Origin of the sequence: Microbispora bryophytorum (assembly GCF_006874465.1) — a bacterium.
Taxonomy (GTDB): Bacteria; Actinomycetota; Actinomycetes; order Streptosporangiales; family Streptosporangiaceae; genus Microbispora; species Microbispora bryophytorum.
The window spans coordinates 54043-110562 of sequence record NZ_VIRL01000009.1 but is presented as its reverse complement, the minus strand read 5'-3'; the positions used below and the strand labels follow the sequence as shown (position 1 = coordinate 110562).

The following is a 56520-nucleotide window of genomic DNA, read 5'->3' as shown; positions in this document are numbered from 1 at the left end:
TCGGACCTCCACGACGCGCGCGGCTGACAAGCCGTTTTGCACCTCGAACACGGTAGATTCGGGCATCATGAATGAGGATCGCGAGTCCCCGTCACGCGTACGCGTGGCAGTCGTCTTCGGCGGACGCAATTCTGAGCACGCCGTCTCCCTGATGGGCGCCGGCAGTGTGCTGGAGGCCGTCGACCGGACGAAGTACGAGGTCATCCCCATCGGCATCGCCCAGGACGGGCGGTGGGTGCTGGCGTCGGGCGACCAGTCCTACGCGATCGAGTCGGGCCGTCTGCCTGTCGTGGACGACTCCGGCGTGGCGCTCGCGCTTCCGGGCGACTCCGGCGCCCTCGTGGCCCTCGAATCCGGTGACATCCCGCGTGCGCTCGGCCGGGTGGACGTCGTGTTCCCCATGCTGCACGGGCCGTTCGGCGAGGACGGGACGATCCAGGGCCTGCTGGAGATGGCCGGTGTCCGCTACGTCGGCTCCGGTGTGCTGGCCAGCGCCGTCGGCATGGACAAGGCGTACATGAAGCTCGTGCTGCGCGCCGCCGGGCTGCCGGTCGGCCCGTTCGTGGTCGTACGCGACCGTGACTGGCGGCTCGACCGCGACCGCGTGCTCAAGGAGATCGAGGAACTGGGCTGGCCGGTGTTCGTCAAGCCGTCCAGGGCCGGGTCGTCGCAGGGCATCTCCAAGGCGCACGACCCCGAGTCGTTGGAGGCGGCGATTGAGGTCGCCCGCGAGCACGACCCGAAGGTGCTGGTCGAGGCCGCCATCGTCGGCAGGGAGATCGAGTGCGCGGTGCTGGAGTCGCTCGGCGACGCCGCGCCCGAGGCGAGCGTCCCCGGCGAGGTGCTCGTGCGGGGCGAGCGAGAGTTCTTCGACTTTGAGGCCAAGTACTACCCCGACCAGATGGCGCTCCAGGCGCCGGCCGACATTCCGGCTGAGGTGGCGGAGACGCTGCGGTCCATGGCCGTGCGCGCGTTCGAGGCGCTCGGCTGCGAGGGCCTGTCGCGGGTCGACTTCTTCTACACGCCCTCGGGCGAGCTGATCGTCAATGAGATCAACACCATGCCGGGCTTCACATCGCTGTCGGTCGCGCCGCAGCTGTGGGCGGCGACCGGCCTGCCGTACGCCGGCCTGGTCGACCATCTGATCCAGCTCGCGCTGCGCCGGCGTGCGGGCCTGCGGTAGCTACTCCGGGATGCTCGATTTGATCGGCTCGGCCAGGTCGACCAGCACGGCCCCGGCCTGGTGCTCCTGCCCGATCGTCACCTCGACGTACGCGACGCGGTTGGTGGACGTGAACAGCGTCGGGCGGCGTGGGTCCTGGAACCAGCCGACGCCGTTGATGTCGGCGACCTCCGCCGTCGCCTCCATCGCGGCCGGCCGGGGCACGCCGCAGCGCAGGGCGATCTGGCCGTCACCCCAGACGGCGACGTACGGCGAGGGAGGCTCGGAGCCGGCCCGGCCGAGTCCGTCGAGCGTCTTCGGCAGCGCCGCGTCGAGCTTGAGGCAGGCCGCCGCCGCCTCGCCGGTGGGGGTGGGCGGCTCCACGTGGACGGTGGACGAGCAGCCGGTGAGCAGGGCGAGCGCCGCCAGCGCCGTGACTGCCGGCGCGGCGCGCATGGGTCCCTTCGCCTCTCGCATCGTCTTTCCGGCTCGTGTTCCGCTCAGATGTGGACGATCGGGCACGTGAGTGTGCGGGTGATGCCGTTCACCGCCTGGATCTGGGCCACCACGAGCTTGCCGAGCTCGTCCACGTTGCCGGCCTGCGCGCGGACGATCACGTCGTAGGGGCCGGTGACATCCTCGGCCTGTGTCACCCCGGGGATGGAGGAGATCTCCTCGGCAACGTTGGCGGCCCTGCCGACCTCGGTCTGGATAAGGATGTAGGCCTGCACCATGACGTCCTCCGGGTAGAGATCAGTGCCGGAGCGTAACCGTACCTCGAATGCCCTGGGGGTGTGCTATCACAGTTGGAGATCTCGGTGAATTCGGAGTAATTCAGCGGATATCGGGACGTCTTCCGCGTACTGCGGCCGTACTGCTGGGCCCCGGCGACGACGCCGCGATCCTGAAGGCCCCCGACGGGCGGGTTGTCGTGAGCACGGACCTGCTGATCGAGGGGCGGCATTTCCGCCGCGACTGGTCGAGTGGCTACGACATCGGCCGTAAGGCCGCGGCGCAGAATCTTTCCGACATCGTTGCCATGGGGGCCGATCCCACCGCCCTCGTGGTCGGCCTGGGGCTGCCCGCCGACGTCGGCGCCGACTGGGTGGACGCCCTGACCGACGGCTTCCGCGACGAGTGCGACCTGGTGGGGGCGACCGTGGCGGGGGGCGACATCGCCCGTTCGGAGACCGTCGTGCTCGGTGTGACCGCGCTGGGCGATCTGGGCGGCCGGTCCCCGGTGACCCGGTCGGGCGCGCGTCCGGGCGACGTGGTGGCGGTGGCGGGCCGCCTCGGCTACGCGGCGGCCGGCCTGGCCCTGCTCGGGGCGGGCGTGACCGGCGGTTCCCCGGATCTCGTGACCCTGCTGGAGGCGCACCGCCGTCCCCGGCCGCCGTACCCCTGCGGCCCGCGGGCCGCGCTGCTCGGCGCGACGGCGATGCTCGACGTCAGCGACGGCCTGCTGCAGGACCTCGGTCACGTCGCCGACGCGAGCGGCGTGGCCGTCGAACTGGACGCCGCCGCTCTGCGTGTGCCGCAGGCGCTGTCCGTGGCGGCGCGCGACCTCGGCGCGGATCCCCTGGAGTGGGTGCTGACCGGCGGGGACGATCACGCCCTGGCCGCGACGTTCCCTCCTGAGGTGGGACTGCCGCCCGAGTGGACGCGCATAGGGGTGGTCGCGGAGGGGCGCGGAGTGCGGGTCGACGGGCAGACCTGGGCCCGAGGGGGCTGGGATCACTTCCGGGCATGATGTGAATTTTGTGACATAGGCGTATTAGATCTGTTATTAAGTATGGCGGTCGGGCAACAGGAAGGACCGTCATGGGCCGTCACACGACAGGACGCAGGGCACGAGAGGGACAGCCCTCCCCGGCTCCGGACGACCCCACGCAGAGGGGCGGGAGCCCGGAGCACCTGGCCTTCCGCCCTCCGGCGACGCCGGACGACTCCCCGCAGCCCCTTCCCGGGCCCGGCCACCCCGGGCCGCAGCCGGGCGGCGGGGCCGCGCCCTGGCCGGCGCCGCCTTCGCAGATGACCGCTGGTGGTGTGGCGACTGGTAGTGGTCTGCCGACCGGTGGTGGTCCGCCGACCGCCGGCGCCGTGCTGTGGCCCGTGCCGCCGTCGGAGGCGACGACCCGGATGTTCGCCGCACTTTCGCCCGAGAGGTTGGAATCCGAGAGGCTGGAGTCCGAGAGCATCAAGCCCGGGAGTCTGGGGCCCGAGAGCCCGGCATCGCCGGAGCGGCGGGCGCCGGCCGAGCGTCTGGTGGGGTCCGGGGGCGCCGGAAACCGGGGCCTTCCCGGGCAGGATCGGGACGACCGCGCGAAGCAGCCGAGACGGATGCGGCGGCTGGCGCTCGTGTCGGGACTGTCGGTGCTGCTGGCCGTGGGCGTCACGGCCGGCGGCGCCCGGCTGGTCGCCGGGCGGACCTTTCTGTCCATGGAGCAGCCGACGACGGCCTGCCCGGTCTCGGAGAACTGCGCCGACGCGGACGGGCCGTACGCAGCGTCCGGCTCAGGCCAGGCCCTCGGCGAGACACCCGCCCCGGGCGATCCCACCGGCGACCCGACCGGAGACGCGGCCCGGAACGGCCAGGACGACCCCGGCTCAACCAATGTCGATCAGGGTGAAACGGGCCGGAACGACACAGGGAAGAACAGCGACACGGGGAAGAACGAGGCGGCGCAGGGCGGACCGGCGGCTCCCCAGGCCACGCCGGCCTCGAAGGGCCGGGACGGCGACCACGCGTCCGCCCGTACGCGCGCCCCGTCCACCACCGCCCGGTCCACCGCCGACCGGTCCACCACCGACCCGGGCGCGTCGGCCCACGCGGTTCCGCGGGTGGGCGATGCTCCCGCCGCCGTCACGGCGGCCCCGGAAGGCACAGACGACACGGACGACACGGACGACACGGGCACCGCGTCCGACGGCGGCGCGGCTCCCGGTGAGACCACGCTGGACGACACTGCCAACACCCGAGGCGGCGAGGACGGCCGCGACAGCGAGCACGCAGCCGGTACGAACCACACGACCGGCGCCGACCACACGAACCGTACGAACACGGCGCGGGCGGGATCCACACTCGCAGGCGGCGATCCGGCGGTGCGGGTGCGGTTCACGGTGTCGGCCCGTGACGAGAGCGGATACACAGCCCGGATCGCCGTACGCAACGAGGGCCAGGCCCTGCGCGCATGGACCATCCGGCTGGCCACCGGCGGGCAGGTGACCGCGGTGGAGGGGGCGGACTGGCGGCAGCAGGGCGACACCCTGACCCTGAGCTCGCGGGCCGCGCTGGCCGAGGGCGGCACGCTGACGCTGATCGTCCACGCCGACGGCGCGTCGGCCGCACCGGCCGGCTGCGTGCTTTCCGAGGGGCGATGCGAGGTGACCAACTCCGGCTCCTCCGGGCGGGGCGACTGACAGCGCCCCCGGGTCCTGACAACGACCCCAGCGGGTCCGGGACACCGCCCCCACCGGGTCCGCGCGGCCGGGGAAGGGGTGTTCTCCGGGGAGCGGCGGGCGTTTTGGTTGGATGGGCGCATGACCACCCCACCACGTGTCCTGACCATCGCGGGCTCGGACTCCGGCGGCGGCGCCGGCATCCAGGCCGACCTGAAGACCATGCTGGCCCTCGGCGTGCACGGCATGAGCGTCATCGCGGCCGTGACGGCGCAGAACTCACTGGGCGTGCAGGGCTACTGGGAACTGCCCCCGGAGGCGGTGCGGGCACAGCTCGACTCGGTCCTCGGCGACATCGGAGCTCAGGCGATCAAGACGGGGATGCTGGCGTCGTCCGTGCTGGTGGAGACCGTCGCGGAGGTGCTCGCGGGCGTGACCGTGCCCGTCGTGGTCGACCCGGTCGGCGTGTCCAAGCACGGCGACAGCCTGCTCGCGCCGCAGGCCGTGGAGACCGTCAAGAGCGTGCTGCTGCCGGCCGCGACCGTGGTCACCCCCAACCTGTGGGAGGTCGAGCAGCTCACGGGCGTCAAGGTCGAGGACGAGGACGACCTGCCCCGCGCCGCCGAGGCCGTGCTGGCCCTCGGTCCGAAATGGGCGCTGATCAAGGGCGGCCACCTCCCCGGCGAGCCGGTCGACCTGCTCACCGACGGGGCGAGCGCGCACCGCTTCACCGCCGAGCGGCACGACAACCGGCACACCCACGGCACCGGCTGCACGCTCGCCTCGGCGATCGCGTCGTACCTCGCTCTCGGCGAGGACGTGCCCGGCGCCGTACGGCGGGCCAAGGAGTACGTCACGGGCGCGATCGCGCACGGCTTCCCCCTGGGCGCGGGCATCGGCCCGGTGGACCACGGCTGGCGGATGCGGGCGGACGCCTGAGTGGTCAGCGGAAGTCGGCCGCGTGGTCGGCGGCCCATTCGCTGAATGTTCGCGGGGGCCTTCCGACGATCTCTTCCACCGTCGAGGTGATCAGGTCGGAGCGGGGTCGCCGCGTGCTCGCCAGCAGTGCCTCGACCAGGGCGGGCGGCCTTCCGTCCGCGAGCATCCGCTCCCGAGCCGCCTCCACGGGGACCTTCTCGAAGCGCAGCGGACGGCCGATCGCCTCGCCGATCAAGCGGACCTGTTCGGCCCTGCTCACCACCTGTGGTCCGGTCAGCACGTGCGTGGTGCCCACGTGCCCGTCGCCGGTCAGCACGCGTGCCGCCGCGGCCGCGACGTCTGCCTGGTGCACCACCGCTGTGGGGGCGATGTCGGGGCCGCGTACGACACCGTCCTGCCGGATCTGCCCGGCCCACCCCAGCGCGTTGGAGGCGATCGTGTCGGCACGCAGGATGGTCCATTCCAGGCCCGACGCCTCGATGAGGCTCTCCATGTCGGAGTGGAGCTGGTTGATCGGATCGGTCTGCCGCCCGGCGTCCTCGTGCACGCCTGACGACGACAGGTAGACGAGGCGGCGGGCGGAGCCCGCGATCGTGGCGAGGACGGCCGGCGCGCCCTCGGACGTGAGGAAGGGCCAGACAAGGAACACCGTCGTGATCCCGTTCAGCGCCCTTTTCAGGGTTTCGGGCTCGGACAGGTCTCCTGTCGCGATCTCCACGCCTTCCGGCAGGCGGGTCGTCCGGGCATCGCGGACGAACGCGCGCACCGGGACACCGGCGGATATGAGCTGAGCGGTGACTTCCCGGCCGACGTTGCCGGTCGCGCCCGTCACGAGAATCTGGGCCATGACCGTGATCAACCGCACCGTGCCAGGAATATTCCGGTACGCATCCTCGCCGTCGCCGGTCACGGGAGCACGAGAGCCCGCCACCGATCCGGTGGCGGGCTCTCGCGAAAGTCAGACGGTCAGCGCGAGACCTTGCCCGCCTTGATGCAGGAGGTGCAGACGTTCATCCGCTTCGGCGTCCCGTTGACCACCGCGCGCACGGTCTGGATGTTGGGGTTCCAGCGGCGGCGGGTGCGGCGGTGCGAGTGGGAGATGTTGTTGCCGAAAATCGGCTTCTTGGCGCAGACGTCGCAGACGGAAGCCACGGTAATCGCTCCTTTGAATCAGTCGATCGGCCCGGCGCCGGATGAAGCGGCTCGTCCGAGCAATGCCGGGACAACCGGCTGGCCACACGAGGATATCCGATGTTCGCCGGTGCACGCCAAACGGGACTCCGGCGGACGGGGATAGTCTCGTACCCGCCAACGGTAGCGCATCGAGGGGCTGGAGCGCGCGGAAGGAAGGTCGGCCGATGCTCAAGGTGCTCGATCCCCCCGCGGTGCGCCGCTGGTCACGCCACTGCGCGGCGGCCCTCGGCCGGGCCAGGGCGGAGATCGACGCGCTCAACGTGTTCCCCGTGCCCGACGGGGACACCGGAACGAACCTGCACCTCACGATCCTGTCGGCCGCCGAGGCGGTGGACGCGCTGCCCGGCGACGCGGACGCGGGCGCCACGTGGGAGGCCCTGACGCGCGGGGCCCTGCTCGGCGCGCGGGGTAACTCCGGGGTGATCGTCAGCCAGGCCGTCAGGGGCCTGGGCGAGGTGCTCGGGCGCGCGCGGGGAGGCGGCGCCGACCTGCGCGACGGCCTGACGAGGGCGGCCCAGATGGCCAGGGCGGCGGTGGCCCGGCCGGTGGAGGGCACGGTGCTGAGCGTGCTGTCGGCCGCGGCGCACGCGGTGCGCGACGCGCCCGACGACCTGACCGAGGTGGCCTGCCGGGCGGCGGACGAGGCGCGGCGGGCCCTGCGCCGCACGACGGATCAGCTCGGCGTGCTGTCCCGCAACGGCGTGGTGGACGCGGGGGCGGCCGGGCTGGTGATCGTGCTGGAGAGCCTGGCCGAGGTGGTGACCGAGGCGTACAGCGAGCGGCACGAGGTGCCCGCCCCGGCCCGGCGGATCGCGCCGGAGGAGCTCGGGCGGCGGGACGCGGGCGGCCCGGGTTACGAGGTCATGTACCTGCTGGACGCGGGCGCGCACGAGGTGGACCGGCTGAGAGGCGAGCTCGACGCGCTGGGGGACAGCCTGGTGATCGTCGGCGGGGAGGGTCTGTGGAACGTCCACGTCCACGTGGACGACGCGGGCGCGGCGATCGAGGCCGGGCTGCGGGCCGGGCGCCCGCATCGGATCAGGGTGACCTACCTCGGGGGACGGCCGCACGAGCCGGGCCCGGCGAGGGGCGTCGTCGCGGTCGCCGCGGGAGACGGCCTGGCGGCGCTGTTCCGGGAGGCGGGAGCGGTGGTCGTGCGGCGTGAGCCGGGCTCGGCGCCGGCGGCGGCGGCCCTCCTGCGGGCCGTACGCGAGGCCGGGACCGAGGTCGCGGTGCTGCCCAACGACGCGGCCGTGCACGACGTCGCCGTGGCCGCCGCGGAGATCGCCAGGGAGGAGGGTGTGACGGTCAGCGTCCTGCCCACCCGGGCGTCGGTGCAGGGCCTGGCCGCGCTGGCTGTGCACGACCCGCTGCGCCGCTTCGACGACGACATCGTGGCCATGACCGACGCCGCGGGGCACACCCGCCACGGGCACGTGTGGGTGGCCGATCGGGAGGCGATGACCAGCGCCGGGATCTGCCGCCCCGGTGACGTGCTCGGGGTGGTGGACGGCGAGGTCGCGCTGATCGGCGCGGACCTGGCCGCGACCGCGGTGGAGGTCGTCCGGCGCCTGGTCTCCGGCGGCAGCGAGATGGTCACGATCGTCACCGGAGCCGGCGCGCCCGAGGCGCTCCTGCGGGCGGTACGCGATCACCTGGAGCGCGTCCGCCCGGACCTGGAGATCGTCGTGTACGAGGGCGGGCAGGGCGGCTATCCCCTTCTGATCGGCGTCGAGTAGCCGGATTGTCGGCCTGTACGGGTAGGAATTGGTGTCGTGACGAGCTTCGACGAGCCGCTCAAGAAGGCGGTCGGCAGGTCGGCCGCCCCGCTGGAGAGCGCGCTGGGCATCAGTACGGTCGGTGAACTGCTGCGCCACTATCCGCGGCGGTACGCGCAGCGGGGGGAGCTGACGCCCATCGCGTCCCTGGAGCACGACGAGCACGTCACCGTGGTCGCCAAGGTGTCGTCCGCGGTGCGCAGGCCGATGAAGAACCGGCAGGGCACCTGGCTCGACATCGAGGTGACCGACGGCAAGGAGAAGCTGCACCTGGCCTTCTTCGGCAAGGGCGCCTACGTCGCCGAGCAGCGGCTCACCCCGGGCACCGAGGCGATGTTCTCCGGCAAGGTCGGCGTGTTCGTCGGCGGGAGGACCAGGCGCGTCTCGCTCACCCATCCCGAGTACGAGTCGTTCGACGAGACCGAGGAGACGGCCGAGGAGTTCGCCTCCGCGCTGGTGCCGATCTACCCCTCCGCCCAGGGGCTGCCGAGCTGGAAGATCCGGCGGGCCGTGCGCACGGTGCTCGACGTGCTCAGCCTGGACGATCCGGTGCCCGCCGAGATACGGGAGCGGCTGGGGCTGCTGCCGATCGAGGAGGCGCTGCGGCGCGTCCACCGGCCCCGAAGCCAGGCGGACGTCGCCCGGTCGCACGACCGGCTGAAGTTCGACGAGGCGTTCGTCCTGCAGGCCGTCCTGGTGCGGCGGCGCATGGCCGCGTCCGCCTGGCTCGCCAGGGCCCGCCCGGGGTGCGACGACGGGCTGCTGCGCGAGTTCGACAAGCGGCTGCCGTTCCAGCTCACCGAGGGGCAGCGGCAGGTCGGCGAGGAGATCGCCGCCGACCTGGCCCGGGAGCACCCCATGCACCGGCTCCTGCAGGGAGAGGTCGGCGCGGGCAAGACCGTGGTCGCGCTGCGCGCGATGCTCCAGGTGGTGGACTCCGGCGGGCAGGCCGTGCTGCTCGCCCCCACCGAGGTCCTCGCCCAGCAGCACCATCGGTCGATCGTGAACATGCTGGGGGATCTGGCGACCGGCGGGATGTTCGGCGGCACCGCGGTCGCGCTGCTCACCGGCTCGATGGGGGCCGCGGCGCGGCGCGCCGCGCTGCTCGACGCGGCCGGCGGCGCGGCCGGCATCGTGATCGGCACCCACGCCGTGCTCCAGGAGCACGTCCAGTTCGCCGACCTCGGGCTGGTCGTGGTGGACGAGCAGCACAGGTTCGGCGTCGAGCAGCGCGACGCCCTCCGCGAGAAGGGCGGCGGCGGGCGCCCCCACGTGCTGGTCATGACGGCGACGCCGATCCCGCGCACGGTGGCCATGACCGTGTTCGGCGACCTGGAGGTCTCCACGCTGTCCCAGCTCCCCTCGGGCCGGGCCCCGATCACCACGCACGTGGTGCCCGCCGCGGACAAGCCCCACTTCCTCGACCGCGCCTGGCAGCGGGTCCGTGAGGAGGTCGGCCTGGGCCGCCAGGCGTACGTGGTGTGCCCGCGCATCGGCGATCAGGAGGGCGACGAGGGCGACCTGGCGAAGGACGACGACGAGCGCAGGCCGCCCCTGGCGGTGCTCGACGTCGCGCGCATGCTCGGGGAGGGGCCGCTGGCCGGCCTGCGGATTCAGGTGCTGCACGGCAAGCTCGCGCCGGAGGACAAGGACGCGGCGATGCGGGCCTTCGCCCGGGGCGAGATCGACGTTCTGGTCGCGACCACGGTCATCGAGGTCGGCGTCGACGTCCCCAACTCGTCGGTGATGGTCATCATGGACGCCGACCGCTTCGGCGTCTCCCAGCTCCACCAGTTGCGCGGGCGGGTGGGCCGGGGCGGCCTGCCCGGGCTGTGCCTGCTCGTGAGCGAGGCTCCCGAGGGCGCCCAGGCGCGCCGCAGGCTCGACGCGGTGGCCACGACGCTCGACGGGTTCGAGCTGTCCCGCGTGGACCTGGAGCAGCGCCGGGAGGGCGACGTGCTCGGCGCCGCCCAGTCGGGGCGCAGGTCCTCGCTCAAGCTGCTGCAGCTTCTGCGCGACGAGGACGTGATCGAAAGCGCCCGGGCCGAGGCCACCGCCCTGCTGTCCGCCGACTCCGAGTTGTCGGCCCACCCGGCCCTGCGTGCCGAGATCGACACCATGGTCGCCGGTGAACGCGCCGAGTTCCTCGAGAAGGCGTGACCGCCGGTGCCGCCGGTGTGCGGGCGGGAAATTGAAACGGGCGCCGTGTGAACACGACGCCCGTTGACGACCCAGGGCCCAGCCTTGGGACGGCCTCCCCCCGAATGCCGCCCCTGGCTGGGCCCACCCTCGGGTCAGGTGCCGAGGGCGCCGACGTGCGGAAGGGCTCACGACCACGCCGGCCGGCCTCCCCTGGGTCACCGTGAAGGCCGCAGAACTCATGATGCGCATGTGACGGACCCCGCGATACGGCTCTTACTCATTCGTCGCCGCCGCTTGCCCACTCTTGACCTCGTGCCCCTCCGGGATCCTTCGCCCGCCGTCCCGGGAGGGCCGTCCCGGGCGGGCCGTCGCGGGCGGGACAATGAAGACGTGACGCGGGTGATCGCAGGGACGGCGGGGGGACGACGGCTGGCCGTCCCGCCGGGCAGATCGACCAGGCCGACGAGCGACCGCACCCGGGAGGGCCTGTTCGCCACCGTCGGCTCCGCGCTCGGCCCGCTGGACGGGATCCGGGTCCTCGACCTGTACGCCGGGTCGGGCGCCGTCGGACTCGAGGCGCTGAGCAGGGGGGCCGCCCACGCGCTGCTGGTCGAGTCGGACGCCAGGGCCGCACGCACGATCAGGGAGAACATCACGTCGCTCGGGCTGCCGGGGGCGTCCCTGCGGGCCGAGAAGGCCGAGCGGGTGGTGGGCCGGCCGTGCGAGGAGCCGTACGACTTCGTCTTCGCCGATCCGCCCTACGCCGTCTCCGACGAGGCGGTCTCCCGGCTGCTGGAGGCGCTGCGCGACAACGGCTGGCTCGCGGAGGGCGCGCTCGTGGCCGTCGAGCGGGAGTCGAGGGGTAAGGACCTGGTGTGGCCCGCGGGCTTCACGGAAGACAGGGTCCGTCGATACGGCGAAGCCGCCGTTTGGTACGGTCACGCAGCCGGGAACCCGTGAATCTATGGGGGTGCGCCTTGCGTCGTGTCGTCTGCCCGGGGTCGTTCGATCCCGTGACCAACGGACATCTGGACATCATCGGCCGGACGTCACGGCTGTATGACGAGGTCGTCGTGGCCGTGCTCATCAACGTCGAGAAGCGCAGCCTCTTCACCGTCGACGAGCGCATCGAGATGCTCCAGGCGGTCACGAAGGAGTACGGCAACGTCCGCGTGGAGAAGTTCCACGGTCTGCTGGTCGACTTCTGCCGGCAGCAGGGCATCCCGTCCATCGTGAAGGGCCTGCGCGCGGTCAGCGACTTCGACTACGAGCTGCAGATGGCCCAGCTCAACTACCGGATGTCGGGCGTGGAGACACTGTTCATGTCCACCAACCCCGAGTACTCCTTCCTGTCGTCCAGCAGGCTCAAGGAGATCGCGCGGTACGGCGGGGACGTGTCGGGGCTGGTCCCCGACCTCGTCCACCAGTTGCTGGTGGAGCGGCTCAGGGGCTGAACGAGGGCTGGTATTCTTGCCTTTCAGCCTTGCACGACGGCGGTGATTCGCCATGCCTAACGAGAGCAGGATGAGTCTGCACACCCTCGATCCCCGAGCCCCATGGGTGATCTCCACCCACGACCTGGGACGTCGACCGGGATCGATGCGCACGCTCAGCCCGGTCCTCCCGGCACCGGCGGACCTCGCGGTCGGAATGATCGGCGTTCCCAAGGACGCCGACGTCGAGCTGGACATCCGGCTCGAGGCGGTGATGGAGGGCGTGCTCGTCACGGGCACGGCGCGCACTCCCCTGACGGGGGAGTGCTCGCGCTGCCTGGACCCGTTGACCTCGGAGATCGAGGTCGGCTTCCAGGAGCTCTACTTCTACTCGGCGGAGGACGCCGGAGAGGACGATCTGCTCCTCGACGGCGAACTGCTCGATCTCGAGCCGGTATTCCGTGACGCGGTGGTGCTCGCACTGCCGCTGAGCCCGGTGTGCGGTGATGACTGCCCCGGTCTGTGTGCGGAGTGCGGGATCAGGCTGGCGGAGGCCGGCCCTGACCATCGGCACGAAGCGATCGACGCCCGCTGGGCGGCGCTGCAGGGTTTGGTTGTGGAACAGGAAGACGATCAGGAGGGTTGACGTGGCCGTCCCCAAGCGGAAGATGTCGCGGAGCAACACCCGCGCCCGCAGGTCCCAGTGGAAGGCGGCGGCGGTCGCACTCGTGAGCTGCCCGCAGTGCCGCTCGCCCAAGCGCCCGCACGTTGCGTGCCCGACCTGCGGCACCTACAACCGCCGTCAGGTCGTCGAGCCGTCGGCCTGATCGCGCGTAAGGGAACGTCGGTACGCCGGCCGGATCGTCAGAACGAGCCGGTCGGCGTTACCGTGCTTCAAGGGAACGTGCGATGGCGGTTGGACGGTACGCACGGACATGCGCGCCCGCGGCCGTGGTGGACGCCGGAGCCATCGGCTCCCGGCGGACCGGCGTCCACCACGCCTTCGGGCCCTCGGCCGGTCCACCTGCCTCCCGTGCACGGCCCTGCCTGCACCTAGGAGTTGGGAGGATTTTCATGGCCGCGCCGTCTGTAAAGCCCGTGCCCGTCGAGGTCGCGAGAGACGAGCTGTTCCAGAGTCTGGATGTCCGGCTCAGCACCGGCATCCTCGAACGGGCGCTGACGCACCGCTCGTACGCGTACGAGAACGGTGGGCTGCCGACGAACGAGCGCCTGGAGTTCCTGGGCGACTCGGTGCTGGGTCTCGTGGTGACGGACACGCTGTTCCGCAACCACCCGGACCTGCCGGAGGGCCAGCTCGCCAAGCTGCGCGCCGCCGTGGTCAACATGCGCGCGCTCGCGGACGTCGCCAGGACGCTCGACCTCGGCAAATACCTGCGGCTGGGCCGCGGCGAGGAGGGCACGGGCGGACGAGACAAGTCGTCCATCCTGGCCGACACGCTGGAGGCCCTGATCGGCACGGTGTATGTCGACAAGGGCCTGGACGAGGCGTTCCGCGTCGTTCACCTGTTGTTCGACCCGCTCATCACGCGGTCGGCGTCGCTGGGCGCCGGGCTCGACTGGAAGACGTCCCTGCAGGAGCTCACCGCCGCCGAGATGCTCGGCGTGCCGGAGTATCACGTGGACGAGAGCGGGCCCGACCACGCCAAGTCGTTCTCCGCGGTCGTGCGCGTGGGCGGCAAGGAGTACGGCAAGGGCTCCGGGCGCAGCAAGAAGGAGGCCGAGCAGCAGGCGGCCGAGGCGGCCTGGACCGCGATCCGCGCGCTCCGCGACGCCCGCGAGGGCGCCGGCCCCGTACGCGCCTGAGCTGGAAGGCGGCACATGCCCGAACTGCCCGAGGTCGAGGTCGTCCGCAGGGGCCTGCAGAGCTGGGTCGCCGGCCGGACGGTGGCCGCGGCCGAGGTCCTGCACCCCCGGGCGGTGCGCCGCAACGTCGGCGAACTGCCCGACCAGCTCAAGGGCCGCACGCCGGCGTCGGCCGAGCGGCGCGGCAAATACCTGTGGCTGCCACTGCGGGACGGCGGCCGTGGCGAGGAGGAGCCCGGTGAGGCGCTGATCGCCCATCTCGGCATGAGCGGCCAGCTTCTCGTCGTGGACCCGCTGTCGCCCATCGAGAAGCACCTGCGCGTGCGTGTGGGCTTCACCGACGGCGGCCCGGAGTTACGCTTCGTCGACCAGCGCACCTTCGGGCACCTCCTGGTGGCGCCCATGGTCGCGGGGCGGGGGCGGGCGGTGCCCGAGCCGATCGCGCACATCGCCGCCGACCCGCTGGAGGACGCCTTCGACGACGCGGAGTTCGCCGTGCGGCTGCGGCTGCGCCGTACGGGGATCAAGCGGGCGCTGCTCGACCAGTCGCTGATCAGCGGGGTGGGCAACATCTACGCGGACGAGGCGTTGTGGCGCGCGCGCCTGCACTGGGCGCGCCCGACGGAGACGCTGACCCGGCCGAAGATCACCGAACTGCTGGCGGCGGTCCGCGCGGTGATGACGGAGGCGCTGGGACAGGGCGGCACGTCCTTCGACAGCCTCTACGTGAACGTCAACGGCGAGAGCGGCTACTTCGACCGCTCGCTCGCCGTGTACGGCAGGCGGGACGAGCCCTGCCGCCGCTGCGGGACGCCCGTCCGGCGGGAGGCGTTCATGAACAGGTCCTCCTACAGCTGCCCGAAGTGCCAGCCCCGCCCGAGCGACGCCCGGCCTTAGCTTCTCAACGCCTTCCCGCCGATCCCCGCCCCGCCGTCGTGTCGTCCCGTCGTCGTGTCGATCCGTCGTGTCGTCCCGTCGCCGTCGCCCGGAGCGGCATCAGGCACCCCCCGCTGCGGTGGCCGGAGTCGATCTGGATACTTGTAGGCGTGGTTCGGTTGACGGCATGGGTCCGGGGACGGGTGCAGGGTGTGGGGTTCCGCTGGTGGACCCGTGCCCGCGCACTGGAGCTCGGGCTCGTCGGGTGGGCCTCGAACCTGGCCGACGGGAGGGTCGAGGTCGTCGCCGAGGGCCCGAGGGAGTCGTGCGAGCGGCTCCTGTCGTTGTTACGCACCGGAGACACGCCCGGCCGCGTTGAGGGGGTGGTCGAGCGCTGGAGCGATGCGAAGAGAAGTATCGCCGGGTTTGTCGAGAGGTAGGGCTTCCCTCAAACCCCTTAAATCCGGTATATTTACCTAGCGAGAGTGCCCACCGGCACGCCTGTGCGGAGCGTTCGACTTGACCGTCTCCATTGCCGGTGCGACTCTTGAGAGGAACCACGCGCACCCCTCCCGCGGCATGAAGTGCGCGAACCAGTCTGGTCACTCAGCGTGGAGGACCCTTTACTATGGCGAAGGCTCTACTCGGCCACGTCGGCGGTCCTGATCCTCGGATGATCTCGGAAATGCGCCGTCTCCAGCAGCGCATCCGCGACCTCGAGGCAGAACTCAACCGGCTCCAGGCCCAGAACGACGCGCTCGAAGCGCAAACTCGTGACGAGGCCCTGGTCCGGCTGCAGGATCGCGAGCCGGCTCTCACCTGAGGTCCGGCAGGAAACGGGAAAAAGGATTGTAGGGACGCCCCGCAAAGGCGTCCCTTGCCATTTCCGCCGTCGTTCCCCGGCAATTGATTCGCCGGCTGATCGATCATAAACAACCGGGTTGCGGGCGAGATGGGCGAACTGCCCGGCTTGCCCTACCCGCATTCCTCACCCAGGCGGACCGCCGGTGCCTATCCCCCCGTAACCGGCCCTCGGGAGCTGTAGTCTTTCCCCCCAGCGCCAGGCGGCACCGAGGGGGGCGGACGTGTACCTGAAGACGCTTACCTTACGCGGCTTCAAGTCCTTCGCCTCGGCCACCACCCTCCGCTTCGAGCCGGGCATCACCGCCGTGGTGGGCCCCAACGGCTCCGGAAAGTCCAATGTCGTGGACGCCCTCGCGTGGGTGATGGGCGAGCACAGCGCCAAGTCGCTGCGCGGCGGCAAAATGGAGGATGTGATCTTCGCGGGCACCTCCAGCCGCCCGCCCCTCGGCCGCGCCGAGGTCACCTTGACGATCGACAACACCGACGGCGCGCTCCCGATCGACTACACCGAGGTGACGATCAGCCGGCTGATGTTCCGGTCCGGCCAGAGCGAGTACGCCATCAACGGCGACACCTGCCGCCTGCTCGACATCCAGGAGCTGCTGTCCGACTCCGGCATCGGCCGGGAGATGCACGTGATCGTCGGCCAGGGCCAGCTCGACCAGGTGCTGCACGCGGGGCCGGAGGAGCGCCGGGCGTTCATCGAGGAGGCCGCGGGCGTACTCAAGCACCGCAAGCGCAAGGAGAAGGCCCTGCGCAAGCTCGACGCGATGCAGGCCAATCTGAACCGCGTCCAGGACCTCGTGGCCGAGCTGCGCCGCCAGCTCAAACCGTTGGGCCGGCAGGCCGAGATCGCCCGTAAGGCGGCCGTCATCCAGGCCGACCTGCGTGACGCGCGGCTGCGGCTGCTCGCCGACGACGTGATCACGCTCCGCGACACGCTGCAGCGGGAGGAGGCCGACGAGGCGGCCGTGCAGGCGCGGCGCACCCGGGTGGAGGCGGAGCTGGCCGAGGGCCAGCGGCGGGAGGCCGAGCTGGAGGCGGCCGAGAACGAGGCCCAGCCGCGCCTCAAGGCCGCGCAGGAGACCTTCTACCGCCTTTCCGCCCTGCGAGAGCGGCTGCGCGGCGTGGAGAGCCTCTCGGCCGAACGGCGCCGGCACGCCGCGGACGCCGCGTCCATCGAGCGACGCGGGCGCGACCCGGAAGAGCTGGAGCGCGAGGCCGCCGAGGTGCGGGAGCAGGAGGAGGCGCTGGCGGAGGAGCTGGACGAGGCGCGCGAGCGGCTCGCGGCCGCCGTCGAGGTCCGCGCGGAGGCCGAGGAGGCGCTGGCCGCCGAGGAGCGGCGCCTGACCGCCGCCGCCCGCGCCGCCGCCGACCGCCGCGAGGCCCTCGCCCGCCTCCGCGGCCAGGTCGAGTCGGCCAGGAGCCGGGCCAGGGCCGCCGGAGACGAGATCGGCAGGCTCGCCAAGGCCGTCGAGGACGCCACCCGGCGCGCGGAGCAGGCCCAGGACGAGCTCGACGCGCAGGAGCTCGACGAGTCGCCCGCCGACCCCGAGCTCGCGGCCGAGCTGGAGGCCGCGCAGGAGGGCGTGGACCTCGCCCGCGCCGCCGTGGAGGAGGCCAGGGCCGTGGCCGAGCAGGCCGAGGCCGTCGTGGAGCGGGCACGGGCCGGTCTGGCCGCGCCCAGGGACGCGCTCGCCGCCGCCAAGGCCGCCGTGAGCACGGCCCGGGCGGCCGACCAGGAGTCGCAGCGCACGGTCGCCGCGCTCCAGGCGCGGTGCGAGGCCCTGGAGATGAGCCTGGCCGGGGGAGCGGACGGGGCCGCCGCGCTGCTCGGCGCCGGTCTGCCCGGCGTGCTCGGCCCGATCGCCACGCTGCTCGCCGTACGCCCGGGGGCGGAGGCGGCCGTCGCGGCCGTGCTGGCCGTGGACGGGGTGGCCGTCGCCTCGCTCACCGCCGCCGTGGCCGCCGTCGAGCACCTGCGCGAGGCCGACGCCGGCCGCGCCGCCCTGCTGGTCGCGGCCGAGCGGCAGAGCGGCGGACAGAGCGGTGGACAGAGCGGCGGTGGACAAGGTGGCGCTGCGCGGCCGGAGGCGCCGGTCGCGGGCGCGGAGTGGGCCGCCGACCTGGTGACCGTGCCGGACGAGCTGCGCCCCTCCGTGGATGCGCTGCTGTCCGGCGTGGTCGTGGTGCCCGACCTGCTCACCGCGCGCAAGGTCGTGGACGCCTATCCGGAGCTGCGGGCCGTCACGACGTCCGGCGACCTGCTCGCCGTCCACGCCGCGCACGGCGGTTCGGGCGGCGGCTCCTCGCTGCTGCAGATGCGTACGGCTCTGGACGAGGCCGCCGCCGATCTCGCCACCGCCAGGGCCGGGGCCGAACGGCATGCGGAGGCGCTGGCCGAGGCGGTGACCGCCGAGCGGGAGTTCCAGCTCGCGCTGGAGACGGCGCAGGGGCGGGTCACGGAGGCGCAGACCGGCGTGAGCGTCGCCCAGAGCGGCGTCAACGCCGCGCAGAACGGGCTGAACGCGGCGCAGGCCGGTCTCGACCGCCTGCGCGGCAGGCAGCGGGAGGCCGACCAGCGGGCCGCGGCGGCGGCCAAGCAGCTCGCCCGGCTGGAGGCCGCCGTCAAGGCCGCCCAGGACGAGGCGGCCCGGCTGAGCCGGTCCGTGGTGGACGCCCAGGAGGCGCGCGAGCAGGCCCAGGCCGCGGTCGTGGAGCTGGAGGAGCAGCTCGCCGAGGCGGAGTACGCCGCCGAGCTGGAGGCGGAGCCGACCACCGACACCCGCGACGAGCTGGCCGCCGCGTGCGGCGTCACCCGGCAGGCCGAGATGGAGGCCCGGCTGACCGTCCGTACGGCAGAGGAGCGGGTGCGGGGCATCGCGGGCCGCGCCGACGCCCTGCTGCGCGCGGCCCAGCGCGAGCGGCAGGACCGGGCCCAGGCCGCGGCCGACCGGGAACGCCGCCGCAGGCAGGCGGAGATCGCCGCGGCGGTGGCCGACGGCGCGCGTGCCGCCCTGAACGCCCTGGAGGGCTCGCTCGCGCGTGCCGCCGAGGAGCGCGACGAGGCCGAGCGGGCGCGCGGGCAGATCGACGCCGAGCTCAAGCAGGTGCGCCTGCGCGTGCGTGAGCTCAGCTCCGAGCTGGACGGCCTGGTCAACCGGGTCCATGGCAGTGAGATGGCCAGGACCGAGCGGCGGCTGCGCCTGGAGCAGATGGAGCAGCGAGCCCTGGAGGAGTACGGCATCGAGCTCGAACCGCTGATCGCCGAATACGGGCCGGGCGTGCCGGTGCCGGGCGACCCGCCGGTGCCGTACGTGCGGGAGGAGCAGGAGAAGCGGGCCAGGACCGGCGAGCGGCAGATGACCCAGCTCGGCAAGGTCAACCCGCTGGCGCTGGAGGAGTTCGCCGCCCTTGAGGAGCGGCACGCCTTCCTCACCTCGCAGCTCGAAGACCTGAAGAAGACCCGGCGCGACCTGCTGCTCGTGGTCAAGGAGGTCGAGGATCGGGTCGAGCAGGTCTTCGCGGCGGCGTACGAGGACGTGGCGCGCGAGTTCGGGCAGATCTTCCAGCGGGTCTTCCCCGGCGGGGAGGGCCGCCTGCTGCTGACCGACCCCGAGGACATGCTGACGACCGGCGTCGAGGTCGAGGCCAGGCCGCCCGGCAAGAAGGTCAAGCGCCTGTCGCTGCTGTCCGGCGGCGAGCGGTCGCTGACGGCGGTCGCGTTCCTCGTCTCGATCTTCAAGGCCCGCCCGTCGCCGTTCTACGTGATGGACGAGGTGGAGGCGGCGCTCGACGACACCAACACCCAGCGGCTGCTCACGTTGTTCGAGGAGCTGAGACAGACCTCACAGCTCATCGTGATCACGCACCAGAAGCGCACGATGGAGATCGCCGACGCGCTGTACGGCGTGTCGATGCGCGGCGACGGCGTCACCCAGGTCGTCAGCCAGCGCCTCCGCGAGAAGGTCTAGGAAGTTCGCCCCTGGCTGGAGTAATGCGGGCCATCTGGGAAACTGCATGGTGTGGACGGTTACCTCGGCATCATCGTGATCGTGGCCCTCGTCGCCATATTGGCGGTGGGTGGCCTGTGGCTGTTGTTCCGGCCGAAGGCGAAGGACCTGCCGCCCGCCCCGCCGGCCCCGCCCGAGCCGAAGGCTCCCGTCGCGGAGGAGCCCGCGAAGACGGGACTGGGCGAACAGGACGGCGGCACGACGACCACACTGCCGCCGCCCGCCCCTCCGCTCGAAGAGCTGATCAAGGCTCCCGAGATCGAGGTCCCGCCGCCCTCGGCCGGCCGGATGGTGCGGCTGCGCGGCAGGCTCGCCCGTTCGCAGAACGTCCTCGGCCGGGGCCTGCTCGAACTGCTGTCGCGCGACCGGCTCGACGACGAGGTCTGGGACGAGATCGAGGAGACTCTGATCACGGCCGACGTCGGCGTGGCGCCCACCCGTGCGATGGTGGAGGAACTGCGGACGAAGGTGAAGGTGCTCGGCGCCCGCACCCCCGTTGAGGTGCGCAAGCTGCTGCGTGAGGAACTGCTCGCGCAGATCGCGCCGGACCTCGACCGGACCCTGCACACCCGGCCGCACGGGGAGCGGCCGGCCGTCGTCCTCGTCGTCGGCGTCAACGGCACCGGCAAGACCACGACCTCGGGCAAGCTCGCCCGGGTCCTGGTCGGCGACGGCGGGAAGGTCGTGCTCGGAGCCGCCGACACCTTCCGCGCGGCGGCCACCGACCAGCTCCAGACGTGGGGGGACCGCGTCGGCGCGGGCGTGGTGCGCGGCCCGGAGGGCGGCGACCCGGCGTCCGTGGCGTTCGACGCCGTGGCCAAGGGCATCGAGGACAAGGCGGACACCGTCATCATCGACACCGCGGGGCGGCTGCACACCAAGACCGGCCTCATGGACGAGCTGGGCAAGGTCAAGCGGGTCATCGAGAAGAAGGCGGCGGTGGACGAGGTGCTCCTCGTCCTCGACGCGACCACCGGGCAGAACGGCATGCGCCAGGCGCAGGTCTTCGCCGAGGTGGTCAACGTCACCGGCATCGCGCTGACCAAGCTGGACGGCACGGCCAAGGGCGGCATCGTGATCTCGGTCCAGCGTGAGCTGGGCGTGCCCGTGAAGCTGGTGGGTCTCGGCGAGGGGCCGGACGACCTCGCGCCGTTCGACCCCGACGTCTTCGTCGACGCCCTGCTCGGCGACTGACCAACCCACCCCCGCCTCCCATCGTGATCATGTAGTTTGTCGCACCATCGGGCCGTGAGCAGCCCGTACAACCACCGTGATCTTGCAGTTCGTTGCACGGGCCTGCTCCGACCTGCCTGTTCTCCTGCAGTGATCTTGCGCTTGCGGCGCTTCCGGCTGTCCTGGCCTGCGGATAAGCAGTCTCTGATCACGCAGCGGGTGCAACGATGCCGTACTCGTCAGTCGCGTCTTGCAAGATCATGGATTGGTATCGTGCAGGTCAGGGCATGGCGGGGCATTCAATTGCAAGATCATCATCGCTCGCGGCCCAGTTCGACAGGCGTCTGCGTGACAAACTGCAAGATCACGAAGCGATGATTTGCAGGTCGCACGAGGTACGTGTGACAAACTGCAAGATCACGGCGAGCGGAGGAAGGTGCGGAGCTCCTCGAGGTGGGGGGCGATGTCGATGCCCCGCTCCGACAACCAGCGCGGGTCGCCGTAGGTGCCGCGGTAGCGCTCGGCGCCGTCGCAGATCAGCGTGACCACGCTGCCGCGCTCGCCCCGCTCCCGCATCTCCCGGATGATCTGCACCGAGGCCGCGACGTTGGTGCCGGTCGAGCCGCCGACCTCCCCGCGGGTGACCTCTCTGACCCAGTGCATGGCCGCGATCGACAGGGCGTCCGGCACCTGGGTCATCCGGTCGATGACCGTCGGCAGGAACGACGGCTCGACCCGCGGCCGGCCGATGCCCTCGATCCGCGATCCGGCGCCGCCGTGCTCCTCGCCCGAGATCCAGGACGGATAGAACGCCGAGCCCTCGGGATCGGCCACGCACAGCCGGGTCTGGTGGCGGCGGTAGCGGATGTAGCGGCCGATCGTCGCCGAGGTGCCGCCGGTGCCCGCGCCGACCACGATCCACGCGGGCTCCGGGTGCCGTTCGAGCGCCATCTGCTGGTAGATGCTCTCGGCGATGTTGTTGTTGCCCCGCCAGTCCGTCGCCCGTTCGGCATAGGTGAACTGGTCCATGTAGTGACCGCCGGTCTCGGCGGCGAGCCGGTGCGACTCGTCGTAGATCGCTCTGGGGTCGTCCACCAGGTGGCACTTGCCGCCGTAGAACTCGATGATCTCCCGCTTCTCCGGCGAGGTGCTCGCCGGGATCACCGCGATGAACGGCAGGCCGAGCAGCCGGGCGAAGTACGCCTCACTCACGGCGGTGGACCCGCTGGACGCCTCGATGATCGTGGTGGTGGGCCCGATCCAGCCGTTGGCCAGGCCGTACAGGAAAAGGGACCGGGCGAGACGGTGCTTGAGTGAACCGGTCGGGTGCACCGACTCGTCCTTCAGATAGAGGTCGACACCCCAGTGGGAGGGGAGCGGGAACACATGCAGGTGAGTGTCACAGCTTCGGTTGGCGTCGGCCTCGACGGCCTGGATGGCGTCGGCCACCCAGGCCCTCGTGACCGGATCATGCCGATCCAGGTGGTTCATGCCGCCACTCTGGCATGCTCCGCGGCATGAGCACCAAAGAGGCGGCGCCTGCGCGGCTTCCCGCCTTCGCGGGCCTGTTCCTGCCGCGAGCCAGTGAAATCTGCCACATTTTACTCTGGATTGAGAGGCCGGTGTTACGCTAATGAGACTTGTTCGGTTTGCGCGTGACCTGGCCGCGCGGGCCTGGTGTTCACGGCGATGACGCTGACCAGGCCGGACGACATTAACGCCGTGCTTAGGCCCCAATTGGCACGATGTCCTTGGCACAACGATGAATCAGCGACCTCGCATGTGTTCCGGCCGGACGGGTAACGGGGGAGAAGTTCCGTAGGGGGATGAGATGATCTCGACCGACGAGCAGCGGCAGGCATGGTTCGAGCGTGAGGTCGTGCCGGTGACGAGCCAGCTCTACGCGTCCGCCATGCGTCTGACGCGCAACCCCGCCGACGCCGAGGACCTGGTACAGGAGACCGTCGCGAAAGCCTTCACGTCGTACCACCAGTTCCGTGAGGGCACGAACCTCAGGGCGTGGCTGCACCGCATCCTCACCAACAACTTCATCAACGACTACCGGAAGAAGCAGCGCTCGCCCAAGCTGTCGGCGGCCGAGGAGATCGAGGACTGGCAGCTGGCCGCGGCCGAGTCGCACACGTCGACCGGGCTGCGCTCGGCCGAGACCGAGGCGCTCGACCAGATCCCGGACAGTGTCGTGATGGACGCCCTGCGGGCCCTGCCCGAGGACTTCCGGATGGCCGTCTATCTTGCCGACGTCGAGGGCTTCGCGTACAAGGAGATCGCCGACCGGATGGGCACTCCGATCGGCACCGTCATGTCCAGGCTGCACCGGGGCCGCCGCCAGCTCCGGGGCATGCTGGAGGACTACGCCCGGGAGGAGGGCGTCGTACGCGTCCCCGAGCAGGTGTGCGCGGCCTGACCCACGACTGACGGGCCCGCCGGGAGCGCCGCGACACGATTCCGGCGCCCGCGGCGGGGCCGCGCGGTTTCAGGCCGCGGCGATGAGGGCGATCGCGCCGAGCGCGAACCCGACGCCGGTGATCTGCACGGGGCTCAGCCGTTCGCCCAGGACATACCGCGCGAGCAGCAGTGTGCTCGCCGGGTAGAGCGACACCAGGACGGCCACCAGGGTGAGCATCCCCCGCTGCGCCGCGAAGAGATAGAGCACGTTGGCGGCCATGTCGAGCACCCCGGCCGCGAACGTCACCCTGAGGCTGCCGGGCACGGGGCGCAGGCTCCTGCGCGTCGCGAGGGCCAGCAGCGCGACCAGCGTGATCGACGCGATCCTCGCCCCCAGCAGCGGCCACGTGCCGGAGTCGGCCGGGGCCAGCTTGAGCAGCACGAAGAATCCGCCGAAACCCGCTCCCGACACCAGGGCGGCGAGGATCGGCCCGGCCTTCGGGCCGTTCGCGCCGCCGTTCGGCTCGCGGCTGACGAGCAGGACGGCGAACAGGCCGAGCGCGACGCCCGCGAGGGCCAGGGCGGACGGCCGGTCGCCGGTGAGGAGGCCGAACACCACGGGGACGGCCATCGCGGTCGTGGCCGTGGTCGGGGCGATCACGGACATCATGCCGGTGGCCAGGCCGCGGTAGAACAGCACGATGCCGAAGGCGCCGGCGACTCCGGAGGCCATTCCCCAGGCCAGCGCGGCCGTGCTCGCGTGGCCCGGCAGCAGCGGGAGGAGGGCGGCGACCAGGAGCAGGCCGCCGAGCTGGGAGAGCACGACGACGGCCAGCACCTTCGAACGTCTGGTGGCGAGACCCCCGAAGAAGTCGGCCGTACCGAAGATCACCGCGCATGCCGTTGCGAGGGCCACCGCCGTCACAGATCCCCCAAGAGATTGCCTCAATAGTGCAATGGATTGTAGTAGGAGATCACTAGGCTGTACTCATGGCTGATCCTGCGACGATCACCGCGGCCATCGCCGCGAACGTACGAGGCCAGCGGGCCCACCGGGGGATGACCCTCGACGAGCTCGCGGCCCGGTCGAACGTGAGCCGGGGCATGCTGATCCAGGTCGAGCAGGGCCGCACCAACCCGAGCGTCAACACGCTCAGCCGGATCGCCGACGCGCTGGGCGTGACCCTCGCGCGGCTGGTGGAGGTCGCCGACACCCCGGTCGTCCGGGTCGTGCACGAATCCGAGGTGGTGACGTTCCGGCATCCCGGGGGAGGGTCGGCCCGCCTGCTCGTGGGGACGGACGCGCCCGCCATCCTGGAGTTGTGGGACTGGCGGCTCGGGCCGGGCGATCACCACGATGGCGACGCGCACCCCGCCGGCACCCGCGAGATGCTCACCGTTCTGGAGGGACGGCTCACACTGACCGTGTACGGCAGGAGCCACGTCGTGGGGCCCGGGGACGCCGTCGTGTTCAGCGCGGATCGGCCGCACCGGTACGCGAACGAGCACGACCAGCCGTTGCGGTTCGTGATGGTGGTCACCGAGCCCCCGGAACCACCGGATGCCGTGCCGGCCGATGTCCGAGAGCCGGCAGACGTCCGTCGGCCCCCTGATGCCGGAGAATCCGCACATGACTGACCAGTAGGGGCTGCGTTGTGACGCTCAGTAGTCGATGATTACAGAATGAATCCGCAAGCGCCGCTCCAAGGTTGGGTACATCCCTTTTTGTACATGTCTGCTGTGCAGGGGGCGGTGGCCGGTGAGTGATTCGCGAGTTGCGGTGGAAAAACTTCGCGCGGAACTCGCCGCGCTCGGGGTGGCCGACGCCTACGAGATCGGTGACGAGGCTACTCTCTCCGTCTGGATAGGCCTGGTCGTGACCTTTCGTGAGGGCTTTTACCGTTGGCGCGAGGGTGCCGTGAAGTGCCGGCACCTGGGTACGGACCCCGCAGGATGCGCCGTCCGGGTGGCTCGCAGGTATGCCGAGCTCAAGGCGGACGTGCCGCTCTGGTGGGAGGAGCTGGAAAAGGTTCTGCGGGGGGGAGCGGCCGGAGGCTATCCGTAGCGTTCGTGGCCCCCCCGCCTGCTCCGGGGGGTCGTATGCGGATCGGTTCCGTTCTGCTGTCGTTGCTGCTGCTCGGCGGATGTGCCCAGGTGAGGACCGTACCGGTTTCCGGGGAGCGGCCCGGGCCCGGGGCGCCGCATCCGCGCTTCGGCACGCCGCGGCACTTCGACGCCGACCTGCTGCGCTTCCGGCTGGCGGGGACGCAGCGGGGGGCGCCGGGACCGCGCCTGCCCGCGATCCCGCCGCCGCGGCACGTCGACTGCAGGCAGCACAAATGCGTGGCGCTGACGTTCGACGACGGTCCGGCCGAATACACCGGGCACGTCCTCGACCTCCTCGCGGCCCACCACGCCCGCGCCACGTTCTTCCTGCTCGGCCAGATGATCACGAATGAGACGCAGGACTTCGTGCGGCGGATGGCCGCCGAGGGCCACGAGATCGGCAACCACTCCTGGGACCACGCCTCGCTGCCGGGGCTGTCGCCCGACGGCCTGCGCCGCGAGCTCGACCGGACGCAGGAGGCCGTGCGGAAGGCGAGCGGCGTGCGGATGCGGCTCATGCGCCCGCCGTACGGCGCGACCAACAAGGCGGTGGACGACGAGACGAAGCAGACCGGGCTCGCGCAGATCCTGTGGGCCGTCGACACCCTCGACTGGCTCAACCGCAACCCCACGGTGATCGCCCAGCGCAGCGCCGCGGCGAAACCGGGCGACATCGTGCTCATGCACGACATCCACCCCACCACCGTGCAGGCGCTGCCCCGTCTGCTCGACGAGCTCGACCACAAGGGCTTCACGTACGTGACCGTCTCGGAGCTGCTCGGCGACCCCACTCCTGGGAGGAAGTACACGAACCGATGAAGGGCTACGACTTCGAGGGACCGGCGCTGGAGCTGGGCGCGCTCGTACGTGATGACGGGGCGGCCGACCCCTCCGAACGCGTCCGCGTCCCGGTGCGCATGATGAACCGCCACGGCCTGGTGGCGGGCGCGACCGGCACGGGAAAGACCAAGACGCTGCAGCTCATGGCCGAGCAGCTCGCCGGTCAGGGCGTGCCGGTGTTCCTCGCCGACGTCAAGGGCGACCTGTCCGGGCTGGCATCGCCGGGGGCGCCGGGCGACCGGATCGCCCGCCGGGCCGCCGACGTGGGGCAGGACTGGGCGCCGGAGGGCTGCGTGACCGAGTTCTTCTCCCTCGGCGGAGTCGGGGAGGGCATCCCGCTGCGCGCCACCATGAGCGCGTTCGGGCCGACGTTGCTTTCGCGGGTGCTCGAACTCAACGAAACCCAGGAGTCGTCGCTGGGGCTGATCTTCTACTTCGCCGACACGAACGGGCTGCCGCTGCTGGACCTCAAGGACCTGATCGCGGTCATCCGCTATCTGACCGAGACACCGGAGGCGCTGAGCGGCATCGGCGGGCTGTCGGCCTCCACCGCCGGTGTCATCCTGCGCGCCCTGGTTAACTTCCAGGCCCAGGGGGCGGAGGCGTTCTTCGGCGAGCCCGAGTTCGACGTGCGCGACCTGCTGCGGACCACTCCGGACGGACGTGGCGTGATCTCCATTCTGGAGCTGCCCGCCGTACAGGACCGGCCGCAGCTGTTCTCCACGTTCCTGATGTGGCTTCTCGCGGACCTGTTCGAGACGCTGCCCGAGGTGGGCGATCCCGACAAGCCGTCGCTGGTGTTCTTCTTCGACGAGGCGCACCTGCTGTTCGGGGACGCGTCCAAGGCGTTCCTCAGGTCGATCACCCAGACCGTGCGGCTGATCCGCTCGAAAGGGGTCGGGGTCTTCTTCGTCACCCAGACACCCAAGGACGTGCCGGCCGACGTCCTCGCCCAGCTCGGCGCGCGCGTGCAGCACGCCCTGCGCGCCTTCACCCCGCAGGACGCCAAGGCGCTGAAGGCTACCGTCTCGACGTTCCCCGCCTCCTCCTACGACCTCGAACGGCTGCTCACCGAGCTCGGCATCGGGGAGGCGGTCGTCACGGTCCTGTCCGAGACCGGCGCCCCGACGCCGGTCGCCTGGACACGGCTGCGTGCGCCGCGCTCGCTCATGGCGCCGTCGGCCCCCGCGGTGGTGCGGGGGGCCATCGCCGCCTCCCCGCTCCTGCCGAAGTACGGCACGGCCGTGGACCGGCAGTCGGCGTACGAGATCCTCGCCGCGCGTCTGGCCCGGCAGCAGGAGCCCGCGAAGGAGGCGCCGGTCCGTCCGCCGGTCGGCAGATCGGCGGACGGACCGGCGGACAGACCGGCGAAAACGCCGCCCAGGCAGTCGGCGCTCGAAGAGATGCTCGCCTCGAAGGAGTTCCGGTCGCTGGCCCGCACCGCCGCGACCGCGATCGGCCGGGAGATCACCAGGTCGATCTTCGGCACGGCGAGACGGCGACGCTGAGCGCGTCCGCGTGGTCCCGGTCCCGGTCCCGTTCCGGGGACTGTCGGTGCGGCGTGCGAAGGTGGGTGGCATGGGTTTCAGCGGCTTCCCCGACGAGGCGCTCATCTTCTACGAAGGCCTCGTCGCCGACAATTCGAAGGGGTATTGGGCGGCCCACAAGGAGCTGTACGAGACCGCGGTCCGCGCGCCGATGCTCGCGCTCATGGACGAGCTGGAGCCGGAGTTCGGACCGGCCCACCTGTTCCGGCCGCACCGCGACGTCCGGTTCGCCAGGGACAAGTCGCCGTACAAGACGCATCAGGGGGCCTACTGCGGCGTGGGTGTGGAGGGTGTCGGCTACTACGTGCAGGTGGACGCGGACGGCCTCTACGTGGCGGCGGGCTGGTGGATGCCGGGCGAGCAGGTGGCGCGCTTCCGCGAGGCCCTGGACGACGACACCGCAGGCCCCCTGCTGGAGGGGATCCTCGCGGCCCTGCCCGACGATCTGACGGTCGGCGGCGACCGGCTCAAGACCCGCCCCCGCGGCACGGCGCAGGACCATCCCCGGCTCGAACTCCTCCGGCACAGGACGCTGCACGCCGGGCGGCGGTTCGAGCCGGAGCCGTGGCTGCACACCCCCGAGACGCTCGACCGGGTCCGCTCGACCTGGCGGGCGCTGGTCCCGCTGGTCGACTGGCTGCGCCGCCACATCTCCTGACGCCACCCGCGCGGCGACGGGATCAGGCGCGGACCTTGACGACCCCGCAGCCGATCCGGGCGCCGGCGTCGCCGGTCTTGCGCGTGGTCTCGTCCGGGCCCGTGGCGCCGGTGGCGTCGGGGCGGTGGAAATACCTGTCCGGGATGTGGGCGAAGTTGTCCGGCCCGGCGTGCACCATGAACGCACTGCCGTTGGCGTCGCCCAGCTGCTCCAGCGTGAACCTGTCGGTCACGAACGACGCGGACGCGGTGCCGTCGGCGGCCACCAGCAGCGGCGGCATGTCCCCGGCTCCGTCACCGTGCGTCCCGGGGCCGAGGTGGCTTCCCGCGCTGGAGAACGCGCTGCCCGTGGCCCGGTCGACGGAGCGCGCGTCGCACACGCCGGTGGAGTGGACGTGGAAGCCGTGGAACCCGGGAGTGAGCCCCCGCACGCTGACGCTGACCCTCGACTTCTTCGTGTCGTATCGCTCGACCCGCACGGTGCCGAAGACGCGCCCGGCGGTGTTCTTGATGACGGCCGTCGCCGCCTGACCCGCCGCCTGACCCACCGGCTCGTCGGGGCGGGCCTGCGCGGTGGAGGCCGTCACCATCGTGGCGGACAGCACCGGCACGGCCGGGGCGGCCGCGGCGGCGGCGAGCCCCAGGGTGAGCCCGGCGGCCAGGGCGAAACGGGTTGTGCGGGGCATGGTCGCTCCTCCTCAGACACTCGTTGCCTGCGACAGCAGAGCACGGCCGGGCGTGGCGGGAGCGGCACACGACGCCATCCGTACCGGCCGTTTACCCGCTCTTGCCGGTGCGGTCCTCGCCGGCCTGGGCCGTGACGGGCGCGTCCCAGTCGATGTGGTGCAGGTGGACGGGGGCGAACATCTGCTCGGGGGCCGGCATGGCGGGCCGGTCGCCGGCCTGGCCGGCCTTGGCCTTGTTCTTGGCCGCGGCGTCGCCGCCGACCATCTCCACCCGAGGGCGGCGGAGACGCTCGAACGCCGCGAACGCCTCGGCCGGCGGCAGGTCGCGCAGGCAGCGGGCCAGCTCGACGGCGCTCTCCACCGCCAGCGAGGCGCCTTGGCCGGAGCTGGACGACGGGGCGTGGGCCGCGTCGCCGACGAGGACCATGCGGCCGCGGTGCCAGCGCGGCACCGACGGCATGCGCTCCATCGGTCCGGTGATCATCACGTCGATCGGGTCGGTGCCCGCCAGCAGCTTCTCGCCCGGGACGTGACCGGCGTAGAGGTCGCGCAGGCGGGCCAGCCAGTCCGCGGCGGGCACGCGGACGACCTCGGCGTAGCTGAGGGGCTCGGTGCGGGGCAGGCTCGCGAACCAGCAGACCCGGCCGTCGGGCAGTCGCCAGTAGCCGATGAAGGTGCGGCCGAAGGCGAAGTACATGACGCCGGGCTCCGCCCGCACGCCGCCGCCGTCGGCGTAGCCGCCGAAGCTGAGGACCCCGCCGTACTCCGGGCCGGGAGCGCCGGGGTCGATCAGCGTGCGGACGGTGGACCGGATGCCGTCGGCGCCGATCAGCACGTCGGCGGTGGCGGTGGTGCCGTCCGCGAACGTGGCGGTCACTCCCTCGGAGGTCTCCTCGGCGCGGACGAGCCGCCTGCCGTGGTCGATTCGCACCCCCGCCGCCGTCGCGTGGTCGGCCAGGGCCCGGAAGAGGGCGGCGCGCGGCATCGCCAGGGTGGGCGGCAGGCCGGGGAACCCGCCGAACTCGGCGAGCCGGTTTCCGGCGCCGTCGGCCATCACCACGCCGGGGACGGGCTGCCCCACTGCCCGGACCGCCTCGTCCGCTCCCACGATCCGCAGCGCGTCGAGCCCGTTCGGGGCCAGGCTGAGCATCGCCCCGACACCGGCCGCGGCGCTGTCGCGGGCCTCGTACACGGTCGCCCGGATGCCGGCCCTGGCCAGGGCGAGCGCTGTCACGGGCCCGGCGATGCCGCCGCCGATCACCAGTGCGCTGGTCACCTTGCTCATGCTCACCACTCCTCGTCTGCCGCGAACCGTTGATCGCTCGCACTGGAATAGTTGCATTGCAACTAGTTGTGCGTCAACTAGTTCGTTTGAGGCGAGGATCACCACGAGCCGATGCACCCAGGGCCGGCTCACCTGGCCCACGCAGGACTCCTGACAAAGCCGAAGCCCCCGCCGATCGTCCGGCGGGGGCTTCGACGCCCGGCCCGTACCCGGGCCGGGGCAGATCAGCTGCCGCGCTTGGCGCGGGCGGCGGCGCGGCCGCGGCTGGACGAGTCGAGGACGACCTTGCGGATGCGCACGGTCTCCGCGGTGATCTCCACGCACTCGTCTTCGCGGATGAACTCCAGGGCCTGCTCCAGGGACAGGACGCGCGGCGGGATCACCTTCTCGGTCTCCTCGCTGGTGGAGGAGCGCATGTTGGTGAGCTTCTTCTCCTTGGTGATGTTCACGTCCATGTCGTCGGAGCGGGAGTTCTCCCCGATGATCATTCCCTCGTACACCTCGGTGGTGGGCGAGACGAACAGCGTGCCGCGCTCCTGGAGGTTGAGCATGGCGAACGCGGTCACCGCCCCGGCCCGATCGGCCACGAGCGAGCCGTTGTTGCGGGTGCGCAGCTCGCCGAACCACGGCTCGTAGGTCTCGAACACGTGGTGCACGAGGCCGGTGCCGCGGGTCTCGGTGAGGAACTCGGTGCGGAAGCCGATCAGGCCGCGCGCCGGCACCAGGAACTCCATGCGGATCCAGCCGGTGCCGTGGTTGGTCATGTGCTCCATGCGGCCCTTGCGTACGGCCAGGAGCTGGGTGACGGCGCCGAGGTACTCCTCCGGGCAGTCGACCGTGAGGCGCTCGACCGGCTCGTGCACCTTGCCGTCGACGACCCTGGTCACGACCTGCGGCTTGCCGACGGTCAGCTCGTAGCCCTCGCGGCGCATCTGCTCCACGAGGATCGCCAGGGCCAGCTCGCCGCGGCCCTGCACCTCCCAGGCGTCGGGTGTCTCGGTGGGCAGCACGCGCAGCGAGACGTTGCCGACCAGTTCCTTTTCGAGACGGTCCTTCACGAGGCGGGCGGTGACCTTGGCGCCCTTGACCTTGCCGACCAGCGGGCTGGTGTTGGTGCCGATCGTCATGGAGATCGCCGGCTCGTCCACCGTGATCAGCGGCAACGGGCGCGCGTCCTCGGGGTCGGCCAGCGTCTCACCGATCATGATGTCCGGGATGCCGGCGATCGCGATGATGTCGCCCGGCCCGGCCTCCTCGGCGGGCTTGCGCTCCAGCGCCTCGGTCATCAGCAGTTCGGAGATCTTGACGCGCTGCACGCTGCCGTCGGTGCGGCACCACGCGACCTGCTGGCCCTTGCGGATCGTGCCGTGGTGGACGCGGCACAGCGCGATACGGCCCAGGTAGCTGGAGGCGTCGAGGTTGGTGACGTGGGCCTGGAGCGGCGCGGACGGGTCGTAGACCGGCGCCGGGATCGTGTTCTTGATCGTCTCGAACAGCGGCTCCAGGTCGGGGGAGTCCGGCATGCCGCCGTCGGCGGGGCGCTCCAGCGAGGCCCGCCCGGCCTTGGCCGAGGCGTACACGATCGGGAAGTCGATCTGCTCCTCGGTGGCGTCGAGGTCGATGAACAGCTCGTACACCTCGTCGACGACCTCGGCGATGCGGGCGTCCGGCCGGTCCACCTTGTTGATGCACAAGATCACCGGCATTTTCGCGGCGAGCGCCTTGCGCAGCACGAAGCGGGTCTGCGGCAGCGGGCCCTCGGAGGCGTCCACCAGCAGCACGACGCCGTCCACCATCGACAGGCCGCGCTCGACCTCGCCGCCGAAGTCGGCGTGGCCGGGCGTGTCGATGATGTTCAGGGTCATGCCGCCGTGCCTGACCGCGGTGTTCTTCGCGAGAATGGTGATCCCCTTCTCGCGCTCCAGGTCGTTGGAGTCCATGACGCGCTCGTCGACGTCCTGGTTGGCCCGGAAGGCGCCGGACTGCCAGAGCATGGCGTCGACCAGCGTGGTCTTGCCGTGGTCGACGTGCGCGATGATCGCGATGTTCCGTAGGTCGTCGCGGGTGTTCATAGGCATAGTCAAGTTCTCGCTCTGGTTCGTCGGGGTGTCGTCCGCGTCCCGGGACCGAAGCGAGACGCACATCCGCCGCATGATGCGGCCCAGCCATTTTAGTTGATCCCGCTCGCCGCCACGCGCCGCCGGCCAGGGACCTGTCTAAAGGCTCGCCGTTCGGGCAGGTGGGTCGGCTGTGACGGATGAAGGTCTTGTTCTGCTGATCGCCTGGGCCGAGTTTCTCGTGCCGATCCTCGTCCTCGCCTACCTCCTGCTGCGGCGGCGCACATGATCTCGCAGGCTCGGCCGGCGTTGCTCGCCCTCCTGACGTCACTCCTGCTGTCCGCCTGCGTCAGTCCCGCGTGGGACGACCACGACTACGCGCTCAAGGCCGGGAAGACGGCGGAGTCGGCCGTCTCGGCCGTGCGCTTCGCCCGCTCCGCCGTCGCGTACCGCGAGCGGATAACCGGGCCGTACGCCGAGGTCCTGCTGACCGAGGCGGTGCAGGACCTGAGCAGCGTGAACGACCAGTTCGGCGGGGTGCAGCCGCCCTCGGACGCCTCCGACCGGATCAGGGACGAGGTGCTGCGCCTCACCGAGAAGGCCGAAAGCGAGGTGGAGGACCTGCTCATCCAGGCACGCCGCGACGGGGTGAAGGACCCGGCAACGGCCTTACGGGATCTGGACAGGCTCGCGAGCGAGCTGAGCGACTTCGCGGAGAAGCACAGGTGAAAAGACTCGTCGGGGTCACGCTCGGCATCCTGACGGCGTTCGGCGGCTTCGTGGACATCGGCGACCTGGTCGCCAACGCCGTCGTGGGGTCGAGGTTCGGGATGTCCCTCGCCTGGGTGGTGGTCGTCGGGATCATCGGGATCTGCGTCTTCGCCGAGATGTCCGGCAGGATCGCGGCGGTGTCGCAGCGGCCGGTCTTCGACCTCGTCCGCGAGCGCATGGGCCCGCGCGCCGGACTGGTCAACCTCGGCGCGTCGTTCTTCATCAACGTGCTCACGCTCGCGGCCGAGATCGGCGGCGCCGCGCTCGCGCTGGAGCTGGTGACGGGTCTCAACTATCTGCTGTGGGTGCCGCCCGTGGCCCTGGTCGCCTGGCTGGTCATGTGGCGGGTGAAGTTCGACACCATGGAGCGCGTCTTCGGGCTGGCCGGGCTCGCGCTCGTCGTGTTCCTCGTCGCGCTGTGGCAGCTCGGGCCCGACTGGGGCGCGCTGACCACGCAGCTCGTCCGGCCGCCGCAGGACGAGGGCGTGCCGACCTACCTCTACTACGCGATCGCGCTGCTCGGCGGGGCGATGACGCCGTACGAGGTGTTCTTCTTCTCCTCGGGCGGCGTCGAGGAGAAGTGGACGCGCAAGGATCTGGTGACGGCGCGGGCCAACGTGTTCGTCGGCTTCCCCCTCGGCGGCGTGCTGTCGCTGACGATCGCGGCGTGCGCGGCGACCGTCTTCATGCCGGTCGCGGCCGAGCCGGACTCGCTCGGGCAGATGGTGCTGCCGGTCGCCGAGGGACTGGGCAGGATCGGGCTCGGCGTGGTGATCCTCGGAGTGTTCGCGGCCACGTTCGGCGCGACGCTGGAGACCGCCCTGTCGTCGGGCTACTCGCTGAGCCAGTATTTCGGCTGGCAGTGGGGCAAGTATGTGGCGCCAGGCCGCGCCGCCCGGTTTCACGTGACCGTGCTGGCCTCGGTGATCGTCGCGACCGCGCTGATCCTCACCACCATCGATCCGATCAAGGTGACCGAGTATTCGCTGGTCTTCTCGGCCGCGGCCCTTCCGCTCACCTACCTGCCGGTTCTCATGATCGCCAACGATCCGGACTACATGGGGGAGAAGGTCAACGGCAGATTCAGCAACCTGCTGGGAAGTTTCTACATGGTGCTGCTTCTCGTCGTGGCGCTCGCGGCCATCCCCCTGATGCTCGCGACGAAGGCGGGGCAGTGACGGCGCGGCGAGAGGAGGGTGAGGCATCGATGAGCGAGCCGGCGCGGGTGCTGCACGCCCGTCTGCACCTGCTCGACCGGCAGGTCGTCAGGGAGAGCGACGACCGCCTGCTGTGCAAGGTGGACGACCTGGAGGTGCGGCCGGGCGACCGGCCGTACGTCACCGCGATCCTGTCCGGGCCGCTGGCGCTCGGCCCGCGGCTGGGCGGCCTGCCGGGATGGCTGATGACCGAGACCGACCGCCTCTTCCGGGGGGAGGAGCGGCCGGGGCCGTACCGCATCGAGATGAGCGCGGTGACCGAGATCGGCAGCGCCGTACGAGTGGCCGGCCACCGGCAGGACCTCGCGCTGGAGCGCTGGCTGACCAGGAACGTCGTCAGCCGCATCCCGGGAGCGGCGGGTACTCAGGAGCAGGACGCTCCCGATGACGGCGGGCGGGAGGCGCCGGAGAACGCCCTCAGGGTGAGGGAGAGGCGGGAGGACAGGCCGGGCACCATGCGGCTCGCCGGGCTGCTCGGCCGCACGGTCCGCGGCCCGTCGGGGGAGGTCGCCGGCAACACGGTGGACGTCCGCCTGGTCCAGGACGGGCCGCTGCTCGCGGAGGTCCAGCAGGCGTTCCGGCCGGCCGGGCTGCTGATCGCCCGGCGGCGTGCCGGGCGGCTCTTCGGGTACGAGCGCGGCCCCGGGCTGTGGCGGCCGTCGCTGCTCGGCGCCCTCGTGCGGCGCATGCACGGCGAGATCCGGTACGCCGAGTGGGACCAGATCGAGTCATACGACGACGAGGAGATCACGCTGAGGGTCGCCTGGGACCGGCTGCGTACGACGGCCGACCTGTGAGAGATCCCCGTCGCACAGGGGGTGAAGCGGTGGGAAATAAGGTCGGGGGCATGGCTCTCGCTGCTGCTTTCGGGGCGATGCTGCGCACGGCGGACGGCGTCCGCATCGACGCGGCGCACACGCCCAACGGCTCACTCGATCTCGGAATCGTGGTCGCGCACGGCTTCACCGGCACGTGGAGAGGGCCGGACACCCGGCGCATCGTGCACGTGCTGTCGAAGTTCGGCGGCGTGGTGTCGTTCGACTTCCGGGGGCACGGCAGATCCGGCGGCCAGTCCACGGTGGGCGACCTGGAGGTCCTCGACGTGGACGCGGCGGTCAAGCACGCCCGCGCCATCGGCTACCGCCGGATCGCCACGGTCGGCTTCTCGATGGGCGCCGCCGTGGTCGTGCGGCACGCCGCGCTGCACCGGGGCGTGGACGGGGTGGTGTCGGTGAGCGGCCCGGCCCGCTGGTACTACCGGGGCACCAAACCCATGCGCCAGGTCCACTGGGCGATCGAACGCTGGCACGGCCGGCTGGCGGCCCGGCTGGCCAAGCGCACCAGGATCGCGGGCGCCGGATGGAACCCCGTCCCCCTCCCGCCGTACAAGGCGGCGGCGCTGATCGCGCCCACCCCGCTGCTGATCGTGCACGGCGACAGCGACCCGTTCTTCCCCACCGAGCACGCCTACCAGTTGTACGAGTGCGCCGCCGAGCCGAAGGAGCTGTGGATCGAGTCCGGATACGGTCACGCGGAGGCGGCGGCCACCCCTGACCTGGTCCGGAAAATTGGTCATTGGATCTCGCGAACCAAAACCCTATAAGGGTCGTCTATACGGGTTGTGCGGATTCGGACCCTTCCATCCGTGCCGCCGATTGGGGGATCGGCGCACACCTTCACACGGTGTGGCCCAGCGTCGCGGGGGCGCGCTGGGCGGTTTCACCGGCCCGGTGCGGCACGCACGCCGTACCGGGCCGGAGGGACGCGTTCAGCCCAGGCGGGCGATGGACTTGGTCTCCAGGTAGGCCGACAGGCCCTCCGGTCCGAGCTCCCGGCCGAGGCCGCTGGCCTTGAAGCCGCCGAACGGCGTGTTCGGGTCGAGCGTGTGCATCATGTTGACGCCGTAGGTGCCGGTGCGCACCCGGCGGGCGACGTCCATCCCGTGGTCGGTGTCGGCGGTCCAGACCGAGCCCGACAGGCCGTAGTCGCTGTCGTTGGCGATCCGCACCGCGTCCGCCTCGTCCTCGTACGGGATCACCGTCAGCACCGGGCCGAAGATCTCCTCGCGGGCGATGCGCATGTCGTTGGTGGCCCCGGCGAAGACGGTCGGGGCGACGTACCAGCCCCGGTCGTACGGCCGGTCGAGGCCGCCCACGACGGGCTTGGCGCCCTCCTCGATGCCCGCCCTGATGTAGCCCTCGACCCGTTCCTGCTGCCGCCTGGCCACCAGCGGCCCGATCCCGGTGGCCGGGTCGGCCGGGTCGCCCACCTGCTGGCTCGTCACCATCTCGGCGACGGCCTGGACGACCTCGTCGTAGCGGTTGCGGGAGGCGAGGATGCGGGTCTGCGCGACGCACGCCTGGCCGTTGTTCATCAGCGAGGCCATCGACAGGAAGCCCATGGCCCCGGGCAGGTGGCAGTCGTCCAGGATGATCGCGGCCGACTTGCCGCCGAGTTCGAGCGTGCAGCGCTTGAGCTGCTCGCCGCAGATCGACGCGATCCTGCGGCCGGCGGCGGTCGAGCCGGTGAAGGCGACCTTGTCCACGCCGGGGTGGGAGATGAGGTGCTCGCCCGCCTCGCGGCCGGCCGCGACGATGTTGACGACCCCGGCCGGAATGCCGGCGTCTGTGATCATCTCAGCGAGCAGGTAGGAGTCGAGCGGCGTCTCGGGGGCCGGTTTGAGCACCACCGTGCAGCCCGCGACGAGCGCCGGGGCCAGCTTGGTCATGGTGACGAACTGGGGGACGTTCCAGGGGACGACGGCCGCCACCACGCCGACCGGCTCGCGGCGGACGACCACCGGGCCGAACATGCCGGGTCGCTCCTCCTCCTCGGCGAACGTCGCGCCGAGGCCGGCGTAATACTTGAGCATGCCCAGCGGCTGCGGCGCCTGGGCGAGCTGGGAGAACGTGATCGGAGAGCCCATCTCCGCCGTGATGATCTCCGCCATCTCGGCCTGACGCGCCTCGTAGATCTCCGCCAGCCGTCCCACGATCGCCGCGCGCTCGGCCATCGTCATCCGCGGCCAGGGCCCGTTGTCGAAGGCGTCCCTGGCGGCGGCGACGGCGCGGTCCATGTCGGCGGCGGTGCCGTCCGGGACGCGGCCCACGACCTCCTCGCTGTGGGGAGAGATCACCTCGATCGTGTCCGTGCCCGCGGGGGCCACCCAGTCGCCCCCGATGAACAGCGTGTCGTGCTGCAACATGCCTGCCTCCTGCTCGGGCGCGTCTTCGCGCACTCAGTAGACCGAACCATGTTCTGGTCGGCCTTGGCAAGAGCCGCCGGGGTCCGGCCCGCACCGGCCCGCACCGGCCCGCGCTGGGCGGCGTGGGCCGGGTGGCGCGGGCCGGACCCCGGGTTCTACGGACGCGCTCGTCCGAGCAGGTGGGTCATCGCCCGGCGGATCAGGTCCGTCCGCATGGCCTGAGTCGTCGCGCCCTCCGCGCCGAAGCCGAAGTAGACCGTGTCCTTCGTGGTGATGCCCGCGCCGTCGTCGAGCGCGCGGTCGCTGCGCACCCAGTCGTTCAGCGCGACCCAGGACCCGGGCGGCGGCCCGGCGACGGTCCAGCCGCCCAGGTCGTCCTCGAACGAGGTCTCCGCGACGGTCGCGCCGTCGGCCCTGACGGTCACGTCGTCCAGCCACACGCCGAGGCCCTGGGTGCCCCAGTCGCTGATGTAGGAGATCGACACCTCGACCTTCTTGCCGGCGTACGCCGTCAGGTCCGCCGACCACTGCTGCCAGCCGTTCGACGAGCCGGAGGCCGCGTGCCACGCGCCGGTCGTGCCGGTGGCGGTGCAGGACGACGCGCCGTCGTACGTCTGGTAGTGGGCGGTGAACGGATGGATGTCCACCCAGCCGCTGGCGCAGCTGTCGCCCGCCTCCTGCGAGGTGTGCCCGTTGGCGTCGGGCAGCGTCGTCCAGTCGTCCTGGCCCGCCGTGTGCGCCTCGACGGTCAGGAAGTCCCAGTTCGGCTCGGTGTTGTACGACGTCCAGAACGACAGCTCGCCACTGGTCTTGCCGGTGAGGTCGATCGTCCTCGTCAGGCGCTTGTAGGACACGTCCGCCTGACCGCTCTGCACGTCCCAGGAGCCGGTGTGCGGACTGAACGGCGATCCCGTGTCGTACTGCCACTTGAGCGGGGCCGAGGCGGCGAACTGCGGGAACCGGTCGGCCGGCAGGACCGAGGAGGTCGTGACGAACGAGGCGGTGCGGTCCTGGTTGCCGGGCGAGTCGCCGCCGTTGAGCGTGCCGGTGAAACCGGCGAAGGCGCCGCCGGCGCCCCGCAGCGGCAGCGTGTTCCCGCCGGCGTCCTGGCCGCCGCCCTCCACGTAGGTGTAGGCGCCCAGGTAGTACTGCACGAAGTCGTTGCTCAGCGAGAGGCACGGTGGCTTGCTCAGGGTCGTGCATTCGGGTTGCGCCGGGTAGTCCGGCTCGTACCAGTAGGAGCCGTTCGTGTTCTGGCCGTACAGCGCGTACTTTCCGGTGGCGAGCAGCTTGCCGCCCTCGTTGAGGTAGTCGCGGAACGCCAGCTCCAGTGACTCGGCCAGGTTGGCGGCGCTGCCGCCGGGCTGCCCGGACGCACGGGGGATGATGTCGTCGCCGGTCTCCCAGACCACGGCCTTGTAGTGGCTGAGGACCCCGAGCGGGTGGGGCGCCTTGCGGCCGTTCCTGTCCACGTCGTACACGTCGGAGGAGTAGCCGGCCTCCTTGAGCGCCTTGGCGTAGTCGTCGGCGTACTTCGCCTCCGTGACGCCCTGGGCCGGGCTGATGCCCGTGACGTCCTCCGCCGCGACGATCAGGACCTTGCCGCCGACGTCCGTGGCGACCTTGTAGGTGAACTCCTCGCTCTTCTTGGTGACCGAGCGGAACCACACCTTCACGGTGTCGCCGGGTTTCGCGCCCTTGACCGTGCCCCTGAGCTGGTGGAAGTAGGTGTCGTAGCCGTCGCCGTACCGCTCTCCGCCCTTCCATTCGGAGGTCGGGGCGATCTTGGTGCGGCCGCCGTTGATCTGGTATTCGAGGAACACGGGCCCGAGCTTGCGCTTGGCGTTCACCTGCACGACCTGGTCGGTGCCGTAGCTGACGTCGAACGCGTCCACCACGAAGTCGGGCACGGTGGCGCCGAGGTGGCTGACCGGCTCGCTCGGGTTCGGCGCCGACTTGAGGACGTCGAGCGCGAAGGGAAGCTGTTTCTCGAACTCGGCCTGCACCAGCGCCTCGTCGTCGGGGAAGACGAAGCCGCAGCCGTCGCAGCCCTCCTCCAGCTCCGGCGTCCAGGCGAGCGTGCCGTACGCCTTGTGCGCGTGGTCGGTGGTCTCACCGTTGGTGGTGTAGAGCTCGGCGCCGACCCCCGGGTCGAAGCCGGGGACGGCCGGGTTCTCGTCCGTGCCGGTCAGCGCCAGGTAGACGGGATCGTCCGCGGTCTTCGTCGCGACCTGCCAGCCCTCCGGATAGAGCAGCAGCGGGCCGAAGGAGTGGTAGTTGACCTGCGCCTTGAAACGCAGCCGCTTGAGCAGGCCGTCCATGGCCCGGGTCTCGGGCTCGGACACCGCGCCGGCGCCGCGGTAGGTCTCACTGCTGAAGACGCCGGAGGAGCCCTCCTCGTCGTATCCCCAGCGGGTGGGGAAGTTGCGGTTGAGGTCGACGCCGTCGTTGCCCGTGATCTGGCCGTCGCCGTCGTTGTCGCGGAGGTTCTTGCGCCAGAGCCGGTTGCCCTCGGTGAAGGTGAAGTCGTAGCCGTCGGGGTTGGCGACCGGCACGAACCACACCTCGGTGGTGGTCAGCAACCGGCCGACGTCGGATTTGCCCTTGTTGGCCACCAGATACTTCAGCAGCCGCATGTCGACCTCGGCCGCGATCCACTCACGGGCGTGCTGGGTGGCCGAGTAGAGCACCGACGGCTTGACGCCGTCGGGCAGTACCCGGGCCAGCTTCGTCAGCTTCAGCGCGAGGATGTCCCTCCCCTGGAGGGTCTTGCCGATCGTCTCCAGCTTCGCGATGTCCTTGTTGGCGTCCGCGATGGATCGCAGCTGGTCGGCGATCCCGCCCTTCTCCGAGTAGGACTTCCAGACGGTGTATCCGCCGGCCGCCTGCGCCTTCGCGGCCTGCGACTGCGTCTGGCCCTGCGGGTTGCGCACGGGCTGCGGGCGGTAGCCGAGGATCTGGAGCTTCTTGAGCTCGGCGGGGGTCGCCGTCAGTTCGACGTGCTCCTTGTCGCCCGCGAGGTGCCGCTGGACGACGTCGAAGCCCTTCTGGGTCAGCGTGCTGGAGGTGCCGGGCGCGCTGTCGAGCTGGTAGAGGTCGGCTTGGTCCGCTGGGGGGAGCGAGTCGCCCTGGCCGGCCTGCGCCGGGGATACCGGCAGCAGGAGCGCCGCGCCGAGAACCGCGGCGGCCAGAGTCGAGACGATCTCTCGTCGGGACATCGGTGAGCCCTTCGTGGGGGGTGACGATCTCCCGAATCTCCGTCGGGGTCAAATTGTGTTCAAGTGCGGTAAGGCGTCGCGTAAGTCTCGAATTGGTTACAGCACGGAAAAACCGGCAGTTGTCCGTTTTGAGCCCAAGAGTTTCGCCTGTTCCGGTAGCAGACGTAAAGATCGTCTTCTATAGTTTCAGGCCGAATCCGAGTGGAGGTCGCGTGCGGTCGGGACGCTGGGCCAGACTGGCGGTGGTCACCACCGCGCTACTCGTCGCACCGTCTGTTTCGGGCGCCGTCTCGGGGACACTCACCGCCGAGGCCGAGCCCGACCAGCAGGCCAAGCTCCGCAAGCTCACCCAGGAGGCTGCCGCGCTCCAGAAGGAGTACCGCGGCGAGATCCTCAGCCTGGAGGACGCGAAGAGGGCCGTGCAGAAGGCGTCCGGCAGGGTCAACAAGCTGAAGGGCGACCTGGTCGCGGCCCAGCGGCAGGTGGCCGCGTTCGCCCAGACCTCGTACATGAGCGGGGGCGCGGACGCCTCCCGGCTCTTCTCCCTGTCGGCCGACCCGAGCTCGCTGGCGACGCTGGCCTATCTGGGCAACGCCAGGACCGAGCGGCTCAACAGCGTCAAGGGTCTCGTCGTCAAGCAGAAGAAGGCGGCCGCCGCGGCCTCCGACGAGATCGACAAGCTGCAGGCCCACATCAAGGAGCTCAAGTCGAGGCGCGGAGAGGTCGAGCGGCTGATGGCCAAGTACGGCTTCCAGACCCCCGACGCCGGCAGCGGCCTGACGCAACGCCTGGTCACCGTACGTAACGTGATCATGTCGCAGTTCCCGATGCCCTTCAGCGTGGGCTGCCTGCGGGCCGGCGACCCGGGGGAGCACGGCAAAGGCCGGGCCTGCGACTTCATGATGAGCAGCGGCGGCCGCATGCCCGACGCCGTGGCCAAGGAGCGCGGCGACGCCCTCGCGCAGTGGTGCATCCAGCACGCGAGCGAGTACGGGATCATGTACATCATCTGGCAGCAGCGCTACTACGACATGCGTACGCGTGCCGGTTGGCGGATGATGTCCGACCGCGGCGGCATCACGGCCAACCACTACGACCACGTTCACGTGTCGGTGCTCTGAGCCTCCAGGAACTTCCGCAGCCAGTGGTAGGACGCCTTCGGGGTGCGCCGCTGGGTCTCGAAGTCGACGTGGACCAGGCCGAACCGCTGGTGGTAGCCCTCGGCCCACTCGAAGTTGTCCAGCAGTGACCAGACGAAGTAACCCCGCAGGTCCACGTCCGCCTGCCGCATCGCCCGGATGTGGCCGTCGAGGTAGGCGATCCGCTCCTGGTCGTCCAGACCGTCGTAGGAGCAGCCGTTCTCGGTGATGTAGACGGGCGGCAGCGCGTCGCCGTACCGCGCCTTGAGGGAGTCGAGCAGCTCGCGCAGGCCGTCGGGGACGACGGGCCAGCCGAACGCCGTGGTGGGAACGCCGGAGATCTCTTCGAACCGGAACGGCAGGCCGTCCCGGGGACTGCCGATTCGCGTGGGGTTGTAGTAGTTGATCCCCAGCCCGTCGAGGGGCTGGGCGATCGTCTCCAGGTCACCGGGTCTCACCGGGATCTCTACGCCGAACGCCGACAGATCGGGGTAGGCGCCGGTGAGGACCGGGTCGTTGAACAGCCGGTTGTGCAGGATGTCGTACGTCTCGGCGGCGGCCAGGTCCTCTGGCGAGTCGGAGGCGGGCCAGACCGGCGTGCAGTTGTTGGTGATCAGCACCTGCTCCACCCCGGCCGCGCGCAGCGCCTGCGTGGCCAGGCCGTGTCCGAGCATCTGGTGGTGGGCCACCGGCAGGGCGTCGAACATGAGCGCCCTGCCCGGGGCGTGTATGCCCAGGCCGTATCCCTCCACCATGTGGACGAACGGCTCGTTGAGCGTGATCCACATGCGTACGCGGTCGGCCAGTCGCTCGGCCACGACGGCGGCGTAGTCGGCGAAACGGCGGGAGGTGCCACGGCTCAGCCAGCCGCCCTCGTCCTCCAGCGCCTGCGGCAGGTCCCAGTGGAACAGCGTCGGCACGGGAGCGATGCCGCGCTCGCACAGCGCGTCGACGAGACGGTCGTAGAAGTCGAGCCCGGCCTGGTTGACGGGGCCGGCGCCGGTGGGCATCACCCGGGGCCAGGCGATGGAGAAGCGGTAGGCGTTGACGCCCAGGCCGGCCATCAGCGCGACGTCCTCGGGGTAGCGGTGGTAGTGGTCGCAGGCGACGTCGCCCGTGTGCCCGTCGCGAACCCGGCCGGGAGTGTGGGAGAAGGTGTCCCAGACCGAGGGCCCTCTGCCGTCCTCGGTGACCGCTCCTTCGATCTGGTACGACGCGGTGGCCGTTCCCCAGAGGAACATCATGCCGCCTCTCTCCGCTAATATGAGGAGAACTCATGTTAACTCGGATGTATGAAAAGCGGGAGACAATAGCGGAATGACAACAGGGGGAGCACTCCGCCGACAACCCTCCCAGCGCCGCAGCCAGGAGCGGGTCGAGCGCATGCTGGACGAGTGCGCCCTGCTGCTCGACGAAGTGGGATACGCCGCCCTGACCACCAAGGAGGTCGCCCGCCGGGCCGAGGTGCCGATCGGGACCTTCTACCAGTTCTTCACCGACAAGCAGAGCCTGGTCCGCGCGCTCGCGCTGCGGAACCTGGAGGCGTACCTGGACCGGATCACCTCCCGGCTGGCCGCCGAGCCGCTGTCGGACTGGACCGGCGTCGTGGACCTGGTCGTCGACGAGTTCGTGCGCATGAAACGGAGCACACCCGGCTTCGGCGTGGTGGACTTCGGCGAGGTGCTCGCCACTCCCGGCGGCCCCGCCCTGCCCGGCACCCAGCGGATGCTCGACGAGGCGCTGGAGAACAACGTGGTCGTCGCCGACCGCCTGCGCTCCCTGATCGTGGACCTGCTCGGCGTCGCGCCCGGCGAGGGGCTGTCCCGCGCCTTCGTCGTCGCGGTCGAGGCCGCCGACGCCGTGCTCAAGCTGGCCTTCCGTGCGCACCCCGGCGGCGACCCCGATCTCATCGCCGAATGCAAACGCCTCGTGCGCCGCTATCTTTCAGATCACCTGCGCTAACTTCATGACCCCGAATGTTCGGGGCTGAAGTGCCGTTTCCCCTTCATACTGAGGCGGCATCAGAGGTCGTTTAAGGGTTTTGAGCTGGCCGAACAGCGGAGCCAATATCGCCAATTGGGAGGGGCATGTCGCGCAGGCCGAATCCGGTGGATCCCGGTGCGTCGCCTCGGGAGATCTTCGACTGCGGTTGCTGGTGCGCGGCGAGGAGGCCGGTCACGGCCTGTACGGCCAGCGCGACCCGCAGACCGTGCTCGGCCTCGTCGAGAGCGCCGAGCGCATCGCCGGAGGGCCGACCGTGGACCTCCAGACCACCCGGGCCAAGGCCCTTGCCGTGCTCGGCCGGCACGACGAGGCGCGTACGGCGCTGGACGACCTGCTGCGACTGGCCTCGGCGGGTGTGGCGGCGGACTCCTTCGGCTTCTGCAAGCCCAACCGGATCCATTTCGCGGAGAGCTGGGTGCATGCCGGGTCGGGTAATGAGCCCGAGGCGGACCGGGCACGCGACGACCTTCTCCGATCAACCCACGACGACCAGTACGACGCGAACGTCCGCCTGCACGAGGCGCTGTGCACGGTCGCTCAGGGCGGCGTCGACCAGGGCATGCGCCAGGCGGCGACATTGATCGACCGGCTCGCCCCCGAATACCGCAGCCACCACGTCATCGAGACCGGGCGTATGGTCTTGCACGCCGCACCACGTGACCGGCAGGAGCGGCCCGCCGTCGGCGAGCTACGCGAACTCCTCACGCTCGCATCCGCGAGCAGCAGAGCATGACTCTGCACTGAAGCGGCAAGCCGCAGGTCCTGCGATCGCCGGCGGGGTCACTGTCGGGTTGAGCGGGATGGCCAGTGGATGTCGTCAGAGCAGGCCGTATCTGACTCTGATCGTCTTGGCCTCTTCCTCTGTCACCTCTGGCGGTGTGCGGGCCAGTGCCTGGCGTAGGTCGGACAGGATCCTGTCGCTCGCGGCGCGGACGCGGGAGCGGCACGGACGCCCCGGGACGACGGCGCCGTCTGCCCCGAGACGCAGGAAGAGGCCGCTCGCGTGGTGCCGTTCGAGACAGCGACGTGATCGCGAACGGAGGGAGCGGCCTATTCCTCGGAGCCTGTGCAGGTCACCGTCAGCACGTGCGGCATGCCGCCGTTCAGGCAGGCCGGCCGGTCAGGAGGCGGGTCGTGATGTCCGTCAGGCGCTCGCCCTGGTAGCGGGCGGCCGCGAGAGTGTCCTCGGACGGGGCGCCCGCGCCGCCCGGGTGGGCGGTGCCGTACGGGTTGCCGCCCGCGGGGTACACCACCGGGTTGGTGTAACCGGGCGAGACGATGATGGAACCCCAGTGGTGGAAGGTGTTGTAGAGAGCGAGGATCGTCGACTCGTTGCCGCCGTTGGCGTTGTGGGCGCTGGCGAACCCGGTGGCGGGCTTGTTGGCCATGACGCCCTGCTGCCAGATGCCGCCCGTGGTGTCGATGAACTGCTTGAGCTGTGAGGCGATGTTGCCGTAACGGGTCGGCGAGCCGAAGGCGTAGGCGTCCGCCCAGACCAGATCGTCCAGCGTGGCGACCTCGACGTCCTTGGTGGCCTCGACGTGTTCGCGCCAGGCCGGGTTGGCGTCGATGGCGGAGTCCGGCGCCAGTTCGGCGACCCGGCGCAGCCGGACCTCGGCGCCGGCCTTCTCCGCGCCCTCGGCGACCGCCTTGGCGAGCTGGTGGACGTTGCCGGTGGCCGAGTAGTAGATGACAGCGATCTTGGCACTCATGATGACGTCTCCTCCGAACGACGACGATCAACCGGATAGCTATCCGGTTCGTTGGCAGTAAATCGGATAACAATCCGGTTTGCAAACCGGAACCGGATCTCCGGTCCGGTAGCCTCTGGACCATGGCCCGCAGCGAGCTTCCCGTCACCGGACAGGTTCTGCCGGAGCGCGCGGACGCCGCCCGGAACCGGCGCAGGATCCTCGACGCGACGGCCCGCCTGATCGCGGAGCAGGGCCCCGAAGCCGTCACCATGAACGCCGTGGCACACGCCGCGGGCATGGGCGTCGGCACCGTCTATCGCCGGTTCGGTGACGTGAGCCGCCTTCTGCTGGCGGTGCTCGACGATGGTGAGCAGCGCTTCCAGGAAGCCTTCATGACCGGCCCACCACCCCTTGGCCCCGGCGCTCCGCCCGCCGATCGGCTGCGTGCCTTCCTCCACGTGGTCGCCGACCGGATCATCGAGCAGGGCGAAATCATGAGAGCGGCGGAGTCCGCCTCACCGGGAGCCCGCTATCAGAGCGGCGCCTACCTCGCCATGCATACGCATGTGTCCGTGCTGATGCGCGAGATGAGACCCGAATCGGACCCCACGGTCCTGGCCCATCTGCTGCTCGCGCCGTTCGTGCCGAGCCTGTTCACGCACCTCACCGTCGGATGTGGACTGACAGGGGACCAGGTCAAGGCTGGCATCGACAGCCTGCTCGGGTTCTCGTGACGGCCGGCCGCCTCATCGAGATGACCGTGGTTTGACGACCCAGACGCCCGTGCCGTACATGGCCAGCCCGAGCGCGACGAAGGCCGCCGCGACCGGATAGCGCAGCCCGGACGGCATGTACGTGGCCAGGAACCACGTGTGGCGCAGCATGCCGTTCGTCACGAAGACGGCGGCGATGATGCCCTGGGGGACCAGCGGGATGGCGCCGAAGCCGAAGCACAACCAGGCGATCGTCTTGTGCGTCTTGGACAGCTCCTCGAAGCGGAACTTCATCGTCGCCTGCGGCTTGCGGCCGGACCGCATCACGTCCAGCAGTTCCGGGCCCTGCGACCGCAGTCGCCGCTCGGCGAGCAGGCCTAAGCCCCAGTGACACAACACGCCGGTCACGACGCCGACGGCCACGCCGGCCCAGCCGTACCAGATCGCCACCAGGCCTGCCGGCACGGCCGTCAGGAGCACCAGCGCCAGCATCAGATAGGCCAGCCCGGTCAGGCCGCCGTCGTCCTCGCTGGTGCGCAGCGGGTTGCCCGCGCGGCGATGCGGGTCGGTGCCGGGCACCAGCCCGTACGCCGAGACCAGCGGCACCAGCCCGGTCGCGCCGCCCAGCAGGGCGGGCAGCAGCGCCAGGATCAGGGGCCACGGCCCACCGGTGACCGCGGTGAACGCCACGGTCAGCACGATGGCCACCGGCGCGTGTGCCGACAGCCAGGCCAGCTGCCTGCCGCGCACGTCGCTCGCGCTCGGTGTCATCAGCGTCAGCCACAGCGCGGTGCCGTCGGTGCCGTACAGGTTGGAGGTCATGGCCGCGGCCATCACGATGAAGATCGGACCCGCGTACGGCAGCATGCCGTCCCAGCCGAGGACCAGCGGGCTGGCCGCGAAGCAGACGCCGTACGACAACGCGAAGGTCAGCTGGTGGTTGCGCACCAGGTCGCGCGACCAGGTGCGCAGCTCCTTGGCGACGATCGCGCCGTTGGCGGTCGCCGCCCGCATCGGGCGTCTGCCCCGGGTGGAGGGTCGCGCGGCGCCCGCACGCCTGCTGAGCAGCGCGGCCCACGCGCCCAGGAGCAGCAGCGCCAGGAGGGCCAGCGCTCCAAGCGCCCACCACTCGCCCTGGACGGCCAGCAGGCCCCACCCGGAGGGCAGGTACCAGACCACGGCGGGCACACCGGTCTGGCCGAAGAGCATGAAGAAGACCCAGATCTGGCCGAGCGCCGCCAGTATCGCGCCGTTGAGCAGGCCGGAGACGATCGCTCCCGGCCGGGTGCGCAGCGCCAGCCCGACCACCGCCACGGAGACCTTCGACAGCAGCACGAAGACAGCCAGCTGCAGCGCCGTCGCCGGCACCGCCACCAGGGCGTTGGCGACGCCGAGCCTGACGCCCGCGACCAGCAGCCCGAGCAGGGCGGTCAGGCTCACCAGCGGCGCCACGCCGACGAAGGCCGAGACCAGCAGCCCGGCCGCCAGCCGGCGCGGTGACAGGCCCAGCAGCGAGAAGTACTCCGGACGCAGCGTCTCGTCGCCGCCGCCCATGAAGATCGGGCCGAGTATCCAGCCCAGCAGCCAGACCGCGTACCCGGCTGCCAGCAGGTCCGGATCGGTGAAGGCCAGATAGATCGTGCCCGCCGCGAGCAGTGCGCCGAGCACCGCGCCCGTGCCCGCGGTCTGCGCCCGGGTGCCACGGAAGGCGTGGCGCAGCATCGCGACCTTCATCCGGGCCATGGTGAGCGTGGTCAGCGCGACAGCCACGATAACTCCTTGATTCCGTTGTCCCGCTCGCCGACGAGCTCGACGAAGGTCTCCTCCAGGGAGCTCGCGCCACGCACCTCGTCCAGCGTGCCGGCGGCGGCCACCGTGCCCCGGTCGATCACCGCGACGCGGTCGCACAGCTGCTCGACCAGAGCCATGACGTGGCTGGACAGCACGATCGAGCCGCCGCCCGCGACGAAGCCGCGCAGGATCGTCTTGATCGTGGCGGCCGACACCGGGTCGACCGCTTCGAACGGCTCGTCCAGCACCAGCAGCCGCGGCGCGTGCAGCAGTGCGGTGGCCAGCCCGATCTTCTTACGCATGCCGGTCGAGTACTCGATGACCAGCGTCTTTTCCGCGCCGTCCAGCTCCAGCACGGCCAGCAGGTCCTCGGCCCGTCGCGCCACCACCTCCTTGTCGAGCCCCCGCAGCAGGCCCAGATAGGTGAGCACCTCGAGCCCCGTCAGCCGCTCGGGCATGGCCAGCCCGTCGGGCAGCACCCCGACCATGGCCTTGGCCCGCTCGGGGGCGGACCAGACGTCCTCGCCGAAGATCCTGGCGCTGCCGCCGTCGGGCCGCAGCAGGCCGACGGCCATGGACAGGGTGGTGGTCTTGCCGGCGCCGTTCTGGCCGACAAGCCCGAAGAAGGAGCCCGGGGGGACGCTGAGGTCGATGGTGTCGACGGCGAGCTTGTCGCCGAATCGCTTGGTCAGCCCGCTGATCTCCAGCGCTGGCGTCATGGTGCTCTCCTAGTGGCGAGAGAAAAGACGGTGGACAGCTCGACGGCCAGGCCGCGGAGGTCGAGGTCGGGGTCGTTCAGCAGGTGACCGGGCACGGCGTCGACGGCGCCGCGAATCGCGATCGCCATCGGCCGTAGTGGGAAATCCCGGAACTCACCGGTGTGCTGTCCCCAGGCCAGCACCTTCTCGATGTCGGTGAGCGCGGTTTCCTGTTGCGTGGCGTACGGGCCGTGGCGGTCGTGGGTGATGATCTCCACGAGGGCCAGAAGGGGTTCGCGGTGCAGGCGCATGAACTCGAGGTTCGTCTCGAAGTACACGCGTAGCGCCTCGGAGGCGGTCTTCTGCGCTGTGATGCGCGGCACCATCAGGTCGGTGGCGAGCTTCACCACGTAGGCGACGACAGCAGCGATCAGTTCGTCCTTGCTGCCGAAGTGGTACGAGATGAGCCCAGGGGTGATCCTCGCGAGTTGAGCGACTTTCGCCATCGACGCCTGCCGGTAGCCGAGCGTCGCGAGGGCCCTGATGGTGCAGTCGATGATCTGCGCTCTCCGGGCGTCCTCCGTGAACGTCCGTCCTCCTGATGCCACGTTCAGGATCCTAAACGCTCATTCAATGACTACACAAGATCTGTTCAGATGGCACGACGTCAGCAACGGCGTGTGCTCGCCCTCGGGCAGCCGTACTCCAGCACAAGCGGCTTTCATCGGCCCCGGGTGAGGGCCCTGCGGCCGCGCGCCACGATGGTCTCGACGTCCGTCAGGTCGCTCATGTCGTGAGCGCTCGCCAGCGCCTCCTTCGCCGCGTCGTAGGCGTCCAGGACCGCGTTCCAGTCCACGTCGCCGGTCCGGTCCGTCAGGCCGTCGATCTCCTCGCCCAGCCGGGTCACGTTCTCCTCCTGCGCGCGTCTGGCGTCCGCGAACCGGACCGCCTGCTCGGCGGCCTGCTCCCTCGCGACTCTCCTCCGCCGCACCCTCGCCGTGGTCAGCCCGGCGACGATCCAGAGACCGAGCAGGCCGGCGATGCCGAAGAAGACCAGCCAGCCGACGGACAGGCGGCTGGAGGACCCCGACAGGTCGATGTCCTCGGCGAAGTCCTGCTTCAGCCCGGTGACCTCGGCGCCTTCGAAGGTGGCGCCCCGCAGTCCGGCGTCGCTGAGATCGGCGTCGGTCAGGACGGCCCTGCGGAAGACCGCGTCGCGATACCTGCCGCTGTGGAGGTACGCCCGGTCCATCCTGGCGCCGGTGAAGTCGGCCTGGTCGGCCGTGACGCTGATCAGCTCCGCGTCACGGAGGTCGGCGCCGACCAGCTTGGCCTGCGTCAGGACGGCGCTGCCGAGCGCCGCGTCCGACAGGTCGGCCCGGGACAGGTCGGCGCCCGCGAGATCGGCGCCGCCGAGCTTGGCGCGCCGCAACCGCGCGCCCCGCAGGTCGGCGCCCTTCGCGGAGCGAAGGCTCGCCCCGACGGCGGAGACGTCACGCAGGATCGCCCGGTTCAGCTTGACCCCCGTCAGGTCGACGCCGTCCAGCTTGGCTCCGGTCAGGTCGGCGCAGCTCAGATCGTCGGGGAAGTCCGTGACCGAGGTCAGGTCCCAGCCCCGGTAGTCCTGACCGCTCCCGGGCTCGCACGACGGGCCCGGCGCGGGCAGATACCTGGGCACGCCCCTGCTCCCGGTCAGCCTGGCGTCCCTGACATCCCGCAGGTCGGCCCCGGTGAGGTCGGCCCCCCTGAAGTCCGCGCCGGTCATCACCGACTCATACAGTTGCGCGCCGCTGAGATCCGCCTGCCGCAGGACGGTCCTGATGAACGTGGCGCCGTAGAGCCTGGCCTTCGGCGCCTTGAGCCGTCTAAGGTCGGCCCGGCGCATGTCCGCGCCGTAGGCGGCGGCGTCGGTCAGATCGACGCCGACCAGCTTCGCGTCGTCGAACTGCGCGTCGTACGTCTTGGCCCGCGCCATCGTGGCCCCGCTCAGGTCGGCCCCCTCGAAGTGCGCGTAATAGGGCGAGGAGTCGTCCATCGTCGCCTCGCGCAGATCGCTGCCGCGCAGGTCGGCGTAGTACAACTCGGCCTCGGACAGGTCGGCCTTGCGCAGGCTCGCCCCGGCCATCTGCGCGTACCCGAGGTGGGCCCCCTTGAGCGAGGCCCCGGTCAGATCGGCCCCGACGAGCACGCTGCGCACGGTCAGGCCGTCCAGCTTGGCGCCCCGGAGATCCGCGCAGGACAGGTCGGCGGGCAACGTCGTCCGGGTGAGATCCCTGCCGGCGAGATGCGGGCCGCTGCGGGCACGGCAGGGCGGGTGGTCGCCGGGCGTCGCCGCGGCGGCCGGGGTCATCGGAATCGACAGCAGAACCGCGGCGGAAAGGGTCACCAATCCGGCGATCGAGCGGGGGGTTCCGCGCATTTCTCACTTGCTCCATCGGGGACGCCGCCCGGACGTTCCCTGGGGAGACGCGGGCGCCGGATCATATGTGGCACGACCCGTTATAAATCCTTGGGTTGCGCTCCGCTTGCGAAACACCTGCAGAAACGACCACCTGTCCACGAAAGCCTTCATCTACACGAGATGCGATGTGCCAGGATCAACGGCGTGGGCGTGTACACACCTGGACAGGTCGTCGAGGAGACCGGGTTCAGCCTCGACACCCTTCGGTACTACGAACGGATCGGGCTGCTGGAACCGGTCGGCCGTAACGCGGCGGGCCAGCGGCGGTTCAGCGAGGACGACGTGAGCTGGCTCGGCATGATCCGCTGCCTGCGCGACACCGGCATGCCGATCGCGGAGATGCTGCGCTTCGCCCAGCTCGTACGGCAGGGCGAGCACACCATCGAGGACAGGATCGCGCTGCTGGCGGAGCACGACCGCAAGGTCGAGGCCCAGATCGCCGACCTGCGGCAGAAGCAGGGCGGGATCCAGCGGAAGATCCAGTACTACAAGGACGTGCTCACCATGCGCGACATGCTTCCCGACTGCGAGCAGACCTCCTGAGACGCGCACGTGCCCGGCCGGCCGGTGAGCAGGCCGGGCAGATGAGTCAGGCCGAGCGATAGGCCTCCGCCTGGAGGTTGTAGAGGTCGGCGTAAAGGCCGTCGAGGGCGATCAGTTCCTCGTGCGTGCCGTGCTCGCGGACCTTGCCGTGGTCGAGCACGTAGATGCGGTCGGCGTAGCGGACGCTGGCGAGGCGGTGGGTGATGAGCAGCACGGTCCGGCCGTCGGCGTGCCGCCGGATCCGCTCGAACAACGCGTGCTCCGCCCTGGCGTCGAGGGCGGCCGTGGGCTCGTCGCAGATGAGCAGGGGCGAGTCCCGGTAGAACCCGCGGGCCACCGCGATGCGCTGCCACTGCCCGCCCGACAGCTCCTGGCCGTTCTTGAACCGGCGGTCGAGCAGCGTGCGGTAGCCGCGCGGGAGTTCGGCGATGACCTGGTCGGCGCCGGCGACCTCGGCGGCGCGGACCACCTCGCTCTCGTCCTTCTCCATGCCCATCGTGATGTTGTGGCGGGCGGTCAGCGGCCACCGCGTGTGGTCCTGGGCGATGACCGCGATCCTGCGGCGCAGGCTGTCGGGATCGACCTCGGCCAGGTCGACGTCGTCCCACCGGACACGGCCGCCGTCCGGCTCGTAGAGCCCGGCGAGGATCTTGGCGAGGGTCGTCTTGCCCGACCCGTTCTCGCCGACGAGGGCCACGACCTCCCCGCGCTCGATGCGGACCGAGACCCCGCGCAGGGCGGGGGCCGGCGCGGCGGGATAGGAGAAGGTGACCTCATCGACCGTGATGCGGCCGAAGTCGTCGGGGGCCGTCCGCTTACGGGCGGGCGGGATACGGCCCTCGGCGTGCGCGATGAAGTCGAGGAAGTCGGTGAAGTAGAGACCCTCCTCGTAGAGCCGGTTCGTCGCGTACATGAAGCTCGACAGCGAGGTCTGGCCGGACCGGATGGCCAGCACCGCGGTGCCGGCCACCGCGAGGGGCACCGCGCCCGCCGCGAGCAGCAGGCCGAGCGTGACGTAGACCGCGCCCTGCCCCAGACCGCCCAGGGCCTCGCCGATGACGCGGGCGACGGTCTGCCGCCGCGCGAGGTCGAGGATGACGCGCTGCTCGCCCCGGGCGACCCGGTCGAACGTCTGCAGCAGGAAACCGCGCATGGTGAACGTGCGGACCTCGGCCGCGGTGTCCTTGTCCGCCAGCAGTTCCTCGATGATCCACTTGCGCCGTCTGGCCGGGACGAGCACCAGGGCGGTCGTGTAGCGCATCCTGGCGGCCCGGATGGCCGCCCAGGCGTCCGGGACGACCGCGAGCAGGAGCAGCGGCAGCAGCACGGGGTGCAGCACGCCCAGCACGCCCGCCGCCGCCACGATGCCGACCAGGCCGGACAGCGTGTCGATGGCCGTGCTCACGACCATCTCGGCCATCTGCATGCCGCGCATGCGGGCCCGCTGCAGCGCGTCGTGGAACTCGGGGTCGTCGAAGCAGACGAGGTCGACCTGGCTGGTCAGCGTGTAGAGACGCTCTTCCGTGATCCGGCTGACCTGTGGTTCGAGCCGGGACTGGGCCCAACCGGCCCCCGCCTGCAGGGCCGTGCGCGCGGTGGCGGCCAGGCCCACGAGCAGCAGGCTGGGCAGCGCCGCCCGGATCCGCTCCGGCGTGGGGCCCGCCTGGAACAGCGCGGTCAGCACGCCGGTCGTGGCGAGCAGGCCGAAGGCGGTGAAGACGCCGCCGAGTGTGCTCAGCGTGACCGAGGCCACGGTGTCGCGGGGACTCGCCTCCCAGGCGATGCCCAGCGCCTGGCGGATCAGCCGGGGCAGCCGCCGCGCGACCGTGAGGAAGCCCAGCCCCGCCATCGTGCCGTAGTGCCGCGCCCACTGTGGAGATTCGACGTCCGCCATGTCCGGCAGGTCGTCCTCCGACAGATGATCAGGTCCCCCCTGTTGTGTGACCGTCATGCCTGCAGTGTGAGCGCCCGAACCGACAATTTCCCGGGGCCCGGGCGCGGTGGTCGCTTTGACGCACGCCCCTAACACCCAGCCAGGATCGTATACAGAGACGTTATCGGTACAAACTTGACGGCGTGCCGACGTAGGTGGGTTGATTGGGCCTGCTGACAACGTTGTCAGCCATATGTGTCTTCGGGGAGCCCGAAATCCTCGTGAAAGCGTGAAAGGAATGTTGTGATGAGACGACGGTGGATGGCGGCCGTCGCGGTCTCTGTTGCGGGTCTGCTCACTCTTTCGGCCTGCGGCGGCGGTGACAAGCAGGAGAGCGGTGGCGAGGCCGCGAGGAAGGTCGAGGTCTTCTCGTGGTGGACGGGTCCCGGTGAGGCCGACGGCCTCAAGGCGATGCGTGAGATCTTCGCCAAGCAGAACCCGAACCTCGAGTTCTTCGACGCCGCGGTGGCGGGCGGCTCGGGCGACCAGGCCCGCGCGCTGTTGTCGAGCAAGCTGCAGGCCAACCAGCCCCCGGACACCTTCCAGGGCCACGCCGGCGCCGAGCTGCAGGACTACATCAAGAGCGGCAAGCTGGAGTCGCTGAACTTCCTGTACGACGACCTGAAGCTGAAGGAGGTCTTCCCTCAGCAGCTCATCGACCAGATCACCGTGCAGGGTCAGGTGTACTCCGTGCCGGTGAACATCCACCGGTCCAACGTCCTGTGGTTCAACCCCTCGGTCCTCAAGAAGGCCGGCATCGACGGCGCGCCGAAGACCGTCGAGGAGTTCGTCACCGACCTCGACAAGGTCAAGAAGTCCGGGAAGATCCCGCTGTCGATCGGCTCGCAGTGGACCCTGGTGCACCTGCTCGAGTCCGTGCTGCTCGGCTCGCTCGGCACCGACGCCTACAACGCCCTGTGGACGACCGGCGCCGACTGGACCAACGCGAACGTGACCAAGGCCCTGGAGAACTTCAAGACCATCCTGTCGTACGCGGGCAGCCCGCAGGACGACTGGCAGCCGGCGGCCAAGCAGGTCGCCGACGGCAAGGCGGCCTTCAACATCATGGGCGACTGGGCCTACGGCTACTTCCACAACCCGCGGCCGGGCGGTCTCGGCAAGGAGTCGCACAAGGACTTCGACTGGGCCGCGTCGCCGGGCACGGACGGCACCTTCATGTGGCTGTCGGACAGCTTCACCCTGCCCAAGGGCACGCCCAACCGCGACGGCGCGATCGCGTGGCTGAAGATGGCCGCCGGCAAGGAGGGCCAGGACGCGTTCAACCCGCTGAAGGGTTCGATTCCGGCCCGCAAGGACGCCGACCAGTCCCTCTACAAGGACTACCTGTCCTGGGACCTGGAGCAGTGGGCGAGTGACAAGCTGGCCGGCTCGATCCAGCACGGCGTGGTCGCCAACGACCAGTGGCGTCAGGCGATCACCGACGCGGTCGGCCTGTTCCAGCAGGACAAGGACGTCGCCAAGTTCCAGCAGGCGCTGGTCGCGGCGGCCAAGAACAGCGGCCAGTGAGCTGATCTCCTCGTACGAGCCCGGCCGTCCCGCGTCAGCCGTCCCGCGTCAGCTCGCCGTACGGTCCCGGAGGGACAGGGGAGGGCGCTCGCCCGAGCCCCGCGGAACCAGCCGCGTGGCCAGCTCGATCCTGCTGGTCGGCTCCTCGTCCCCGGACAGGCGCATGAACAGCAGGTCGGCGGCCGTACGGCCGAGCCGGGCGGGATCCTGCGCCACGACGGTGACGCCCAGCAGGTCGGCCAGTTCGAAGTCGTCGAACCCCACCAGGGCGAGGCCGCCCGCGGCGCCCGCGTCGGAGGAGCCCGTGAGCGAGGCCAGCGCCCGCAGGATCTCCACGGTGGTGCGGCCGTTGCCGGCCAGCAGCGCGGTCGGAGGGTCGGGCGCCGTGAGCAGCCGGGTCAGGTCGGCCCCCACCCGTGGCGGGTCCGGCGCCCCCATGACCACCAGGCCCTCGTCGTACGGCAGGCCGGCGGCGGCCAGCGCCTGCCGGTAACCGCGCAGCCGTTCGGCGGCCGTGAAGATCCGGGGGGAGCCGCCGAGGAAGGCGATGCGACGATGGCCGTGCGCGATCAGGTGGGCCGTGCCCGTCCGGGCCCCGCCCGCGTTGTCGCACAGGACGGTGTCCGCCTCGCACCCCGCCCCCGGCGGCCGGTCGGCGAAGACCGCCTTGATCCCGGCCTCGAACTCGGGCGCGAGATAGCCGTGGTCGCTCCCCGCCGGCACGATGATCAGCCCGTCCACGCGGCGGGCGCAGAAGGCGAGCACAAGATCGCGCTCGCGGGCCGCGTCCTCCCGGGACGACCCGGTGAACAGCAGACAGCCGTGGTGCAGCGCGGCGTCCTCCACGGCGCGGATGAGGCTGGAGTGGAAGGCGTCGGCCACGTCCTCGATCACCAGGCCGATGCTCGCCGTGCGGCCCCGGCGCAGGATGCGCGCGCTGTCGTTGCGGCGGTAGCCGAGCCGCTCGATCGCCGCCTGCACGCGGCTCGCGGTCACGGCGTTGACGCCGGGCTCGCTGTTGACGACGCGGGAGACGGTCTTGAGCGCCACACCGGCCGCGGCGGCCACGTCGTTCATGGTCGGACGGCCGCGTCTCGTCTCTCCCACGCAGAGATCATCTCCCATTTGATGATCCCGGACAACGTTGTCAGGTTCGTGGTGAGAGATGGTCGCCGGGCTGTGCGCGGCTCGCGCCTCCGGTGGCGCGCAGGTCGGCCTCGATCCT

The 56520-nt window shown here is 70.9% G+C and carries 52 protein-coding genes (1 of these 52 only partly in view); 32 read left to right on the top strand and 20 right to left on the bottom strand.

Annotation, left to right across the window (positions count from 1 at the left end; translation table 11 throughout):
- Positions 1-67: 67 nt before the first annotated feature.
- A complete protein-coding gene (locus tag FLX07_RS18190) occupies positions 68-1183 on the top strand; it encodes a D-alanine--D-alanine ligase family protein (protein ID WP_142572002.1) in 1116 nt (371 codons plus the stop codon).
- On the opposite strand, the gene FLX07_RS18185 is transcribed toward FLX07_RS18190, so the two are convergent.
- Both FLX07_RS18185 and FLX07_RS18180 read right to left on the bottom strand, forming a co-directional pair.
- Positions 1184-1618, bottom strand: coding sequence for a DUF3515 domain-containing protein (locus FLX07_RS18185; protein WP_142572001.1), 435 nt, complete (start codon positions 1616-1618; stop codon positions 1184-1186).
- 44 nt (positions 1619-1662) lie between these two features.
- A complete protein-coding gene (locus FLX07_RS18180; protein ID WP_142572000.1) occupies positions 1663-1896 on the bottom strand; it encodes an Lrp/AsnC family transcriptional regulator in 234 nt (77 codons plus the stop codon).
- A 47-nt stretch (positions 1897-1943) separates the two neighbouring features.
- Between FLX07_RS18180 and FLX07_RS18175 the strand changes: the two genes are divergently transcribed.
- The 3 genes from FLX07_RS18175 (at position 1944) to thiD (ending at position 5500) form a co-directional block, all read left to right on the top strand.
- Complete coding sequence (locus FLX07_RS18175) at positions 1944-2912, top strand: thiamine-phosphate kinase (protein ID WP_142571999.1); 969 nt, start codon at positions 1944-1946, stop codon at positions 2910-2912.
- Positions 2913-2983: 71 nt separating this feature from the next.
- Positions 2984-4582: a hypothetical protein gene (locus FLX07_RS18170; RefSeq protein ID WP_142571998.1), complete on the top strand. Its 1599-nt coding sequence runs from the start codon at positions 2984-2986 to the stop codon at positions 4580-4582.
- Positions 4583-4702: 120 nt separating this feature from the next.
- Positions 4703-5500: a bifunctional hydroxymethylpyrimidine kinase/phosphomethylpyrimidine kinase gene (gene thiD, locus FLX07_RS18165; protein WP_142571997.1), complete on the top strand. Its 798-nt coding sequence runs from the start codon at positions 4703-4705 to the stop codon at positions 5498-5500.
- A 4-nt stretch (positions 5501-5504) separates the two neighbouring features.
- Here thiD and FLX07_RS18160 read toward each other — a convergent pair whose 3' ends face one another.
- Together FLX07_RS18160 and rpmB are read right to left on the bottom strand one after the other, a co-directional pair.
- On the bottom strand, positions 5505-6365 hold the full coding sequence (locus FLX07_RS18160) for an NAD(P)H-binding protein (protein WP_229689825.1): 861 nt from the start codon (positions 6363-6365) through the stop codon (positions 5505-5507).
- 101 nt (positions 6366-6466) lie between these two features.
- Entirely contained in the window at positions 6467-6652 is a 186-nt protein-coding gene (gene rpmB / locus FLX07_RS18155; protein ID WP_079312702.1) for a 50S ribosomal protein L28, read from the bottom strand.
- 206 nt (positions 6653-6858) lie between these two features.
- Between rpmB and FLX07_RS18150 the strand changes: the two genes are divergently transcribed.
- The 12 genes from FLX07_RS18150 to ftsY all read left to right on the top strand — a co-directional run bounded on the left by FLX07_RS18150 (position 6859) and on the right by ftsY (position 20818).
- Positions 6859-8433 carry a DAK2 domain-containing protein gene (locus FLX07_RS18150; RefSeq protein ID WP_142571996.1) on the top strand — a complete coding sequence of 525 codons (1575 nt, stop codon included), beginning with the start codon at positions 6859-6861 and terminating at the stop codon, positions 8431-8433.
- A 36-nt stretch (positions 8434-8469) separates the two neighbouring features.
- Positions 8470-10632 carry an ATP-dependent DNA helicase RecG gene (gene recG / locus FLX07_RS18145; protein WP_142571995.1) on the top strand — a complete coding sequence of 721 codons (2163 nt, stop codon included), beginning with the start codon at positions 8470-8472 and terminating at the stop codon, positions 10630-10632.
- A 372-nt stretch (positions 10633-11004) separates the two neighbouring features.
- Positions 11005-11574 (top strand): 16S rRNA (guanine(966)-N(2))-methyltransferase RsmD, encoded by a 570-nt coding sequence (gene rsmD / locus FLX07_RS18140; protein WP_142571994.1) that lies wholly within the window; start codon positions 11005-11007, stop codon positions 11572-11574.
- A gap of 17 nt (positions 11575-11591) precedes the next feature.
- A complete protein-coding gene (gene coaD / locus FLX07_RS18135) occupies positions 11592-12068 on the top strand; it encodes a pantetheine-phosphate adenylyltransferase (protein WP_142571993.1) in 477 nt (158 codons plus the stop codon).
- A 70-nt stretch (positions 12069-12138) separates the two neighbouring features.
- Positions 12139-12693: a YceD family protein gene (locus FLX07_RS18130; protein WP_142571992.1), complete on the top strand. Its 555-nt coding sequence runs from the start codon at positions 12139-12141 to the stop codon at positions 12691-12693.
- Position 12694: 1 nt separating this feature from the next.
- The gene (gene rpmF / locus FLX07_RS18125) at positions 12695-12874 is read left to right on the top strand and encodes a 50S ribosomal protein L32 (RefSeq protein WP_030506036.1); all 180 of its coding nucleotides are present in this window, start codon (positions 12695-12697) and stop codon (positions 12872-12874) included.
- 247 nt (positions 12875-13121) lie between these two features.
- Positions 13122-13871, top strand: coding sequence for a ribonuclease III (gene rnc, locus FLX07_RS18120; protein WP_142571991.1), 750 nt, complete (start codon positions 13122-13124; stop codon positions 13869-13871).
- Between the two features lie 15 nt (positions 13872-13886).
- Entirely contained in the window at positions 13887-14768 is an 882-nt protein-coding gene (gene mutM / locus FLX07_RS18115) for a bifunctional DNA-formamidopyrimidine glycosylase/DNA-(apurinic or apyrimidinic site) lyase (RefSeq protein WP_142571990.1), read from the top strand.
- A gap of 149 nt (positions 14769-14917) precedes the next feature.
- Complete coding sequence (locus FLX07_RS18110; RefSeq protein ID WP_189105019.1) at positions 14918-15187, top strand: acylphosphatase; 270 nt, start codon at positions 14918-14920, stop codon at positions 15185-15187.
- Between the two features lie 188 nt (positions 15188-15375).
- On the top strand, positions 15376-15570 hold the full coding sequence (locus tag FLX07_RS18105) for a hypothetical protein (RefSeq protein ID WP_142571989.1): 195 nt from the start codon (positions 15376-15378) through the stop codon (positions 15568-15570).
- Between the two features lie 262 nt (positions 15571-15832).
- Positions 15833-19585, top strand: a complete 3753-nt coding sequence (gene smc / locus FLX07_RS18100) for a chromosome segregation protein SMC (protein WP_142571988.1) — start codon at positions 15833-15835, stop codon at positions 19583-19585.
- Between the two features lie 51 nt (positions 19586-19636).
- Entirely contained in the window at positions 19637-20818 is a 1182-nt protein-coding gene (gene ftsY / locus FLX07_RS18095) for a signal recognition particle-docking protein FtsY (protein WP_142571987.1), read from the top strand.
- 396 nt (positions 20819-21214) lie between these two features.
- On the opposite strand, the gene FLX07_RS18090 is transcribed toward ftsY, so the two are convergent.
- Positions 21215-22288 carry a PLP-dependent cysteine synthase family protein gene (locus FLX07_RS18090; protein WP_142571986.1) on the bottom strand — a complete coding sequence of 358 codons (1074 nt, stop codon included), beginning with the start codon at positions 22286-22288 and terminating at the stop codon, positions 21215-21217.
- 340 nt (positions 22289-22628) lie between these two features.
- Between FLX07_RS18090 and FLX07_RS18085 the strand changes: the two genes are divergently transcribed.
- A complete protein-coding gene (locus FLX07_RS18085; protein ID WP_142571985.1) occupies positions 22629-23222 on the top strand; it encodes a sigma-70 family RNA polymerase sigma factor in 594 nt (197 codons plus the stop codon).
- Between the two features lie 69 nt (positions 23223-23291).
- Here the strand turns inward: FLX07_RS18085 and FLX07_RS18080 are convergent, their stop codons facing one another.
- A complete protein-coding gene (locus tag FLX07_RS18080) occupies positions 23292-24119 on the bottom strand; it encodes a DMT family transporter (RefSeq protein ID WP_229689826.1) in 828 nt (275 codons plus the stop codon).
- Positions 24120-24193: 74 nt separating this feature from the next.
- On the opposite strand from FLX07_RS18080, the gene FLX07_RS18075 reads away from it, so the two are divergent.
- The 5 genes from FLX07_RS18075 to FLX07_RS18055 all read left to right on the top strand — a co-directional run bounded on the left by FLX07_RS18075 (position 24194) and on the right by FLX07_RS18055 (position 28354).
- Positions 24194-24841 carry a helix-turn-helix domain-containing protein gene (locus FLX07_RS18075; protein WP_142571983.1) on the top strand — a complete coding sequence of 216 codons (648 nt, stop codon included), beginning with the start codon at positions 24194-24196 and terminating at the stop codon, positions 24839-24841.
- Between the two features lie 121 nt (positions 24842-24962).
- A complete protein-coding gene (locus tag FLX07_RS18070; RefSeq protein ID WP_142571982.1) occupies positions 24963-25268 on the top strand; it encodes a hypothetical protein in 306 nt (101 codons plus the stop codon).
- Positions 25269-25303: 35 nt separating this feature from the next.
- Positions 25304-26128, top strand: coding sequence for a polysaccharide deacetylase family protein (locus tag FLX07_RS18065; protein WP_142571981.1), 825 nt, complete (start codon positions 25304-25306; stop codon positions 26126-26128).
- Positions 26125-27657 (top strand): helicase HerA-like domain-containing protein, encoded by a 1533-nt coding sequence (locus FLX07_RS18060; protein ID WP_142571980.1) that lies wholly within the window; start codon positions 26125-26127, stop codon positions 27655-27657. The genes FLX07_RS18065 and FLX07_RS18060 overlap by 4 nt, the downstream gene beginning before the upstream one ends.
- A gap of 70 nt (positions 27658-27727) precedes the next feature.
- Positions 27728-28354: a DUF2461 domain-containing protein gene (locus tag FLX07_RS18055; RefSeq protein WP_142571979.1), complete on the top strand. Its 627-nt coding sequence runs from the start codon at positions 27728-27730 to the stop codon at positions 28352-28354.
- A gap of 22 nt (positions 28355-28376) precedes the next feature.
- Here FLX07_RS18055 and FLX07_RS18050 read toward each other — a convergent pair whose 3' ends face one another.
- The 3 genes from FLX07_RS18050 to typA form a co-directional block, all read right to left on the bottom strand.
- Entirely contained in the window at positions 28377-29039 is a 663-nt protein-coding gene (locus FLX07_RS18050; RefSeq protein WP_142571978.1) for a superoxide dismutase family protein, read from the bottom strand.
- A 91-nt stretch (positions 29040-29130) separates the two neighbouring features.
- Positions 29131-30324 (bottom strand): FAD-dependent monooxygenase, encoded by a 1194-nt coding sequence (locus FLX07_RS18045; RefSeq protein WP_142571977.1) that lies wholly within the window; start codon positions 30322-30324, stop codon positions 29131-29133.
- 224 nt (positions 30325-30548) lie between these two features.
- Positions 30549-32402, bottom strand: a complete 1854-nt coding sequence (gene typA, locus FLX07_RS18040) for a translational GTPase TypA (protein WP_142571976.1) — start codon at positions 32400-32402, stop codon at positions 30549-30551.
- 264 nt (positions 32403-32666) lie between these two features.
- Here typA and FLX07_RS18035 point away from each other — a divergent pair, with 264 nt between their 5' ends.
- The 4 genes from FLX07_RS18035 to FLX07_RS18020 are packed head-to-tail and all read left to right on the top strand — an operon-like array spanning position 32667 to position 35972.
- Positions 32667-33110 carry a hypothetical protein gene (locus tag FLX07_RS18035; protein ID WP_142571975.1) on the top strand — a complete coding sequence of 148 codons (444 nt, stop codon included), beginning with the start codon at positions 32667-32669 and terminating at the stop codon, positions 33108-33110.
- Positions 33107-34330 (top strand): NRAMP family divalent metal transporter, encoded by a 1224-nt coding sequence (locus tag FLX07_RS18030; protein WP_142571974.1) that lies wholly within the window; start codon positions 33107-33109, stop codon positions 34328-34330. The genes FLX07_RS18035 and FLX07_RS18030 overlap by 4 nt, the downstream gene beginning before the upstream one ends.
- A 29-nt stretch (positions 34331-34359) precedes the next feature.
- Positions 34360-35166, top strand: coding sequence for a hypothetical protein (locus tag FLX07_RS18025; RefSeq protein ID WP_142571973.1), 807 nt, complete (start codon positions 34360-34362; stop codon positions 35164-35166).
- 50 nt (positions 35167-35216) lie between these two features.
- The gene (locus tag FLX07_RS18020; protein ID WP_223853548.1) at positions 35217-35972 is read left to right on the top strand and encodes an alpha/beta hydrolase; all 756 of its coding nucleotides are present in this window, start codon (positions 35217-35219) and stop codon (positions 35970-35972) included.
- Between the two features lie 165 nt (positions 35973-36137).
- On the opposite strand, the gene FLX07_RS18015 is transcribed toward FLX07_RS18020, so the two are convergent.
- A complete protein-coding gene (locus FLX07_RS18015) occupies positions 36138-37574 on the bottom strand; it encodes an aldehyde dehydrogenase (protein ID WP_142571972.1) in 1437 nt (478 codons plus the stop codon).
- A gap of 155 nt (positions 37575-37729) precedes the next feature.
- Complete coding sequence (locus tag FLX07_RS18010) at positions 37730-40792, bottom strand: M14 family metallopeptidase (RefSeq protein WP_142571971.1); 3063 nt, start codon at positions 40790-40792, stop codon at positions 37730-37732.
- A gap of 212 nt (positions 40793-41004) precedes the next feature.
- Between FLX07_RS18010 and FLX07_RS18005 the strand changes: the two genes are divergently transcribed.
- Positions 41005-41913 (top strand): coiled-coil domain-containing protein, encoded by a 909-nt coding sequence (locus FLX07_RS18005; protein WP_142571970.1) that lies wholly within the window; start codon positions 41005-41007, stop codon positions 41911-41913.
- Here FLX07_RS18005 and FLX07_RS18000 read toward each other — a convergent pair.
- Positions 41895-43172: a GH1 family beta-glucosidase gene (locus FLX07_RS18000; protein ID WP_142572114.1), complete on the bottom strand. Its 1278-nt coding sequence runs from the start codon at positions 43170-43172 to the stop codon at positions 41895-41897. The genes FLX07_RS18005 and FLX07_RS18000 overlap by 19 nt on opposite strands.
- Before the next feature lie 76 nt (positions 43173-43248).
- Here FLX07_RS18000 and FLX07_RS17995 point away from each other — a divergent pair, with 76 nt between their 5' ends.
- Together FLX07_RS17995 and FLX07_RS17990 are read left to right on the top strand one after the other, a co-directional pair.
- A complete protein-coding gene (locus FLX07_RS17995; protein ID WP_142571969.1) occupies positions 43249-43893 on the top strand; it encodes a TetR/AcrR family transcriptional regulator in 645 nt (214 codons plus the stop codon).
- Positions 43894-43972: 79 nt separating this feature from the next.
- Positions 43973-44668: a hypothetical protein gene (locus FLX07_RS17990; RefSeq protein WP_142571968.1), complete on the top strand. Its 696-nt coding sequence runs from the start codon at positions 43973-43975 to the stop codon at positions 44666-44668.
- Between the two features lie 370 nt (positions 44669-45038).
- Here FLX07_RS17990 and wrbA read toward each other — a convergent pair whose 3' ends face one another.
- A complete protein-coding gene (wrbA, locus tag FLX07_RS17985) occupies positions 45039-45647 on the bottom strand; it encodes an NAD(P)H:quinone oxidoreductase (protein WP_142571967.1) in 609 nt (202 codons plus the stop codon).
- A 122-nt stretch (positions 45648-45769) separates the two neighbouring features.
- Here wrbA and FLX07_RS17980 point away from each other — a divergent pair, with 122 nt between their 5' ends.
- Positions 45770-46363 carry a TetR/AcrR family transcriptional regulator gene (locus FLX07_RS17980; protein WP_142571966.1) on the top strand — a complete coding sequence of 198 codons (594 nt, stop codon included), beginning with the start codon at positions 45770-45772 and terminating at the stop codon, positions 46361-46363.
- Between the two features lie 12 nt (positions 46364-46375).
- On the opposite strand, the gene FLX07_RS17975 is transcribed toward FLX07_RS17980, so the two are convergent.
- The 4 genes from FLX07_RS17975 to FLX07_RS17960 all read right to left on the bottom strand — a co-directional run bounded on the left by FLX07_RS17975 (position 46376) and on the right by FLX07_RS17960 (position 51250).
- Complete coding sequence (locus FLX07_RS17975; RefSeq protein ID WP_142571965.1) at positions 46376-48112, bottom strand: hypothetical protein; 1737 nt, start codon at positions 48110-48112, stop codon at positions 46376-46378.
- Positions 48097-48852 carry an ABC transporter ATP-binding protein gene (locus FLX07_RS17970; protein WP_142571964.1) on the bottom strand — a complete coding sequence of 252 codons (756 nt, stop codon included), beginning with the start codon at positions 48850-48852 and terminating at the stop codon, positions 48097-48099. Before FLX07_RS17970 ends, FLX07_RS17975 begins: the two co-directional genes overlap by 16 nt.
- A complete protein-coding gene (locus FLX07_RS17965; RefSeq protein WP_167748294.1) occupies positions 48849-49439 on the bottom strand; it encodes a TetR/AcrR family transcriptional regulator in 591 nt (196 codons plus the stop codon). Before FLX07_RS17965 ends, FLX07_RS17970 begins: the two co-directional genes overlap by 4 nt.
- A gap of 113 nt (positions 49440-49552) precedes the next feature.
- Positions 49553-51250 (bottom strand): pentapeptide repeat-containing protein, encoded by a 1698-nt coding sequence (locus FLX07_RS17960; RefSeq protein ID WP_142571962.1) that lies wholly within the window; start codon positions 51248-51250, stop codon positions 49553-49555.
- A 186-nt stretch (positions 51251-51436) separates the two neighbouring features.
- Between FLX07_RS17960 and FLX07_RS17955 the strand changes: the two genes are divergently transcribed.
- On the top strand, positions 51437-51835 hold the full coding sequence (locus FLX07_RS17955; protein WP_244311160.1) for a MerR family transcriptional regulator: 399 nt from the start codon (positions 51437-51439) through the stop codon (positions 51833-51835).
- A gap of 46 nt (positions 51836-51881) precedes the next feature.
- Here FLX07_RS17955 and FLX07_RS17950 read toward each other — a convergent pair whose 3' ends face one another.
- Positions 51882-53786 (bottom strand): ABC transporter ATP-binding protein, encoded by a 1905-nt coding sequence (locus tag FLX07_RS17950; protein ID WP_142571960.1) that lies wholly within the window; start codon positions 53784-53786, stop codon positions 51882-51884.
- A 228-nt stretch (positions 53787-54014) separates the two neighbouring features.
- Here FLX07_RS17950 and FLX07_RS17945 point away from each other — a divergent pair, with 228 nt between their 5' ends.
- Entirely contained in the window at positions 54015-55295 is a 1281-nt protein-coding gene (locus FLX07_RS17945; protein ID WP_142571959.1) for an ABC transporter substrate-binding protein, read from the top strand.
- Positions 55296-55343: 48 nt separating this feature from the next.
- Here FLX07_RS17945 and FLX07_RS17940 read toward each other — a convergent pair whose 3' ends face one another.
- The gene (locus FLX07_RS17940; RefSeq protein ID WP_229689828.1) at positions 55344-56402 is read right to left on the bottom strand and encodes a LacI family DNA-binding transcriptional regulator; all 1059 of its coding nucleotides are present in this window, start codon (positions 56400-56402) and stop codon (positions 55344-55346) included.
- Positions 56403-56442: 40 nt separating this feature from the next.
- A protein-coding gene (locus FLX07_RS17935; protein WP_142571958.1) for an IclR family transcriptional regulator crosses the window boundary here: on the bottom strand, positions 56443-56520 show its 3' end. Its footprint extends 729 nt past the window's final position; 78 of the gene's 807 nt are visible here — the last part of the coding sequence; its start codon lies beyond the right edge, outside the window; the stop codon is at positions 56443-56445.

Coding starts and splice junctions, on each gene's coding strand:
- FLX07_RS18190 (WP_142572002.1), top strand. CDS start 68: ATGAATGAGGATCGCGAGTCCCCGTCACGCGTACGCGTGGCAGTCGTC.
- FLX07_RS18185 (WP_142572001.1), bottom strand. CDS start 1,618: ATGCGCGCCGCGCCGGCAGTCACGGCGCTGGCGGCGCTCGCCCTGCTC.
- FLX07_RS18180 (WP_142572000.1), bottom strand. CDS start 1,896: ATGGTGCAGGCCTACATCCTTATCCAGACCGAGGTCGGCAGGGCCGCC.
- FLX07_RS18175 (WP_142571999.1), top strand. CDS start 1,944: ATGCCCTGGGGGTGTGCTATCACAGTTGGAGATCTCGGTGAATTCGGA.
- FLX07_RS18170 (WP_142571998.1), top strand. CDS start 2,984: ATGGGCCGTCACACGACAGGACGCAGGGCACGAGAGGGACAGCCCTCC.
- thiD (WP_142571997.1), top strand. CDS start 4,703: ATGACCACCCCACCACGTGTCCTGACCATCGCGGGCTCGGACTCCGGC.
- FLX07_RS18150 (WP_142571996.1), top strand. CDS start 6,859: ATGCTCAAGGTGCTCGATCCCCCCGCGGTGCGCCGCTGGTCACGCCAC.
- FLX07_RS18130 (WP_142571992.1), top strand. CDS start 12,139: ATGAGTCTGCACACCCTCGATCCCCGAGCCCCATGGGTGATCTCCACC.
- rnc (WP_142571991.1), top strand. CDS start 13,122: ATGGCCGCGCCGTCTGTAAAGCCCGTGCCCGTCGAGGTCGCGAGAGAC.
- mutM (WP_142571990.1), top strand. CDS start 13,887: ATGCCCGAACTGCCCGAGGTCGAGGTCGTCCGCAGGGGCCTGCAGAGC.
- FLX07_RS18105 (WP_142571989.1), top strand. CDS start 15,376: ATGGCGAAGGCTCTACTCGGCCACGTCGGCGGTCCTGATCCTCGGATG.
- FLX07_RS18090 (WP_142571986.1), bottom strand. CDS start 22,288: ATGAACCACCTGGATCGGCATGATCCGGTCACGAGGGCCTGGGTGGCC.
- FLX07_RS18085 (WP_142571985.1), top strand. CDS start 22,629: ATGATCTCGACCGACGAGCAGCGGCAGGCATGGTTCGAGCGTGAGGTC.
- FLX07_RS18075 (WP_142571983.1), top strand. CDS start 24,194: ATGGCTGATCCTGCGACGATCACCGCGGCCATCGCCGCGAACGTACGA.
- FLX07_RS18065 (WP_142571981.1), top strand. CDS start 25,304: ATGCGGATCGGTTCCGTTCTGCTGTCGTTGCTGCTGCTCGGCGGATGT.
- FLX07_RS18060 (WP_142571980.1), top strand. CDS start 26,125: ATGAAGGGCTACGACTTCGAGGGACCGGCGCTGGAGCTGGGCGCGCTC.
- FLX07_RS18055 (WP_142571979.1), top strand. CDS start 27,728: ATGGGTTTCAGCGGCTTCCCCGACGAGGCGCTCATCTTCTACGAAGGC.
- FLX07_RS18050 (WP_142571978.1), bottom strand. CDS start 29,039: ATGCCCCGCACAACCCGTTTCGCCCTGGCCGCCGGGCTCACCCTGGGG.
- FLX07_RS18045 (WP_142571977.1), bottom strand. CDS start 30,324: ATGAGCAAGGTGACCAGCGCACTGGTGATCGGCGGCGGCATCGCCGGG.
- typA (WP_142571976.1), bottom strand. CDS start 32,402: ATGCCTATGAACACCCGCGACGACCTACGGAACATCGCGATCATCGCG.
- FLX07_RS18035 (WP_142571975.1), top strand. CDS start 32,667: ATGATCTCGCAGGCTCGGCCGGCGTTGCTCGCCCTCCTGACGTCACTC.
- FLX07_RS18025 (WP_142571973.1), top strand. CDS start 34,360: ATGAGCGAGCCGGCGCGGGTGCTGCACGCCCGTCTGCACCTGCTCGAC.
- FLX07_RS18020 (WP_223853548.1), top strand. CDS start 35,217: ATGGCTCTCGCTGCTGCTTTCGGGGCGATGCTGCGCACGGCGGACGGC.
- FLX07_RS18015 (WP_142571972.1), bottom strand. CDS start 37,574: ATGTTGCAGCACGACACGCTGTTCATCGGGGGCGACTGGGTGGCCCCC.
- FLX07_RS18010 (WP_142571971.1), bottom strand. CDS start 40,792: ATGTCCCGACGAGAGATCGTCTCGACTCTGGCCGCCGCGGTTCTCGGC.
- FLX07_RS18000 (WP_142572114.1), bottom strand. CDS start 43,172: ATGTTCCTCTGGGGAACGGCCACCGCGTCGTACCAGATCGAAGGAGCG.
- FLX07_RS17995 (WP_142571969.1), top strand. CDS start 43,249: ATGACAACAGGGGGAGCACTCCGCCGACAACCCTCCCAGCGCCGCAGC.
- wrbA (WP_142571967.1), bottom strand. CDS start 45,647: ATGAGTGCCAAGATCGCTGTCATCTACTACTCGGCCACCGGCAACGTC.
- FLX07_RS17980 (WP_142571966.1), top strand. CDS start 45,770: ATGGCCCGCAGCGAGCTTCCCGTCACCGGACAGGTTCTGCCGGAGCGC.
- FLX07_RS17970 (WP_142571964.1), bottom strand. CDS start 48,852: ATGACGCCAGCGCTGGAGATCAGCGGGCTGACCAAGCGATTCGGCGAC.
- FLX07_RS17960 (WP_142571962.1), bottom strand. CDS start 51,250: ATGCGCGGAACCCCCCGCTCGATCGCCGGATTGGTGACCCTTTCCGCC.
- FLX07_RS17950 (WP_142571960.1), bottom strand. CDS start 53,786: ATGACGGTCACACAACAGGGGGGACCTGATCATCTGTCGGAGGACGAC.
- FLX07_RS17945 (WP_142571959.1), top strand. CDS start 54,015: ATGAGACGACGGTGGATGGCGGCCGTCGCGGTCTCTGTTGCGGGTCTG.